Below are 56,823 nucleotides of genomic sequence, written 5' to 3' on the forward strand. Positions count from 1 at the left end.
TCTTTTAATAAATCGGTACTATTTATAACCTCTATATTATCTTTACCATTTGTTATCTTTGTTACTTTCTTCTTAATTGTTTCAAAAGGTACCTTAGAGTCTGTCATAATTTGAATCGATTCATATCCTTTTACATGAAACATATTTCGCGCCCATTGTTCATTTACGAAGACATAAGTACTTTGCATTCTCAAGTTTTTCTCGATAATAGAAACGACTTTAATAGACTGTTTTTGCTTCCCTTTCCCTTGCACTTCAAGCGTATCATGTAGCTTAATCCCTAAATTTTTTGCTGTTTCTTTTGTAATTACTCCTTCTCCATCTTTTAATGGAGTACTCAAGTTTTGACCAGAAATAACTTTCATCTTGGTCACCTTTTGAAACGCTGTAATATCAGTACCCACAACTTCAATCGCATCATAATTATATTTATTTTTCTTCATAAATTCGTACCATTCTTGATTTGCTTCTTTAAAGTCATAATTTACAAGTTTAGATGTGGAATCAGAGGCTGCTCCGACAATTTCTTTTACCCCTTCAACGTCTTGTATCTTTCCTAGCCAATTAAATGGGATATTTTCAATTCCTTGTGACTCCATTGGAACACGAATGACTAAATCTGCTGGTAAATTCTTTTGTAATCCTTGCTTCATTCCTTCGTACATCGCATTCACATACATCGTTCCAACTAGCGATAACATAAATCCAAATGCTAGAATTGCGACTGAAACAGCTGCCTTTTTACGATAACGAATGACATTTCGGCTACTAATTGTTGTCTCAATGCGAAATATCGTTTGAAATGGTTTAGCGATAACTGACGTAATCACACGAATCAACAATGGGATTGTAAACAATAAACCAATTGCAAATAAAATTGCTCCAATCGCACTTAGATTAAAGCCAATATATTTTTCAACAACTGTTCCACTTAAACCAATTACGATACCTGCCATTAAAACAATAAGACTGAAGATACTCCATTTCCGTTCTTTCTTTTGATTGCTCGGAAGTCCTGGTCTTAAAGCTTGAACTGGTGGTATTTTTCTTACCATAAATGCCGGTATGGCTGCACCTATTACAGACATGATAATCCCTAGTAAAAATGTAATGAATAAAATCTCAAATGAAATAGAAAATGATTCTTGCCCTGTACTTTCTACATTCACCCACTTGTTAATAAAAGAAGCTGCGAGCTGATGTGTGCTAGCACCAAGTACAACTCCTACTAACGAACCAATCGTTCCAATACATAATGCTTCTAATAAAACAATGAAAATGACTTGATTTGGATTACTACCAATCGCACGTAATAAAGCCCATTGTTTAAAGCGACTTCTTACAGATAAGAAGAAGCTTCCCATAATCAAAAGCGCTACAACAAATAAAGCAATTCCGCCTAAACTAAAGACTAATGGCTTCATCACATTTAATCTTTCTAATGCTTTATCTACATATGTACGCTGATCTATTTTAATATTTTCAAGTTTCTCATTCGCATCACTAGCGATCATTCTTTTTATATTCGCATCAGATGTTTTCACTTGAACAAGGTTAAATTGACCTTGTAAGTTTAATTCCTTTTGCATCCAAGCAATCGGAAAATATGCGCTATGTCCCATTGCTGCCATCAATGGTGGATTCAAAATCCCTACAACTCTCACATTTTTTTCACCATGCGGTGGAAAAGGCAGACGAATCATATCTCCTACTTTTATATTTTCTCGATCTGTATACCCTTTCGTAAGTGCTACTTCCGCCCCTTCTTTCGGATATCGCCCTTCTGTAATTTTATAAGAACGCATATCGGGAGAATCTTGTTCCACGCCCCAATACGATGGTTTGCCAGAAAGCTCTTTATAATTTGGTAACGGATAAGGGATAAGTACTTTTGATATTTTTTCCGCACTTTCAAGACCGTTCAGTTCTTTTAATTTTTTATCTTTTAAATACACATCATTTTTAATATAACCAAGTTGCAAATCATAATCACCATAACGACTCACAACCTGCTCTTTAACACTTTGTTCTACAGACTGATTTCCTAGTAGTAACATTGTTGCTAACATAACGCCTAAAGCAGCCCCAAGAGCGATTAACATGTTCCTTAGCCAATTCTGCTTAATAGACTTGGCCGCATATTTAATTATCCAAGACATCGCTCTTATCACCTACCTTAAAGTGCCGATTCATAATCTCTTGAATGTGCGTAACTTGCTGCGGAATATGCCGGAATTTCCATCCTTTACTTTCGGCATGTTCATGAATTACTTCACCATCTAGTAAGAAAACAACTTTATCTGCATGAGCGGCTACAAACGGGTCATGCGTGACAACAACTGCCGTTTGCCCCAATTCATCACAAGCATTACGAAGAGCCGCAATGATATTTTTGCTATTTTCAGAATCCAACGCTCCTGTCGGTTCATCTGCTAATATAATAGCTGGTTCATTGGCAAATGCTCTCGCAATGGCAATCCTTTGCTGCTGGCCACCTGATAATTGCGATGGTAAGTACTGTTCTTTCCCTTTTAAACCAACAAGCTCTAATAAACGCTTTGCCGCTGTTGTCGCCTTCTTCTGCGGGACATTATCTAACAGTAACGGTAATCCCACATTTTCTTCCGCATTAAATACTGGTATTAAATTAAACTGCTGAAAAATAAAACCTATTTTATGCCTCCGAAACAACGCGAGTTCTTTTTCTTTTAATGATGAAATTTCAGTACCATCTACTCGAATGCTTCCCGTCGTCGGAATATCTAATCCTCCAAGCAACTGTAAAAGAGTGGTTTTCCCCGACCCACTCGCTCCCATAATACAAACGAAATCACCTTTTTGGATTTGGAGATTAATCCTTTTTAATATCTTTACCTTACTATCACCAATATCAAATGATTTTTCTACCCCTTCAATTTCAATGATATTCATTTTTTATACCCCTTTTTTTTATTTAATTATCTTTATATTAAATATATATTCTGCTGCGAAACCAATCTTCCTATCACAATGTACTTGTATTGTAATATAAATATATTTTGAAACACACTTCGCAAAATAGCACATCTCACATTTTCTAATAAGAATTTGAATTTCTTGATTCCCCCCTCGATTCGTAACCATAATAGTTACAATAATATTTTCTTTTTAAGAAAAACTATCAACATATCCACAAATAGGAGGAATAAACATGAAACATCTAATCGTTTATGCACACCCAAATCCACAAAGCTTCAATCATGCGATTTTAGAAACAGTAAAAAGTGAACTTGAAGAAAAAGGTCATGAAGTACGTGTTCGCGATTTATATGAACTAAATTTCAATCCAGTATTAGCAGCTTCTGATTTTGTTTCCTTTTCTCAAGGAAATACACCAGCTGATATTAAAGAAGAACAAGAACATATCACTTGGGCTGATAACATCACATTTATTTATCCAGTGTGGTGGGCAGGTCTTCCAGCAATCTTAAAAGGATATGTTGATCGTGTATTTAGCCACGGCTTTGCGTACGCTTATGGTGAAAATGGAATTGAAAAGTTACTAAGCAGTAAAAAAGGATTGCTACTATCCACAATGGGAAATACAAAAGGAGCTTATACAGCAAGCGGTATGTTTGATGCAATGAAGAAAACAACTGATGCTGGAATCTTTGAATTTACAGGAATTGAAACGTTAGAGCACACATTCTATACGAGTGTCCCTTCTGTGGATGACGGCGCGAGAAAACAATATCTTGAAGAAGTAAAAGAAGTAGTGAATCGTTTATTAGGGTAAGATGAAACTTCCATCAGTGAGGTTAACGCAGAGTGACATGCTGATTTAATTTTCTCAATAACGGATATGACTGAACATGGTAAAATAGCAAATAGGATGAGAGTCCTAATACATATGTGGTTTTCAAGTCAAAAAAAGACACTCGAAAGGGTGTCTTTTTAACATCCGCATATAGCTAGTACAAACAAAACGAATAGAATAATTACTATGGATATTCCAAAATTGAATGTAATCGTATGATCCATATCCCTTCCCCTTCTCGCAAATCCATTTATAAAAAATATTATTAAAGTAAAAAGACACTCAAGTGAGTGTTTTTTAGCAGCTAAATCCACCTTCCCAACAGCTGTATAATCCCTACTTTAGTAAGTGCTCAAAACAGTAAGCTGTGGATATTTTGACGGATTTACATTACTGTATGTTGATTAACGATGAGTGAGCAGGTCTTTTTCTGTAATTTAAACAATGAATGTAATTTTAATATACACTTACGCCCATCCCTACTTAAATCGAATTACAGCCTTCATTCAGCAAAAAACAAGCAATCTAAAAGATTGCCTGTCCACTATTACATCTTCTCAATCCACTCTGTCAAGTTATGCACAACTTGTGTTGGCTGCACGTCATACTCTGTTAACTTCTCCACAGTTGTGACTCCAGTGTGGACAAGAAGTGTATGCATACCAGCATTTATCCCCGCTAAAATGTCAGTATCATAGTTATCCCCAACCATTAGCGCTTCTTCTTTCGCCATGCCAAGTACTTTTAGTGCTTGTTCCATAATAATGGATTCTGGTTTTCCGATAAAGATTGGCTCTACACCTGTTGACACTGTTACAACAGATGTTAAGGAACCGTTTCCAGGTAATAAACCACGCTCAGTTGGAATGGCAATATCTCCATTTGTTGAAATAAATATCGCACCATTACGTACTGCAAGACATGCTTTCGCTAGCTTTTCATATGTAATTTCGCGATCTAATCCAACAACGACAAAGTCAGGATTTTCATCCACAAGTTTGAATCCTTTTTCTACAAGTGCGTCATGCAATCCTTCTTCACCAATCATATACACAGACGCATCTTGTTTACGCTCATAAATAAAGTTTGCTGTTGCCATGCTTGTTGTAAATACTTGCTCTGGTTTAGCTGGAATATCGAAACGAACAAGCTTTTCTGCCACTTGCTCTGGTTTACGCGTTGAGTTATTCGTTACAAACAAATAGGGAATGCCGCGCTCCTGTAGTGCTTTTACAAAGTCGCTTGCTTCTTCAATTTGTTCTTCACCGCGATACATTGTCCCATCTAAGTCGATTAAATAGCCTTTATACATCCATCTGTCTCTCCTTTTTTTCTAGCGTTCATACCCTTCTTATATTAACCGCTTTTTCCAAAGAAAAAAACGCTTTGTCTAAAAGCGTCCCATAACGTTCATTTTTTCTCTTGTATGTGATACGAACAGTGACAGTCACCATTGCACATATTTGATAACACTTTCACATTTTCATCAGAAAACAACCGCTTATACATACTTTCTTCCTCCAAACAAAGCTGTGGATATTTTTCAGCAACAGCCTTTAATGGACAATTTTGTTTTTGTAATATGTACGAGTTTTCTCCCTCTTGCTTCACTTGTACCATATATCCCTTTTTCTCTTGGATAACAGCAACTTCCCGAAGCTTCTGCCATACATTATCTTGTCTGCTGATTCGCTTTTGTAATTGCTCCTCCATCCGATTCGTTCTCGCTTTTAAAATAGCATTAACAAGTGTTTCATCACCGATTGACTCTAAATCCTCTAACACTTCTAAAGCAAATTGCTTATAATCTTTCGGAAACGAATCTTCTCCTTTTTGACTTAGGTCGTATACATATGTTGGCCTTCCCACATGTTGACGCACCATTTTCGACTGAATGATTTTTTCTTTCTCAAGCTTACTTAAATGACGACGTACTGCCATCTCCGTAATCTCTAAAGATTCAGCTAACGATGCAACTGTTTGTTCACCATTTATTTTTAAAAGCTGTACAATTTCTTCCTTCGTTGTACGTGCTTCCTCCATTTCTCATCCTTCTCCCTTTTGAGCCGTTCCCATAGACAAAAAAGACCCCCAAAAAGGTTAATGGGGATCTTATCCATGCGCTTATTCTGCTACAAATGCAGATACAGGTCCTAATTCCTTTTCTAAGTAACGGCGAATATTCGCAGGGTATTTTTGTACCACGGCAATTTGTTTTTGAATCGTTGTATATAATTCTTCATGGTTCATTTGAATATAATCTTGCATAAGCATTTTCCGAAGAACAATCACTTCTTTTATCCCTTTTCCTTCTTCCTCACTTATGACTTTTTCGTCCATTAAAATATCAATAATATCTTCATAACTCCCTGGATCACGCATAATAAATCCATCAATCATTGCATTTCCAACATCTAGTATGCAATCAATGATGAGATGCGACATACGCTCTAATGCGTAATATTCAAAATTCGTTTCATATTCTTGCTTCTCTTGAAATGTATCTACTACTTGTTCTAAACATGCTAACATTTGCTCTATTTTTTTTCTGTCTACAAAGTACATGAATGTCACCTACCTGGAAATTAAAGCATTTACATTTTAATTGTAACCGTTTCTTCTGAAAAAATCGACAATTTTTCGAATTCACCTTTCACGCGTTATTTGTTATAGTTATAACTGTATGATTTTTGAAATTGGAGGAATGTCACCTTGGAACGTGAACTCGCATTAGAAATTGTCCGTGTAACAGAAGCAGCAGCCTTAGCATCCGCACAATGGATGGGCCGCGGAAAGAAAAACGAAGCAGATGATGCAGCAACTACCGCTATGCGTGATATGTTTGATTCAGTAAACATGGCAGGTACTGTTGTAATTGGTGAAGGAGAACTTGATGAAGCACCAATGTTATATATTGGTGAAGAACTAGGAACAGGTAACGGTCCAGAAGTAGATATCGCCGTTGATCCATTAGAAGGGACAAACATCGTTGCAAAAGGTCTTGCAAATGCAATGGCAGTTATTGCAGTCGCAGATAAAGGAAACCTTCTTCATGCTCCGGATATGTACATGGAAAAAATCGCGGTTGGTCCAAAAGCAGCTGGTAAAATTAGCTTAGATGATCCAATTGAAAAAACAATTGAAATTGTAGCAGAAGCAAACAATAAGAAAATTCGTGACCTAACGGTTATCATCCAAGAACGTGAACGTCATCAAGATATTATTGACCGTGTTCGCGCAAAAGGTGCACGTGTAAAACTATTCGGTGATGGAGATGTTGGTGCGTCAATCGCAACAGCTCTTCCAGGAACAGGTATTGACTTATTCGTTGGTATTGGCGGCGCTCCAGAAGGCGTTATCTCTGCAGCAGCACTAAAATGTCTTGAAGGCGAAATGCAAGCACGCTTAGTTCCAATGAACGAAGAAGAAGAAGCACGTTGCCGTAAAATGGGATTAGAAGACCCTCGTCAACTTCTTATGTTAAATGACTTAGTATCTGGTGACGACGCAATCTTCTCAGCAACAGGCGTATCTGCTGGCGAGTTATTAGATGGTGTGAAATTCCTTGGCGGAGACTTAGCAGAAACATATTCTATCGTTATGCGCTACAAAACAAGAACAGTACGCTTTATTAAAACACATCACCATTTAGATCATAAGCCTCACTTAAACTTAGATATTTAAAAAAGGAGCCTGTGTAGTATGGAAGAACGTTTCTTTCTTTACGACGATACAGTCGATACAAAAACGCGTTTCGTTAGCTTTATGGGAGAAAATGAGCGCCACGATTTAGCGCTTTTATATTCCGATCGCCATTACGGTAAAACAATTGTCCTTGATATGCAGCGTAATAAATTTGCAATCATCGGCACTGACGATTTAAACGAACCTGGCTACTTAGAGCACGCTTTTTCTGTCTCTGAAGAGATTGCAGAAGAACTTCGCTCATTCTTATTTGAACTTATATAATATTATGGCACCAGCTACCTTGATAGCTGGTGTTTTTTATACATAACAAAGTTTTGAATTTTCAATCTTTTATGTTATACTTATGAACAAATCTATTTGGAAGAAAGGACGTCTACTACGTATGCCAACATTTACTTTGTAATGGATCAGCAACTGAATAGCATTACTCTCAAAAAAGCTATGTGCTTTGTCAAGGGAGTAGTCTGTTCATTTCCCATTACAAAGGAACGTAGCACATCTGTAGTATGATGTTTTACGGAGGTTCCTCTTAAGGGAGAACCTCCTTTTATTTTTGCCTATTTCTTTCCCATTCATACTGCAAGACATCCAAATAGCTGTCTTACGTTCCTTTACCATCAAACGAGGTGAAGGAAAATGCAGAAAGTACAACTTTCTTGGAATTTATATGAAAATGAATTTGAAACGATAGTCGAAAAGCATTGTAAAAATTGCGGGCATACCACCCTTTTTACTGATACGAACATTCATAGGCATAACGCAAACGGAAAAAATATTTACCGCTTTTCCATTTATAAATGCCCGAAAGGACATACGTGGAACAAGAAACTTCACATTTATAAGTCTTTTTCTGATCATGTCGAAACGATCGATGTGTTTCAAAAAGAACAAGGTGAGATGATCACTACTATCTCGATTATGCAATATAAAGAAGCTGGCACTACAGAATTAGCCATTGTATTAGAAACAGTTTTTGGCTCTCATCGCATGGATAAAGCACTCGCTACGTATATTTCAGATTGGAGCCGCACCGCGATTGTAGACAAAATAAAAAACGGACACATTCAGTTGAATGGACAGAAGATGAAACCAAATACAACGCTTTCTGAAGGTGATCTTATTTCAATTTGCTTGTAAAGGGGACACATATGCTAAAAATAACAAAAGGTACACTTAACCTATTAGATAAGTTAGATGATATGTATGAGCAGTGTAAAACGGACCTACTCCAAAAACAAATTTACCAATGGGATGACTCTTATCCGACGCGAGAAACAATTTCCTACCACTTAGAAAATAATGAACTCTATTGTCTATGTAAAGATGATTCAATCGTTGGTGCCGTCATTTTGAATGAATGGCAGTCCCCAGAGTATACGCTTATTGACTGGTCAAAAACGGAAGGACGTTTTCTCATTGTCCACTCTTTTGTCATCCATCCAGTCGCACAAGGAAAAGGATATAGTAAAGAACTATTATCCTTTTGGGAAAATGAAGCATAGCAAAAGAACTATATCGGGATACGCTTAGATGCTTTCACAGGTAATCCTGTTTCCTTACGTTTATACGAAACAAATAATTATATATGCCGGAGCGCTGTTTATTTTTCAAGTAAACCAGATCCCTATAATTGGTATAACTGCTATGAAAAAATACTTGATTAAAAAAAATTCCTCTTACGCCTATCGTAAGAGGAATTCTTTTTACTTCTTCACTTTTCGTAATACAAAGTGTGCACAACCAAAATTACAGTACTCGTATAAGTACTCCGATAATGTACTAATTTTCGTATCATATGTCGCACGTTGGTTACTATCATCAAAAAAACCGCGCAATCTGAGTTGATCGTAGCCCCAGTCACCAACGATATAATCATATTTATTTAAAATTTCTGCATAGCGCTCTTTAAATGCTTCTTCACGAAAACCGTTACGATAGTCTTTAATTACTTCGTATTGAACATTATTAATGCTCATTGTAGCATGAATCTCCTGCTTTTGCTCCATCATTAACTTCCTTTCTAAGCATTCTTCTTTTTATCGTATCACAAAGCCTAACAACCAACAATTTCAAATACAAAAAATTGAAAAGTAGTAAATGCTATGAAGAAGGAGGTGATACATCTTGAAAAAACAAATGATACTCTCTCTTCTCACGCTCTCTTTATTTGTAGGTTGCTACTCGACAAATAAAGCTGAAATGGAACATGAAAAAGGCAGCCGCGTTCTTGTCTCCAATAAAAACGACATGTATCATACAGAAAATACAAATACAAAGCTTACAAGAGTCGGATACTCCTCTAAACAAAAACATGAAGTATCTAACAAACAAGTGGGTGCCATTAACCGCGAGAAGGTAGCTGAAATGATTACAAGTATGACAGTAAATCTTCCGGATGTCACAAATGCTGCTACACTTGTGACCGATGACGAAGTATTTGTTGTATACAAAGCAAAAACAAACGATCCTGCTCTTGTAACAGATCAAGTATATAAAACAGCTTTATCCATCGTTCCTCGCTATTATAAAGCATATGTATCAACAGACCAAAAATTGATCACGCAAATTCAAGGTCTGCAATCTGGTACATTAAACAATAAAGAATATGAACAAAGCCTTGATATGCTAAAACGTGAAATGGGGAAAAATCCGCATTTGAATAATACGCAGAATCAAACATTAAATGACATGCTTAAAAAATAAAAAAGATGGCGGCTGCCCACTTGAGACAGCCCCATCTTTTTTATTTTTTACGGTTATCTGCGTATACCGCCATTGCATCGCACATAAACTGTGCTAAACCTTCTCCAAATTGGTCAATATTTTTTGTAAAACGTTCATCATCTACATACATTTGACCTAATCCTTTGAATGTCTCTAATGAATATTGACCGAAGTTTTGCAAGTAATCGTACCATTCTTGGATTGCTTCTTGTGCTTCTTTAGAATCAGGCGCGCCATTTCGAAGTGTAGCCAGCTTTCTATAAATGCTATTAAACTCTTCTTGCTTTTCTTTAGGCATGCCAGCTGCTGTCTTATTCGCTTTATCCACAGCTTCGTCTCCCCATCTCTCACGTGCTTCTTGCTCATATGGGTTTTGGCTGAAATCAAATCCTTCAAATTTTTCTTTATTCGTCATTTGAATCTCTCCTTTTGTATGCTTAATTGTCTTATCAATTGTCGCAATCACCTTATCCAGTCTAGCTCGCTTCTCGAGCAGCATTTTCTTATGCAATTGAAGCGCTTCTTCTCGGTCAAATGAAGGACTCATGATAATTTCCTTAATCTTCTTTAAAGGGAAGCCAAGCTCTTTAAAAAATAAAATTTGCTGCAATGTCTCTAGATTTTCATTGGAATACAGACGATACCCTGACTCTGTCGTCTCGTCTGGGGTTAACAACCCAATTTCATCATAATGATGCAGTGTGCGCACACTAATACCAACTAAATCAGCTACTTCTTTTACCCTCATTGTCATTGTTTCGCCTCCCTTCATACATACAATAAAGTATTACGTAACGTGAGAGTCAATAAAAAATGATTATTAAATTATGTGTTTTTTATGACTAAAAACTCCTCCACTCCACATTCCCTTAAAATTCAGGCATAATATATATGTACATATATTAGAAAGCGGTGAAAAATATGGTTTCAAATGCTGTAATTACCAGTATGATTGTGCAACTAGCGATTTCGGTTCTAGTTCCAATTATTGTACTTATTTATTTTCGAAAAAAATATCATATAAACTGGAAAGTTGTTGGTGTTGGGGTTCTTATCTTTATTGGATTTTCACAAATTCTCGAAACACCTTTTCACGTATTTATGCTGGGCAATCCAACAACATCGGAAATATTGAAAAACCCATTTCTTTATGCCATCTATGGTGGACTTACTGCCGCTATCTTTGAAGAAGCAGGTCGATTCATAGCCTTCTTCTATTTACTTAAGAAATATCAAGAATATAAAGATGGTTTAGCATATGGAATTGGACACGGAGGGATTGAATCTATTTCAATTGGGGCTCTAGCTAGTCTTCAAACTCTATACTTTGCTATTTCAATCAATAATGGAAGTTTTTCAAAACTTATTGAAAAGGCCCCTCAGCTCAGTCAAGTACAAGATTTATTACTTAGCACTCCTTCCTATCTCTACCTACTTGGTAGCTTAGAAAGAATCTTAGCTTTGGTCTTACAAATCGCCTTCTCAATGCTTGTATTATACGGCGTAAAACATAAGAAATATATTTTTGTTATATATGCCGGCTTGTTCCATGCATTTATAGACTTCTTTGCAGCTCTTTATCAAAAGCAAGTTATCAACATATTTGTTGCAGAAGGAATCACGCTTATTTTTACGATTTGCGCTTTCATTCTTATTCGTAAAATGAAAGACAAATTAACAATTGAATCCGAAAAAAGCTAAGTCCATGCGGCTTAGCTTTTTTTGTATAGAGGATTTTTTTCCTATTTGTCGAAGTATGTATGGTCAACTTAAAAAATGAGGGATGGATTTTGAAAAAACTTATCGCAGTACGTCACTGCTCAGCAACTGGACAAGAACGAGATGCAGCACTAACAATTGCAGGAGAAAAGCAAGCACACTTTCTTGCTGATTTTCTCCTACAAAATAACCTGCAAATAGAGTCCATTATTTCAAGCCCTTTCACTCGAGCCATTCAATCCATTGCACCATTTGCATTACGAACCAATCTACCCGTAGGCGAAGATGAGCGCCTAGAGGAACGCATATTAAGCAATAATCCAATGAAAGATTGGCTACAAAAACTAGAATATACTTTTACAAATATAGATATTGCCTTTTTAGGCGGAGAGTCAACAAAACAAGCGATGGACCGCGTTGCATCGCTTATTCAAGATATTTTACAACAAGAACACCAAGTAACATTACTTGTTACACATGGAAATTTATTAACGCTCATTTTAAAGTACTTTGATAATCGGATTGGTTTTTTAGAATGGAAAAACTTAAGCAATCCTGATATTTACGAAATTACAATTGATGAACAAACGACAATCCACAGATTGTGGGGAAAGACCGTTGAAAATTGTTACACGAGATAATATTGAACAAGAACATATCTGCTGTGCAATGTCAGACAAAAAAGTGAAACGTGGTGTCGAGCTAAAAAAAGAGTGGCTAAAGGATCGATTTGAAGAAGGACTTATGTTTAAAAAGCTAGATGTAAAAGGAAAGGTGTTCATTGAACACATTCCGGCTGAGTATGCATGGGTGCCTATCTCTGCACCAGGATACACATTCATCAATTGCTTTTGGGTATCGGGGCGTTTTAAAGGGCAAGGCTATGGTGCACAGCTCTTAGAAGAATGTATGCAAGATTCTAAAGCGAAAGGAAAGCATGGAATTGTTGTTATTTCAAGCAAGAAAAAGCGCCCCTATTTATCAGATGGCGGCTACTTAAAGAAAAAAGGGTTTCAAGTATGTGATACAGCACCGCCTTATTTTGAATTACTTGTATACAAACTTGATCCAAATGCTCCTTCACCACATTTCACAGCAAGCGCCAAGGACATGAAGATTCCAAATCAAAACGGCTTGGTTGTCTATTATACAAATCAGTGTCCTTATACTGATTATTACATTCATCAAGAATTGGCCAATATCACTCAGCAATATCACATCCCTTTCAAATGCATTCAGTTGACATCGCGAGAAGATGCGCAGCATGCTCCTTGTGCCTTCACGACATATGGAGCTTTTTATAACGGAGAATTTTTAACACATGAAATTTTAAGTGCAAAAAAATTTGAAAAAGTCATGATGAACATGCAGCAAATATAGAAAGGAGCATTACAAAAATATGTACGAAGAAGTAATCTCTTTATTACATAAGACAAATGTTTCTTATGAAAAATTTGAACATGAACCAGTTCTCGATTATGAGACAGATCGTGTTGTTCGTGAACGCCTTGGCTTGCAGGGTGCTCCAAGTAAAAGCTTATTTTTAAAATCAAAATCTGGATCCTATTACGTTTTCTTCACATTGGAAGGAACTCGTCTCGAGAGAAACGAAATGAAGGAAATCACGGGGCAGCGCTTATCAATTTGTTCACCTGATGAACTAAGAGAACAAACAGGATGTATTCCCGGATGCGTCGCTCCTTTTGGCTATTCACAGAATGTAACAATTATTGTGGATAGTTCCGTCTATGCCTATGACAAAATTTTAATTACACCGGGTGTTCCGGAATTTACAATTGAATTATCCACAGAAGAATTGAAAAAGATTTTATCCACATGTCAAAATACCGTTTTAGAATATAAAAAAACAAATTGAAAAACTGTGGTAAAACTTCCTTTATTGTTTCCTATTTAGTTGTGTTTGAAGTAAAAAAATCCTTCTTAGTTTTCACGCTAAGAAGGATTTTTTACTATTATTTTGCTTGTGCTGTATTTTCTTTTGCAGAACGCACTTGCTCATCTGCATGGTAAGAAGAACGAACAAGCGGGCCAGCTTCACAGTGGCTAAATCCTTTGCTAAGAGCAATTTCTTTTAGCTCTGCAAATTCAGCTGGTGTGTAGTATTTAATAACTGGTAAATGTTTTTTAGATGGTTGTAGGTATTGTCCAAGTGTTAAAATATCCACATTGTTCGCACGTAAGTCGTCCATTGCTTCAATTAAATCTTCTCTTGTTTCACCCAGTCCCACCATAATACTAGATTTAGTTGGAATATCAGGTTGCATTTCTTTCGCACGACGTAAAAACTCTAATGAACGATCATATTTTGCTCTAGCGCGAACTCGGTCAGATAATCGACGTACTGTTTCAATGTTATGGTTTAAAATATCCGGTTTTGCATCCATTAACATTTTTAAATTTTCTTCTACCCCGCCCATATCAGATGGCAGTACTTCAATAGACGTGAATGGATTTTTGCGACGAACAGCGCGCACTGTTTCAGCAAAAACAGCAGCTCCGCCATCTTTCAAATCATCACGTGCAACCGCTGTTATAACAACGTGTTTTAAGCCCATGTGTACTACAGAATCTGCTACGCGTTCTGGCTCTTGTAAATCAAGCTCCGTTGGTAAGCCTGTTTTAACCGCACAAAAACGACAAGCACGTGTACAAACCGCACCTAAAATCATAAACGTTGCTGTTTTTCTTACAGCCCAGCATTCGTGAATATTCGGACATTTCGCCTCTTCACAAACGGTATGCAGCTGCTTAGAACGCATCATTTTCTTTAAGCCTGTATAGTTTTCATTTGTATTTAACTTAATTTTCAACCATTCGGGCTTGCGCTTATATTCTGTTTGTTTTGTCATGTTATCAACTCCGCACAATATGAAATAGTTTACCGTGTTCGCTTCTTTCAATGTAACATATCTATTCTAACGTATGAAAGCGATTTGCTCAAATGAAGATTCCAAGAATTTTTACCAATGATTTACTATAATGAAATATCTCGTATATCCCACACTAGAAAGAGTGATGTTGTGAAAGGAGTTTATTTTCATGCCTCGAAAGATTGCCTTATTGCTTTCTATTTGTTTTCTTCTTGGGCAAGGCATTGCCTATGGTGAAGTGAATCAAAATCAAATATACGAAAAGCGCATGACACTATATAAAGAAACTGAAAAAGATGCTAATATTCCATGGTATTACTTAGCCGCAATTGATCAATATGAACGCAATATACGGAGCGTAAGAAAAGATATTCCGAAAAAGCCCGATGCTATCATATCAATTTACTTTAAACCAGAAATGTGGGCTGGACCTGCCAATGGTTCTACTAACGATACTCTTCCCCACACGATTTCTCTGTTTGGGGGGATTGGTTTAGATGGCGATAAAGATGGAATTGCAAATGCAAATAACGACCGAGATCTTTTGCATACAATGGCAACTATTATAAAAAAGCAAGGGGCTTCAGAAGACCGTATTAAAATTATGCTCTGGGAATATTATAGACGTGCAAAAACGGTTGAATTAATTACCGAATATGCTCGAATCTATAAGCACTATGGTCGTATTAACTTAGAAGGGAATGCTTTCCCTCTTCCTGTCCATAGCGACAATAGCTACCGTAGTACATTTGGCGCTGGGCGGAGTTTTGGAGGAAGACGTATTCATGAAGGCACCGATATTTTCGCAAGGCACGGTGTACCAGTAAGATCTACCTGCTACGGCGTTATTGAAACAAAAGGTTGGAATCGCCTTGGTGGTTGGCGCATCGGCATTCGTGATTTATATAACAATTATCATTATTACGCACATTTAGGTGGCTTTTCTAAAGAAATACAGCTAGGACAAATTGTAGAGCCAGGAACCGTTCTTGGCTTCGTTGGTAACACAGGTTATGGACCTCCTGGTACAGCTGGAAAGTTCCCACCACACTTGCACTTTGGATTATATAAAGACAACGGGTATACAGAATGGGCTTTTGATCCGTATATGCATTTAAGTTTGTGGGAGCGGAAAGAACGTGCGAATTTAAAAAATAACCGTAGCTAATTGCTACGGTTGTTTCCTTTTAGGTCCTATAATGTCTTTTCAAACTTACTCATCCGTTATAATACATATTTTGTTAATCCTTTGCTTTATTCGATAAAATTTTCCATATTTTTTAGCATTAGCTTAAAAAAGCAATACAACATAAAAAAGCGAATGATTTAATCATCCGCTTTCTTCCCTTTACTATCTGGCATAACAACTCCGCCGCTTCCATAATAAGATGGTACCTCTCCTTGTACAATTCGCGTTGCAATTGGGATATTTTGTTTTACTGTAATTTCTTTTGTACGAAATGGAATAATTACCTGTAGCGTAACCTGTACCTCCATAACAACTTCAATCGCTGTATTGTTAATTCCATGCGGTTTTACATTTTGCTTAATATCCGTATTCACATGACCAATTGTTGTAAAATCAATCGGAATATTCGGCCCTAAATTACCAAGGAGTGCATTATCCGTTATGCGTCCAAGAGGAACAGACATTGACACTCCGCTCTCTTCTGGAAGACCGAGTGCCTTCATATCCCCCTTCTCCACTTGATGCAAATATTTCTCTATGTATGCAGTAGTCGATGTCAAAATCTCATTTACTTGCTTTGTATTTAAATCGATTGTGGATACTCTTCCATTCTTATCGTTTTGTACTTTCATTAATGAATCCACATCAAACCCTTCCTTAATTCGATCCTTTACCGCTTTCGTCATCACAACCGTTGCCATTTTATGTGTCTGCGTTTCTCCATATTTTATTAATGTAGGTTGAATACTTTTATTCACAATCCAGAATCCTTGTAAAGTTAACAATAAAAAAATGATAAACGAAATGAGTAGTACATGCCGAAAGGGGAGTGGTCCTTTTCGGAAACGCGAAGCTTTTGGACGAAATGTACGCATAAAAAAACCCTCCTTCTTATATCATTTCTATGCAAGAAAGAGGGACGATATATACTTATATCATTTTTAATAAAGCATCTTTTCCAATTGTTCCTGCTGGAATGCCTAGAGCCTCGGCTTCAGTCGTTACCGATTCAAGCGGCGCTTCAAGAAGCTGCTCAATCGTTCTCACACCAACTGCGCGGCCAGCAATAATACCTCGGTCCCCTAACTTCTCGTTTAATAGACCGACATCTAAAGCTCCACACATAATATATCCCTTATCGCTCATAACAGCCAGCAAATTTGTTTTCGGAAGCTTTACGCTAACCGCTATAAACGTATAGTTATCAATGATAATTGGTTCCACATTAACCATAGTTCACACACTCCTCTCTTTCTTATCTTTATGAAAAGAGAAAAATGAGTGTTACAGGTTAACTAGCCTATAGTTTGATGGAAGATGTATAAGTTATCAACATCTCTGTTAACACATCTCGCAATAACTCTGGCATATAATATTGTTTTTCAGAAAGTGTGGATAGTTCTGGGTATAAGTACCCGAATGTAAACATATCAATCGTTCCGATAGTGTATATACGTTCTAACTCTAATGATTCTCCATTAATCAATACATCTTCGAGTAAAATTTTATTTCCAGGAATCGTATCTAATGTAACTTCCAGACCATCATAAATCATTTTCCCCATAACTTTCCCACGAAAACCAAGGCCTTTTACCTCAAGTTGTTCCATATTTGGACGACGTGCTTTTAAAATAACATCTCGTAATGTTTTTCCTTTTACTTTTAGTGCACATGGATTAATAGGATGTGGACAAATGCGGTGGATATCTCCGCGCGTTACAATTCCTTCTTCTAATCCTTCTAATAACACACCCGCATTGACCATCCCAATTTCCGCATTACACCATTTTTTTAATGCACTTGCTAACATACGGGAAATTTGTGTCTCCTGAAACCAATCAATCGGCAATGGTTCTTTTAACTCAACAATCGGATCTGCCATAATGAGTTCGCTTTCTTTCTCTAACGCTTCAATCGTCGGCAATGACTCTCCGTAAGCTGACAGACGATTTGTACGAATCGCTCTCCCATCCTTTTCTGTCACTCTTTTTGTCTCTAGATCCACCGTTAGCTGAACATGTCCGACATAATGCCCCCACTTTTCTCCACAGCAAAGCAAAGTCCCATTCACAAGAACACCACGCTCAAACAAATGATGCGTATGTGCCCCTAAAATAACATCAATATCATAATGCTCTGCCATATACTCATCTGCATTCTTTCCAAGATGAGAAAGAACGACAGTAACATCAGCTTTTTCTTTCACTTCTTCTAAAATTACTTCCAAATGTGCAATCGGATCTTCAATATGCCAATCCAGCATTTCATAGAACTCTGGATAAGCTACCGTTAAGCCGATAAAAGCGATTGTAACTCCATCTGCAGTTGTATGCAACTTGTACGGTTTTACCCAATTAGGACACGTTCCATCTCTTTCAAATAAATTAGCTACAAGCACCTCAAAATTCGCTTCATCATATAAATGTCCAAGATGCTCCTTCGCTAATGTAATTCCTTCGTTATTTCCAATCGTTACATAATCATATAACGCTTCGTTTAATAATTTCGTATTGCCCTTTCCATTCGTTGCTTCCGTTATACGATGAAAACGATCCACATGATCGCCAATATCTAATGTAAAAACAGATTCTCCTGCTTTCTGTCTGCGCTTTTTCTCTTCTTGTACAAACCGAGAAATTTGCGGCCAGTTTTCAAAATGACTATGTATATCGTTTGTATGATAAAGGTGAATGATTGTTTCTTTATTTATATCCAGAGAAAAAACCTCCTCTCAATTCCTTACTGCCTTTTACGCTATCTACTTGCAATAATCCTGTAAATACTTTTCGCCTTTTCTTGCTATTTTACATTGTACTCTGATTGGGGAAAAAAGCAAAAAGATACCTTTTAATTAGAAAATTTCCACACTAAAATGGATGTATGGAAGTGATTCCTTTGTTTAACAAATATAGCTTTCTCTCTCTGTGGGTTACATTAGCTGGAGTTGTTTCATTTTCACTCAGTTATGCCCTTGCAGCAAATTTAAGTTTTTTACCAATCATTTTCTTTTTTATTAGCACCGCTTGCATCATCCTCGGCCTCATATTCAGCATGATAGCTATAAACAAGAACGAACCAAGCAAATGGAAGTTTGTCGGTATTTTTGTTCCACTTCTAGCTGTTATTTTCATATTACTCATCCCTGTTCTTATTGGAGCATTTGGATTTAGGGAACCGTAAAAGCGCCCATCGTACGACTTTAACACTTTGGAATTTTTACGGTACAGCTAACAAAACTCTTTATCTTTTTTGAATACTTAGACCGTTTAAACAGAAGCTATCCCATATACTGGGATAGCTTCTGTTTTAGAAAATAAAGAAAAGATAAGTTGTAATAAATGTTGCTGCAATATAAATGCTTTCTTTTACAATTTCCCATACTTTTTTCTCCATGCTCCTTTCGCAAATTGCTTCATATGTTCCACCTCCCGTTATTCCCATTTATCTATTTTTTAGAAATTCCTTAAAAATTTTTAAGGGGATTTCTAAATGTTTTAACTACACATAATAGACGTTTGCATTCACACTTATAACATTCTTGATACGCTATCTAAAATAAGGTGAAATTTTAATCAGTGGGGATTTTCTTCATCCCCCACTGATTATTAGTTCAACCAATCGAGCTTTTACGGGATAAATTTGAATATACTCACTCCCATGATTAAACCTACTATTCATTTACATGAGTACCCTTTACAAAAAAAATCTGGAAAATCATTGCATTTTTGATATAAAATTTATATATTGTATATAGAGTGTATATACAATATAAAGACTAAGAGGGATTTGCATGCAAATAATTATTTCAAACAGTTCTAAGGAGCCGATTTACGAACAAATTACCAATCAAATAAAATCACTAATTTTGAGTGGTGATTTAAAAGAGGGAACGACACTCCCATCAATGCGCCAGCTCGCCAAGGATTTGCAAGTCAGTATTATTACGACAAAGCGCGCGTATGAGGAGCTAGAAAGAACAGGATTTATTTATTCGATTGTAGGTAAGGGCTCTTTTGTTGCTGAACAAAATTTAGATGTAGTACGTGAGAAAAAATTAAAAGTTATTGAAGAACAGTTATTGTCTGTCATTACGAATAGTAAGGAAATTGGACTACCCTTAACGGAACTGCGAGAATTATTAACTATTTTATATGAGGAGTAAAATGTATGGAGAATATAGTAGAGCTACACAATGTTAGTAAAACATTTCAAGGTTTTTCGATAGAGCAATTAAATTTACAAATCAAAAAAGGATTTGTAACAGGCTTCATTGGCGCAAATGGTGCTGGGAAGTCGACAGCCATTAAAATGATGATGAACTTATTAAAGCCAGATGCAGGTGAGATTAAAATTTTCGGCTTAGACTACGCATCACATGAAAAGGAAATTAAGGAGCGCATCGGTTTTGTTTTTGATAATAACGTATTTTATGAGGGCTTAAATCTAAAGGATATTAAGCGAATGGTCGCACCCGCTTACAAAAATTGGGACGAGATGATATTTAAGCAGTATGTAGAGCAGTTTGAACTGCCGATGAATAAAGCGATTAAAACTTTTTCAAAAGGTATGCAGATGAAGGCTTCATTAGCACTTGCTCTATCACATCATGCTGAGTTGATTATTATGGATGAGCCAACAGCAGGTTTAGACCCAATATTTAGACGTGAGTTACTCAATTTACTGCATGAATTAATGCTTGATGGCAATCGCACAATTTTCTTCTCTACACATATTACGACGGATTTAGATCGCATCGCTGATTTTATTGCCTTTTTAAAAAAGGGACAATTAATGTTTAATCAGTCAATTCATGAGGTGGAAGAAAACTATGCATTAGTAAAAGGCAGTACGGATTTATTAGATCGCGATACAGAAAAAGCCTTTATGCATATTCATCGTGCACCGACTGGCTTTGAGGCATTAACAAATAATGTAGCTGAAGTTGAACAAATTTTTGGTAATGAGGTTATGATTGAACGCGCCTCATTAGAAGATATTATGTATTACTCGAAAGGAGTAGGGCACCATGCTTAATTTAATCAAGCGCGATTTAATTTTACAGAAGAAACAATTACTAGTTTATTTAGGCTTCATTATCTTTTTTATTGTGATGAACAAGCACCCTATTTTAATATTTACGATTGCAAGTATTTTGATTCCATTTAATACGCATGCCTATGATGCAAAGGCAGAAACAAATATTTTATTAAATTCTTTGCCATATACACGTAAGGAAATTGTCGCTTCACGTTATATTGGAGCAATTGTTTACATGTTGTTGGCAATTGCTGTAACAAGCGCAATGCTTATCATCTTCCAAAAGTCATTTACTGTAGAGCATATTGTAATGGGCAATGCATTATTTTTGCTATTTGCAGCCATTACATTTCCACTATTTTATCAATTTAAACAAGATCATATGCTTTTGATTATTATGGCTTTATTTTTAGTATTAACTGCTTTTGGTCCAGGTGCTGTACAATTTCTTGCAACAGAGTTTAGTACCGTTACTGATACTATTTTCAGCTTATCTATACCTACTTTGTATGCCATAGCTACGATGATTATCGTATGTGCTTATATCATTTCATGTGGGGTATCATTAATCATTTATCAACGTAAAGCATTTTAATTCGGAATTTTCGGTATTGTACAATAAAATAAAAATTGAATATGTTATCTTTTTGAAGGAGCAAAATCCGGTGAGATTTCATCGGATTTTATTTATGTACGAAAATTAATTTCAAAATATTTTTTGTATAACATATCTAATATCATCGTAAGTGATTTGTTAAATTTAAAATTAAACTAATTTTATTTTCAGTATAGATGGGATACAAATATTGATGTGACGGGATTTTTAAAATATTATCCTTTACATTGTACTCTCATTGAATGAAAAGATAACTAAGGCGTATACATCACCTTAGTTATCTGTCGTTACATTATAATCATATAGTACCTCTATTAACTAATGACTAATATTAGCACTTGGGTATAATGTCGTTCCTCCAATTGAAACTTTTATTTCATTTGTTAATGGAACATTTTGTTCATTAATAATTGTTCTCCACCATTCCCATGCAAGACCTGTACATTCTCTTGCTACAACTTTTACATTTTTTGAATTCGGCGGAAGTGGTATAACTGTATTGAAATGAGCAGTTCTGTCTCTGTTGTTTCCTTCCCAAGTTTTATGGGTTAGTACTTCTTTTCCATTTTGATCATATGAGAATTCATCCCAAGATACATCAAATTGAGCAACATATCCACCAGTATGATCAAGCGTCATTTTAGCACTAGAATATTCTGTAGTTGTAGTCTCAATATAATCTGTATTGTTATGAACAGCAGCAGTTGCGTTATCTTTTAAGAAAGTGCTTGTATATGAAATTGGGTATGCTGGATTTTTAGAACTTAATTCCGCATTATCTTTAATGATATTTCGGATTTCATTAAAATCTTTTGTAACAACCTTGTTATGCTCTTTTGCATCTCCGCCTAATACTACAGCGGTAAAGGTACTGTCTTCAAAAATATCTTTGTACTGTCCACTCGCTTCAACGCCTTGACCCTTAATTAAGGCTTTAAAAGCAGCTTGTACATCTTTGCTCTTAGATGATGTTTCTAATTTCACATAAACTGTTCTACCATAAGCTACATTTGAAACCATAACAGGCGGAGCCGCATTACTTACCCCTTTACGAGTTAACTCACCAAAAGTAACACTATTATCAAAAAGATCTGATGGATTGTTAGGTAGTTCTGCACTTACGGTATAAAAGATTTGCTTATATGCCGCAACCATCACTTTTTTCTCTCCATCTGCAATCGCTTTAAAATCAATGTTCAGTGCATTGTCAAGATATTTAGCATTAACATTAAGAGCACTTGCTATTTGAGATTTACTATACACCATAGATTCTGTATACTGCATTCTTGCAGGTAACGTATGTGTTTTTGAATACTTTTCATTCCAAGTAGATACTAATTCATCTACTGCTCCAGACACATTACCATATGTAGGATTTTGGACAGTAATTGTATTGTCTTTTCTCATGCCAGGTAAGTCTATACTAATATTCAAAGGTTTTCTCTTAGCTACTAACAAACTAGGTTGATTATCCGCAAAAGCTTTATTTGCAAGTTGTACTGCTCCTGGATAAGTACGATTAGCCACAGAATCAATAATCGAAATATCGACTGGTGAAGTTGTAAGTGATTTTTTCTCACGTTCAACTACTACAAATTTACCATTTGAATTTGTACTTTCTTTCGGAACAAAACTCTCTACTTTATCACCATTTACTGCTAAAACCTCTTGATTATTATACTTAAGATTTGCTATGCCAGTATCAATGTCAATAGCTTTTTTTGTTGCATCAGCTGAATTACCTGTTTTTGTTTCCGCGAAGGAAATAGAAGAATAATTAATAGTGCATAAGCCAATTGATAAACATGCTAGTAATTTTATTCCTTTAATACTTTTTTTAATTTTCAAAAAACTCAACTCCTTTTTTAGAATAATTTTGTTGCATCAGCTAAATTACTTGTTTATGTTTCAGCGAAGGAAATAAACGAATAATTAATAGTACATAAACCAACTAATAAACACACTAGTAATTTTATTCCTTCAACATGGTTTAGAACTCTTAAAATACTCACCTCCTTTTTTAAAAAATTATATCATAAAATCTTAATTTTTGTATATTGATAAAATTTTTTCACTTACTCAAACTAGATAGTTTTTCAGCGGCTTTTCACATGTCCAACATCGTCGCAAGGTCTTTATATCGTGTCAAAACACCGTTATTTCAAAAATAACACCGATATATCGGGAGAAACGATTGATATATTTTCATCCAATTAAAAAAGCGCCCTGTAAACAGGGCGCTTCTACTTTTAAATTAACCGATACTACCTTCCATCTCAAACTTGATTAGACGGTTCATTTCAACTGCGTATTCCATTGGAAGTTCGCGAGTGAATGGCTCAATGAAGCCCATTACGATCATTTCTGTAGCTTCTTGCTCAGAGATACCGCGGCTCATTAGGTAGAATAATTGTTCTTCTGATACTTTTGACACTTTCGCTTCGTGCTCAAGTGAAACGTGATCGTTTTTGATCTCGTTGTAAGGAATTGTATCAGATGTTGATTGGTTATCCATGATTAACGTATCACATTCGATGTTAGAGCGAGAGTTTGTCGCTTTTGGTCCGAAGTGTACGATACCACGGTACGTTACTTTACCACCATGTTTCGCAATCGATTTAGAAACGATTGTTGAAGATGTGTTTGGTGCTAAGTGAATCATTTTCGCACCAGCATCTTGGTGTTGGCCTTTACCAGCAATCGCGATAGATAATGTTAAACCACGAGCGCCTTCGCCTTTTAAGATAACTGCTGGGTATTTCATCGTTAATTTAGATCCGATGTTACCATCAATCCATTCCATCGTTGCGTTTGCTTCACAAACAGCACGTTTTGTAACTAGGTTGTATACGTTGTTTGCCCAGTTTTGGATTGTAGTGTAACGGCAATATGCATCTTTCTTAATGATGATTTCTACTACCGCACTGTGCAGTGAATTTGTTGTGTAAACAGGAGCTGTACAACCTTCTACGTAGTGTACATGTGCGCCTTCGTCTACAATAATAAGCGTACGCTCGAATTGTCCCATATTTTCAGAGTTAATACGGAAATACGCTTGAAGCGGTGTATCAACTTTGATACCTTTTGGAACGTAGATGAACGATCCACCAGACCAAACTGCAGAGTTTAATGCTGCGAATTTGTTGTCAGTTGGTGGGATTACTTTTCCGAAATGCTCACGGAAAATATCTTCGTTCTCTTTTAATGCGCTATCTGTATCTTTGAAGACGATTCCTAGAGCTTCTAGGTCCTCTTTCATGTTGTGGTATACAACTTCAGATTCGTACTGTGCAGATACACCAGCTAAATATTTTTGCTCAGCTTCTGGAATACCTAATTTATCAAATGTCGCTTTAATTTCATCAGGTACTTCATCCCAAGACTTCTCAGATTTCTCAGATGGTTTTACGTAGTACGTAATTTCATCGAAATCTAAGTCGTTTAAGTCGCCGCCCCATTGTGGCATTGGCATTTCGTAGAATTTATCCAGTGATTTTAAACGGAAGTCTAACATCCACTGTGGTTCTTCTTTCATACGTGAAATCTCTTCAACGATTTCTTTTGTTAAGCCGCGTCCTGCACGGAAAATCGAAACGTCTTTATCCTTGAAACCATATTTATAATCGCCGATATCTGGCAGTTTCTTCGCCATGTTGGTATGTCCCTCCTTAGATAACCTCGTGTTTAGGAACCTGTAACATTACTTATCTTCGTTTAAGCCTTTTTCTAACGCTTTCCAAGCTAATGTTGCACATTTAATACGTGCTGGAAACTTGCATACGCCTTGTAATGCTTCAATATCTCCTAAATCTACGCTGTCATCATACTCTTTTCCTAGCATCATATCAGAGAAAATTTTAGAAAGCTGAAGTGCTTCTTCAATTTTCTTTCCTTTTACTGCTTGCGTCATCATCGAAGCCGAAGACATAGAAATCGAACAACCTTCTCCTTCAAACTTCGCCTCTTTAACAATTCCCTCTTCTACTTTCATCGTAAGTTGAATACGATCGCCGCAAGTTGGATTGTTCAAATTAACTGTAACACTATCATCTAACACGCCATGGTTACGAGGATTTTTATAATGATCCATAATAACTTGACGATATAACGTATCTAAATTATTAAAAGACATTTGTGAAATACTCCTTTGTTTTCGTTAGCGCTTCAACAAATGTATCAATTTCTTCTTTTGTATTATATAAATAGAAGCTTGCACGTGCTGTAGAAGAAGCTTTTAGCCACTTCATAAGCGGTTGTGCACAGTGATGTCCTGCGCGAACCGCAATGCCTTCTACATCTAATACTGTTGCTACATCATGCGGATGTACTTCATCAATATTAAATGTAACAAGACCAGCGCGATGCTTTGGTCCATAAATTGTAACGCCATCTACTTCTGATAGTCTTTCTAAAGCGTACTGCGCTAATTCATGTTCATGCTTTTCAATATTATCAAGACCGATTTCTTCTAGGAAATCAATTGCCGCTCCAAGTCCGATCGCATTACCGATAATCGGTGTACCTGCTTCAAACTTCCACGGAAGCTCTTTCCACGTAGAATCTTGTAAGTCTACGAAATCAATCATTTCGCCGCCAAATTCAATTGGCTCCATATTGTCTAGCAATTCTTTCTTACCATATAATACGCCGACACCTGTAGGCCCGCACATTTTATGAGCGGATAATGCGTAGAAATCACAGTTTAAATCTTGTACATCCACTTTCATATGAGGTGTACTTTGTGCACCGTCAACGACCATGATTGCACCATTTTGATGAGCGATTTCTGCAATTTCTTTTACAGGGTTAATCGTTCCAAGTACGTTAGACACATACATAATAGAAACGATTTTTGTATTCGGTGTAATTGTTTGACGTGCATCTTCTAATGAGATTGTTCCGTCTGGCTGAAGCGGAAGATATTTTAAAGTTGCGCCTGTTTTCTTCGCAACTTGTTGCCACGGAATAATATTACTATGATGCTCCATGTAAGAGATGACGATTTCATCGCCCTCTTTTACATTTTCACGACCATAGCTTGCTGCTACTGTATTTAATGCAGTTGTTGTTCCGCGTGTGAAAATAACTTCTTCCATTGATTTCGCGTTAATAAACTTGCGAACCTTCTCACGTGCACCTTCATACGCATCGGTAGCTTTCGTACCGAGCGTATGAACACCGCGATGCACGTTAGAATTGTATTCTTTATAGTAACGTTCTAACGTTTCAATGACTTGAATTGGCTTTTGAGAAGTTGCTGCACTATCGAAATAAACAAGTTGTTTGCCGTTCACTTTTTGATCAAGAATTGGAAACTGTTTGCGTATTTCATGAATATCCATTAGCGAACTTTCCTTTCAATTACCTCAACAAGCTGTGCTTTTACTCCTTCAATTGGAAGCTCATTCACTACAGGTGCTAAGAATCCATGGATGACTAAACGTTCTGCTTCTTTCTTCGGAATACCACGACTCATTAAGTAGTATAGTTGTACTGGATCTACGCGGCCTACAGAAGCTGCGTGACCTGCCATTACATCGTCTTCATCAATTAGAAGAATTGGGTTTGCATCGCCGCGAGCTTTCTCATTTAACATAAGAACGCGAGAAGATTGTTGTGCATTTGATTTAGATGCACCGTGTTCAATTTTACCAATTCCGTTAAAGATAGATGTTGCGCTATCTGTTTGTACACCGTGTTTTAAAATGAATCCTTCAGAGTGTTTACCGAAGTGAACAACTTTAGTTGTAAAGTTTTGTGTTTGGTTACCACGGCCAATTGTTACTGTTTTTGTATCAGCAAATGATCCGTCGCCCATTAAGTTCGTTACATTCTCTGAAATTGTATTTCCGTCATTCATAAGACCTAATGCCCACTCAATACGGCCGTCACGTCCTACAACGCCGCGGCGGTTTACGTAAGTTGTTACATCTTTCGCTAATAGATCAACTGCACCAAATTTCACTTGTGCACCTTGTTCTACGATTACTTCTGCCACGATGTTTGCAATACCTGTAACAGTTTCATTTGCTACGTAGTTTTCTACATATGTTGCAGAACTGTTCGCGTCAGCTACAAATAATACATGGTTATATACATTTGCTTCTTCGCCGTCTACTAAGAATACAGCTTGAAGTGGTGTTTCAAGAACAACGTTTTTCGGAACATATACAAATGCACCGCCGTTGATTAATACTGCATGAAGTGCTGTTAAACGATGCTCATCCACTTTCACGCCGTCTTTCATTAAATACTTTTGTACTAATTCAGCATGCTCAGTTGCAGCTGTTACGATATCTGTGAAAATAACACCTTTTTCTTTTGCTTCATCAGCTAAAGAAACAAATGCTGTTGTACCTGTACGTTGTACTAGTACGCTGTTATTTTCATCGATTAAATTTTTCACTGCTTCTGGAAGTTCCGTTAAAGAACTTACAGGCTCTTGCTTAGCAGTGTGGCCTTTTCCGATAAAGTCCCATTTATCGATTTTTGTTTTATCAGGCGTTGGCATTGGAAGTTCAGTTGCTTGTGCAAGAGCTTGTAAGCGGAACTCAGTCAACCAAGCAGCTTCGTTTACTTCGCTTGCGCGCTGACGGATTGTTTCTTGATCGAAAGGTAATGTACCGATTGTCATATTTATGCTCCTCTCTTACGCTTCTTGCTCTGCTGTTTCGTCTTCAATACCTAATTCTTTTTTGATCCAGTCGTAGCCTTCAGCTTCTAGACGTTGTGCAAGCTCAGGGCCACCAGATTTAACGATGCGACCGTTCATCATAACGTGAACGAAGTCTGGAGTAATGTAGTTTAATAAACGTTGGTAATGCGTAATCATTAGGCAGCCGAACTCTTCGCCGCGCATTTCGTTAATACCTTTAGATACAACTTTTAATGCATCGATATCAAGACCAGAGTCGATTTCGTCTAAGATTGCGATTTTTGGCTCAATCATCATTAATTGAAGAATTTCGTTACGTTTTTTCTCACCGCCAGAGAAACCTTCGTTTAAGTAACGTTGTGCCATTTCTGGATCCATTTCTAGGAATTCCATGTTTTTATCTAATGTACGGATAAATTTCATAAGAGAAATTTCATCGCCTTCCTCGCGTCGTGCATTAATTGCAGAACGTAAGAAGTCAGCGTTTGTTACTCCGCTAATTTCACTTGGATATTGCATTGCTAGGAATAGACCCGCTTGTGCGCGCTCATCTACTTCCATTTCTAATACATCTTCACCGTCGATGATGATGCTTCCTTCTGTCACTTCATATTTTGGGTGACCCATAATTGCAGAAGATAAAGTTGATTTACCTGTTCCATTAGGTCCCATAATTGCGTGGATTTCTCCACCTTTTACTTCAAGGTTTACACCTTTTAAAATTTCTTTACCATCGATTGATACATGTAAGTCTTTAACCGTTAATGTAGAACCAGCCATCTCAATACCTCCATTAATCCTCTATATACATTTTAAAAATTCCTAAAACATTCACATTCTCATTTTATTCTCATTCTAATTTTATATCAAATAAAATGATATCGCAAACGCTGAGAAAATGTAACAATTTTTTCACAAATGTATATAATCATTTCCCTCACACCCTATTATGATACACTTTTCTTCTTATATATAAAGAAAAAAGGGCTAGAAATTTCCTAGCCCTTTCCTACGCCTATTCACTTACTGGAAGTACAGCGCCCTTATATTCTTTCTTAATAAAATCTTGAATTTCTTTTGAGTGTAACACTTCTACAAGTTCTTTAATTTCTTTTCTATTTTCGTCACCTTTACGAACCGCAATAATATTTGCATAAGGAGACTCTGATCCTTCAAGAGCAATTGCATCTTTTGTTGGGTTTAATTTTGCATCAATTGCATAATTTGAGTTAATGAATAATGCGTCACCTTCGTTGTTCTCATATAATTTTGGTGTAAGACCTGGCTCCACATCTGTTTTAAACTTCAAGTTTTTCGGATTTTCCACAATATCTTTTTCTGTCGCTTTAACGATATCTACGCCATCTTTCAGTTTAATAACGCCGCCTTTTTGCAGAAGTCCTAACATACGTCCACGCTCTGATACGTTATTACTCATAATCACTGTTCCGCCGTTTGGAAGATCTTTTAAGTTTTTATATTTCTTTGAGTAAATCCCCATCGGCTCTAAATGAATTTTCCCTGCATTTACAAATTTGTATCCTTTTTCTTGAATCTCTTTATCTAAATACGGAATATGTTGGAAATAGTTTGCATCAAGATCTTTATCAGCTAGTGCTTTATTTGGCAATACGTAATCTTGGAATGGCTTAATATCTAATTTAATCCCTTTTTTCTCTAAGATTGGTTTCGCTTTTTCTAGAATAACTGCATGCGGTACGTTAGAAGCACCAACTACAAGTTTCTTTTCGTCTTTTCCGCCGCTACAAGCAGCTAATGCAAACACAAATACAGCAAGAAGTGCTGAAAGTAATACCTTTTTCATGTTATGACACCCTTTCTTTTTTTAATATTCAAAATTAAAAATCTGTAGGAAGTCTTCGTCTTACACGAAGACTTCTCTTTATCTTTTATCAAGACGCTTCGTGAGCAAGTCACCAAGCATCTGAATGATAAATACAATCACAAGTACAAGAATTGTTGCCATAAGCGTTACATCACTATTATTGCGCTGAAACCCTTCTAAATAAGCAAGTGTACCAAGTCCACCTGCTCCGACCACTCCAGCCATTGCTGTGTAACCGACAAGCGCAATAGCTGTTACCGTAATCCCGGAAACAAGCGCTGGCAAAGATTCTGGGATAAGTACTTTTAAAATAATTGTACTTGTCTTTGCTCCCATCGCCTTTGATGCTTCAATGACACCTTTATCAATTTCACGAAGTGCGATTTCGACCATTCTCGCATAGAACGGTGCTGCCCCTACAATTAATGCTGGTAATGCGGCACTTGCACCGAGAATCGTGTTTAGAAGAAGCTTCGTAAATGGAATAAGTAAAATGATTAAAATAATAAACGGGATCGAACGAAAAATATTTACAAACGCACCAATTACAATATTAACTGGCTTGTTTTCCCAGAGATTATCTTTTCCTGTCAGAAACAGTAGCAATCCCAAAATAAGACCTAAGACAAACGTTGCAAGCGCGGCAACTGCCGTCATGTATAACGTTTCTCCCGTAGCCTCTAGCATTTTGTCCCAATCGACATTTTGAAACAAATTATCCATGTGCAATCACCTCCAGCTCGACTTGCTCTTGTTGAATCGTCGCAATTGCTTTTGCAACCACATCTTCAGCACCATTTAAGTGGACAATTAAACTTCCATACGCCCCGTTTGCCGTTTGTGCAATGTTCCCTTGCAGAATGCTTACTTCCACGCCATCTTGCTTCATAAGTTCCTGCAAGACAGGTCTTTCTACTACTTCACCAATAAATTGCAACTTTACAACCTTGCCTTCCGGATACTTCTCTGCTAAATGTTCAATTGCTTCATCCGCATCTTCAGAATCTGTTATTTGCTTAACAAAACGCTTTGTAATCTCCTGCTGTGGATTACGGAATACATCTAGTACAGGACCAGTCTCCACAATTTTTCCTTTTTCCATTACCGCAACACGATTACAAATCTTTTGAATCACATGCATTTCATGTGTAATCAGTACAATTGTTAATCCAAGACGTTTATTAATATCTAATAGTAAATCTAAAATTTGATCTGTGGTTTCTGGATCAAGTGCTGATGTCGCTTCATCACACAAGAGCACCTTTGGATTATTCGCTAATGCTCTTGCAATCCCAACGCGTTGCTTTTGCCCACCGCTCAACTGAGATGGATACGCATCACCTCTACCTTCTAATCCAACAAGATGAATCAACTCATCCACACGCTTTCTTCGCTGCACTTTATCTACACCTGCAATTTCAAGTGGAAAAGCGATATTTTCACGTACAGTTCGTGACCACAGTAAGTTAAAATGCTGAAAAATCATTCCAATTTCTTGTCTTGCCTTTCGAAGTTCACTCCCTGTAATTGTGGAAATAACTCGATTAGCTATCGTAATCTGTCCGGAAGTTGGCTTCTCTAATTGATTAAACAATCGAATTAAAGAACTTTTCCCAGCACCACTATATCCGATAACACCAAATATCTCACCTTTCTCTATTTTTAAATTGGCGTTATCCACAGCAGTGACATCACCGCTTTTTGACTTATATATCTTCTTTACATTCTCTAATAGAATCATGGTGTATCACCCCTTTTTGATTTAAAAAGCGCAAGCGGCTTGCTCAGAACAAGAGGGCGTTGGAACCCCTGACATAGAGGCGCTTTTCACCTCGCAGGAAGGGGTGAAACGACCGAATGTTCTAGCCGCTGGAGCTAGATTTCTTAAAACGCATAAGCGGCTCTTTTTATTATTCGAACGTCCTCCTCATTCAAACAACAAAAAAACCTTTCTGCCTCTAGAATGAGCAGAAAGGTTTATATGCGTATATCAACATTATCCCTTTCTCTCATCTCTCAAAGCATTTGCTTTGCAGGAATTGGCACCATTTCAACATAAAAGTTGACGGTTGCCGGGTTTCATAGGGCTCAGTCCCTCCACCTCTCTTGATAAGAGAAATCAGATTCAATTTTCGTCTGATTTGAAATTTATGAAATTGTCTATATTTTATGAATTGAATTGTATCAATATACACCCACTATGTCAACAGGAATTTTCACAAAAAACGAAACTTCGGAATATTAAGCACCTACCGGCATTGGTTTACATATATGAAACACTGATTCAAATAATAGCATCGTGCGATACGTTCCAGAATAGTGTACACGCCCATTATTAATTAAAGTTTGTAACCGAATATTCCCAGTAACTAATCGCTGTAGGTCTTCCTCCCCAAAACAAACAATTTGTTCTGTTCCCTCGGTTCCTTTCAAAATTTGTATATACTCTCTTGAGATTTGAAGTGAATAACACTCAGCTCCCAAACGGATATTAATTATTTTTTCTCCTTGCCGTAGAAGTGGCTCTAAATGATATTGGCTATTGGCATACGTTACAAATGATTGAAGCAACGAATATAATCCCATTCTAATCACATCCTTCATATCACTTTCTACTAAATACCATTCCATCTTCTTAAAGGGCAATCCTGTTACTTTCTCTCGACAAATAACGTATCACTTCTATCTTTCAGGCATATTCCCAAGAAATATGTCGAGGCGGCAAAAACATTGCCGCCTACTGTAATTCCGTATATAAATATTCAACTGAATGAAATGCATATATTTTCTTCATAAGTGTTCCCCGCTCAAATACGAGTAAACAAGGTACACTTTCTACCTCATATTCTCGCGCTAAATGCGGAGCGTAATTTAAATCTAGCATTCCTATTTCCAAATTAGATATAGTAGCTTCTACAACTGTTAACATCTTCTTTGCTAATTGGCATGTTCCACACATCGGTGTATATACATATAACACTGTTTTTTCTTGGTCTGCTATTAAAGCTGTAGCTTCAGCACCTGTCCAGTCAATCACTTCTATCATTCCTTACCGTAAATATTCTGTATAAACGTCAATGTCAGCTCCCCATAATACGTTCGCTAAATGATTAGAAGGAGCAGTTGCCACTTCACGATACGAACGATCAATGTAAATATGCTCAGCTTGCGGAAATTCTTTACGAAATTGTTTTCTGAGCTTTTCACCTGCAGCATCAGCATCCACTAGCACATATACTTCTTTATCAAAAAACTGATCAATGAGTTCATCCATTTTCGACAAACCAATTGTACCATTTGTACAAACAATTTCCACTGGTTCGCGAATAATAGATTCAATCTTTCTTCTATCTGATTTTCCTTCGACAATAATGACTTTCTCTACATAGACCATATGTCATCACCCGATCACCATATACTATAAAACAACCTTACTTTAGTATATAGTATATTCGTTCTTTTCATGTTGTTTCCTGTTTATTTTTGTGAAACTGTTTAGCCCTGTTGGCTAAGGCGCTTTCGCACAGAAGGCGTTTTTTGTCTTCTTGTGCGGAAGGTTCTTAGACATGAAGGACTAGGAGGCGTAGCTGGATAAAGAAAAGTGGAAGCGGCTCGCTCAGAACAGAAGGACGTTGGAGTTCCTGACGTAAAGGCGCTTTTTTGCCTCGTAGGAAGAAGAGAAGCCACCGAGCATCCTTGCCGCTGGAGCTGGATTAAAAGAAAAGCGCAGGCGGCTCGCTCAGAATGTGAGGGGGATGAAGTTTCTAGCACAGAAGGTGTCCTTTTACGCAATGAAAAATAAAAAGGACAGCACATAGGCTGTCCTTTTTATCTCGACTAAAATTAGTCTTGGTTTGTCATTTCTGCGTATTGTTCTGCAGATAATAACTTCTCTACTTCACTTGCATCAGAAAGTTCAATCTTAACCATCCATGCACCTTCGTACGGAGATTCGTTAACAAGTTCTGGTTGGTCGCTTAATTCTTCGTTTACTGCCACAACTTTACCACTTACAGGTGCGTATAATTCAGAAACTGTTTTAACAGATTCTACGCTTCCGAATGGCTCGTCAGCTTCAATTGTTGCACCTACTTCAGGAAGTTCAACGAATACGATATCGCCTAACTCACTTTGTGCAAAATGAGTAATACCGATAACAACTTCGTTGCCTTCAGTTTTTACCCATTCGTGTTCTTCAGAGTAACGTAAATGATTTGGAATGCTCATGACTGTACCTCCAGTGAATGTATTAATTATGTAAAAATACCTTATTGGTACTTTTTCCACACACTTTCAAACTGCTCTTCGTTAAAACCAAGTGTTACATTCGTGCCATCTGTTACGATTGGACGTTTAATCAACATGCCATCAGATGCTAATAGCTCAAACATTTCGTCCTCACTTGCATCTTTTAACTTATCTTTTAAGCCAAGTTCACGGTAACGCATTCCACTTGTATTAAAGAATTTTTTTAATGGCAATTCACTTTTCGCATGTAAATTACGCAAATCTTCTTTTGATGGTGGATTTTCAACAATATGAATCATTTCATATGCTACATCGTTTGCCTCAAACCATTTTTTTGCTTTTTGACATGTGCCACACTTTGGATATGAATAAAATGTTACTGCCATAAATTCACCTACTTTTTACTAACCTTTACCTTTATCATATAGAAAACGTTTTATTATTTCAAACGATTCTTCTCCAAACTTTAACTTATTTCGCGACAATTTTCTTTTATCCTGCAAATTTTCCTTATTTTCCGCCATTTAAAGAAAAATAATATATAAAAAAATAAATATAAAAATTTCCCCTCTTCATTCATTATGTATCATTTAGACCGAACATACATCTTAAACAAACGTTTATTTAAATAACTAAAAAATAAAAAGCCCCTAGTCCGGAGCTTCTCAATGCCTGCTCAAATAATCTGCAATCGTTTGAAATACGTATATATACATATTATGAATACTTTGCTCCGAAATCGTATCATTGTATAAACCAGTGCCCCAATACTGTCCTTCACTACTTCCTAGATTTACAAATCCTTGTGTATACATCATTGCTTTATCTGTTGGTGCATTGTTATAATCCAAATCTTTTTCTATAAAAATCAAATATGGCTTATCCTTTAAACCGATAAAAAACACTGGCTTTTTTAACCCTAAAAATAGCTCTGTATATTTTTCTTCTGATGCTTCTTGAAAATATTCTTTCATAACGAGAAATCCGTCGACTTTCTCTGATTTCTCTTTTATCTGATCTAAATTCACCTTCACAAACTTTATGTTTCTAAATGTATCCTTTGGCGCCTCACCGATAACTCCAATTACAAGCGCTCTCCCGCTATACTCTAAAGCAGATGGCACATCCTTATTCTTTGCACATCCAGCTCCCACGAGACATAACAATATAAGAACCAACAAAATAAGCAAACGTTTCATATCTCATCCTCCCATTAAAAGTCAAGTGACAAAAATGTAAGGTTAATGCAAAAAAATGTAAGTAAAATCAATAGCCCATTTTGATTTTCTATATTATAATCAACTGGATTTACTTACATTACTAAACACTAGGAGATAGTCATGAAAAAATATAAACTTTCATCTTTTCTTCCATTAAGTTATATACTTCTACTCGTACTCGTAAGTCCCCTTTACGATGTACTGAATAAATCTGGTGTTCATGCTGTTGATGTTACAACAGTAGTTGATGATTGGATTCCATTTGTGAAGGCATTTATTATTCCGTATTTAATTTGGTTCCCATACTTATACGGCGCACTCATTTATTATTGCTTTAAAGATCGAAAACAATATTATGTAACATTAAGCAGCGTTATCCTAGGAAAGCTTACGTGCTTTTCGATTTACTACTTTTGGCAAACAACCGTACCACGTCCAACAGTAGTAGGGACAGATGTATTTTCTGACTTAGTTCGCTATATTTATAGCATTGATCAACCTGTAAACTGTTTTCCTAGCATCCACGTTCTCACAACATTTGTAATTATGTTAGCTGCTTATAAGCGAAGAGAGCAGCATAGATGGGAATATTTGATCCTTACTTTCTTTGGTACACTCATTGTTTTATCGACGCTATTTACAAAGCAGCATGCTTTCTTAGATGCTATTTCCGGTATGGCAGTTGCGAGTACACTATACTTCGGTGTGCAGCTTTTACTAGTAAACCGAAAAGACACGATTACAATTCCTGCGAGACAAACCTATAAAATGTAAACAAAAAAGCAGACTGTGGCTTCTTCAGTCTGCTTTTATCTATATAAAGGAGATTTTCAATTGTAACTTAAGATTGCGGCACAGTCATATCGCCAGAATGAATACGGCCGGCTTTTTTTAACGCGCTGTAAAGTATATAAGAAACAGCTACTGGGATTACGATATAAGTGATGACCATTGCTGGTACAACACCGAATCCTTGGCTGGAAATTAAGTTAATTGGTGCAATAAGAGAGCTTAATCCAAGACCTGCAATTTCTTTACCTGCTTCCAAGTGGAAAATCAGTGCAGAAACAGGACCCACAATGGCGCTAGCAACGACAGTTGGGACGAGAATCATTGGATTTTTAGTAATGTTTGGCAACTGTACTTTCGGAGTACAAAGTGCTTGTGCTAAAATACCACCTAAATTGTTTTCTTTTGCGGAGATAACAGCGAATCCGATAAATTGAGCGACACATCCTGCAAGTGCTGCGCCGCCTGCAACACCGTCTAGGCTAAGTGCAATTGCTAGAGCTGCTGATGAAGCTGGAGAGATAAGTAATAGCCCCCAAACAACCGCAAGCACGATCGAAGCAATAAATGGACTACCAGCTGAGCTGTCTTTAATAAATGCGCCAACTGTATTTAATACAGGACTAATATTTTGAGATAACCAAATACCAACTATACCAGACCCTAATATTGCTGCAAATGGAACGAGCATCATATCTAAAGCAGTTTTTCCGCTTAATCTTTTACCGATATAAACCGCTAGAGTTGCTGTTAATAACGCACCAATTGGTTCACCAGTTTTAATAATTAAGCCGGCTTCAGTCATCGAAATCGACCCTGCTCCAATCGCTCCTGCAACCATCGCTGAGAAAATGACAAGTCCGTTTGCCCCAAGCATGAAAGCAATCCCTGCTCCAATTGCTGGTGCCATCAGTGATTTCGCAACAACTCCAATTGTAATTAACATCGGAATATCAACAATTCTTCCTATATTTTCGATAAGTAAACCAATTCCAAGGGATACGAAAATACCTTGTGCAATTCCGGCAGAACCTTTAAATACACGAGACATTATATATTCCTTCATCTATTTCACCTTCTCCTAGTTTAGTAACCAGTTGTTTTCATATAGTCACGTAAAACATCATTTGATTGTGCAAATCGGTCTTCTTCAACTTCTGTTAAGTTTAGTTCTACAACTTCTTTTACACCATCTCTTGTAATAATTGCTGGTACACCTGTACAAATATTATATTCGCCATATTCACCATCTAAAATTGCTGAAACAGCAATCACGCGGTGATCATCATTAAAGATAGAACTTGCAATATAAGCGAGTGAGTTACCAATTCCATAATAAGTAGTACCCTTACGTTTATAAATTTCCCAACCAGCTTTAGCAGTTTTCTCAACAATTTCATCTAAATCGATTTCACCGAAACGTTCTTTTTGCTCTTCTAAAATTTGCAAAATTGGTTTTCCACCAACTGTTACGTGAGACCAAGCAACCATTTGTGAATCACCATGCTCACCTAATGAGTAACCATGAATGCTACGAGGGTCTACTTCAAGCATTTCAGATAAAATTGTTCTTAAGCGTGAAGAGTCTAATGATGTACCTGTACCAAGCACACGATTTCTTGGTAAACCAGATAATTTCCAAACTTGATAAGTAATAATATCAACTGGATTCGATGCAATTAAGAAGATACCGTCAAATCCGCTTTCCATTACACCTGCTACAACACTTTCCATAACTTTCGCGCTTGCTCCTAAAGTATCCAAACGACTTTGTCCTGGTTTTGGAGCTGGACCCGCTGTAATAATAACAATGTCCATATCTTTGCAGTCCTCATAATCGCCTGCATACACTTTTGTTCTTGTATTTGTAAAGTTAATGCAGTGTGATAAATCCATCGCTTCTCCAACTGCACGTTCATGATTTATATCAATTAATACCAACTCTTCACAGATACCTTGATTCACAATTGAATACGCACAGCTTGATCCAACTAATCCAGTACCAATAATTGCGATTTTTCTTGTGTTTCTATTCATAAGAACCTCTCCTATGTAATCATGTAATGTTTTTGTTCTTTACACTCTTCATTATAGAGATTCTCACTATAGAAACCATGGATGCTTTGTGAAACATCGCACAAAGTATGTGTATATTTTGTGAAACACTCTACTCTGTTTTCGTCATATTTGTTACAACTGGAAAAATGTTTTGTACATCTTTATTGACATATATATAAATAAAAAAGCGAGTGAATTATCATCTGATATTCACTCGCTTTTTTTATCCATTACTGTGCGCTTAATTGACTTTTCAGCTGCTGAACAACCGTTGGATTTGCAGGAGCAGCTGGCTTATAATGTCCTTTTTGTAATGCATATTTATATACATTACGTTGTCTCATTTCATCCTGATTTCGAATGTGAATCAGCGTTTGATGTAACTGTTCGTTATTTGACTCTGCTATGTAATTCGCATAACTAGTCAAACTAGCATTTAATTCCGATAAATAATCGTTAACCATATCTTTTTCATTCATAATCGATACCCTCCTAGCCTAAAAAGGACATTAATTGTTGTTTTGTATTTCTTGCAGCTTGTGCATCTTGTTGTAGCATTTGTTTCAATTGAGGATCTGTACACTGCTGCGCATACTGATCTAGTTTATTTGCAACTGTCGCATGTCCTCCAATAAGATGACGTAAATTTTCAAGCTCAAGCTCTGTTAAGTTTGGCATAATAAAAACCTTCCTTTCTTTAGTCATTCAACATTTAGTATTTATTCCTTTTCGGATTGTATGCATGTAAAGTGAGGGTATAAGATGATGATTCACTAAAAAATAAAAGGTTCATTCTTAGTAAAGAATCCTCTAAATTATTGAGGGACCTTTTCAACCCCCCCCCACATCACTTCATCTCCCCATTTCTTTACACCTTTCTCGCTAAATTTCGCTCAGCTTCTTCAATCGCTCGTTGCATACGTAACATCGGATCCTCAATCATCTTTCCGTGCCCTGTCGCCAATACAGACGGTTTATATCGTAGCAGTTTCTGAGCGCTCTTTAATGCTGTTTTTGCATGCCACGTTCCAAACACAGGAAACGGAAAGAGCCACTTAATCTGGCCAGCCACCGCAATCCCTCCCCTTGTTTGAAATGCGTCTCCAACAATCAATGCATCATTTCTTGTATCCAAAAAGGCCATCGAACCCGGTGTATGTCCTGGTGCCATAATTGCTAAAAGAGAACCAACTTGATTTCCCTCCTGCAGAAGCACATCTGGGATCGTCTGTATTTTTTTAGATACTCCAACTTTTATTGGAACGTTCGCTTCCCCTTGCTGCAATGACATGTCTCCTTCAAGCAAGCGGGAATCTCTTTTTGAAATATGAACAGGAACATCAGGAAGTACCTGCTTCAACGTATCAATTGCACCTACATGATCATCATGTACATGTGTTATAACAATGTTCGTAATTGGTTTTCCGATTGTTCGAGCTGATTCTAAAATCTTCTTTGCACTAAACGACAATGCTGCATCAATTAAAGTTAATCCTTTTTCTTCTTCAACGAAATAGCAATTGATTGGAAATAGATTTGGAAAAAATGCTAATTGATAAATTGTACTTTTATGTACCATTCGCATCTCATTCATCCTTTCTAATCAAACATAACAAAAAGAGCCGTTTACAAATTAATATGTAAAACAGCTCTTTCTCATCTAATATCTTTTTCTCAAAACTAAAATAGATAATGAATAGGAGCATAATACTTCTGCCAATAAACATGCATTTGCTAATTTATACTGTTCATTCGTTAATGAATATAGGTTACCGATTAGAAAAATGACTAAATACAAAAATAAAAATACAAACAATGAAACTTTTGCAGCATTTCCTGTAATTTGATCCCCTCTCTCATCATTTCCCTCTTTCTTTTCAAAACGTGTTGAATATAACACCCCAATTAACCCTGCGATTGATGCGACCATTCCTATTGCTATTATCATTCCATTTCCCCCTCTATCGTATATTGAAAGACTTCATGAAACTCCTTACCAAGAACATGAGCAATTTCAAAAGCTAAAATAAGAGATGGATTGTATCGATTTGCTTCAATCGAGGCAATGGTTTGTCTACTAACCCCCCACACGGTTTGCTAATTCCGTTTGTGACCAACGTTTCTCTGCTCGAAGTACAATCAGGTTGTTTTGTAACATTCCCCTCTGATTCATAAGCCCTCCATTTTACATTATTTTCTATATATTGATTGTAATTTATTTTTAACATTTTCATAATGCAAAAATTCGTCAGTTAAAGTAATGGCAATTTAGTACAATAGAAATAAAGTAAAACCGAACTAAAATATCTGTAAAGTAGGTGCTATATGAGTTGGAATACAATCAAAACAAAAGAAAATATTGAAAACTTCCTTCATTTATTTGGAGGCTTTCACGATAGTTGTTTGAAAGAATTATATATGTGGACAGATAGCTTTGTAGGTGAGGATTTATCTATGAGGGTATTATCTGGTACAAACGTAAGAATACTTTTTCAAAGACAGTATGAGAACCCCTCCGCAATAGAGTTACTATTTGAAGGTGTTACACAATTTCATTTAACTCCGCCTCCTGAAAATCGTGATTCAACCATTTTCGGTGCATCTCTTCTATTACAAAACAATTTATTTTATTGGGCAGATGATATCGGCTGGCAACCTAACGAGGTCACACCATATGAAGTAAGCTGGATTTCTGCGAAAAGTGTAAAATGGAGAGATGTCAGTTCGTGGATGGGAGATAAAATGAGATACGGAGTAATTAGTGAAGATTAGTTTAACAAAACTAAAAAAACAGTAGCCACAAACGTGACTACTGTTTTTAATTACTCATTAAACTGTATAACGCTCATCCTCTAACACTTTCGCAGCAATTTCACGTTTCTTCGGAATTACGTTAAGCGGCGTGTGACGTGTGAATTTGCGAAGCGCTGATAACATCATGCGCAGCATATCACCATTTTCAACTGCGATAATTGTTTCTTTCGCATCTGCTTCGATTTGGTTGAACGCTTCTTGGCAGAATACTTCAGTGTACAATACTTTTTGTTTATTCTTTTCAAGACCAGTTGTTTTGATTGCTTTTTCTGTACGAAGAACAGCTGATTCCATTGCGTATAAGTTGCTTACGATATCTGCAATGTTAACAAGAACTTCTTGCTCTTTATCTAATGCTTTACCGTATTTTTGAACAGCTAATCCAGCTACCATTAAGCCGATTTTCTTCGCGTTATTTACTAAATATTTTTGAAGCGCTAATGGCTCATCGCCTACTTCTTCAGGCATCATCATCATTAACTCTTCTTGTAATTTTTGTGCTTTTTGAAGAAGTGGTAATTCACCTTTCATCGCTTTACGTAAGAACGTACCTGGTACGATTAAGCGGTTGATTTCGTTCGTGCCTTCGAAAATACGGTTAATACGAGAATCGCGGTACATTCTTTCAATCTCATACTCTGCCATAAATCCGTAACCACCATGAATTTGCACGCCTTCATCTACTACATAGTCTAATACTTCAGAACCGAATACTTTATTCAACGAGCACTCAATTGCATATTCAGCAATAGAAGCTGCTACAGCCTTACCATCTTTTACTTGTTCTTCTGTTAATGTGCTCATATGGCTTTCAAATAAACCAACTGTACGATATACAGAGCTTTCTGCTGCATAAATTTTCGCTGCCATATTTGCAAGTTTTTCTTGAATTAATGGGAAGCGAGCGATTGGTTGTTTGAACTGTTGACGCTGATTTGCATATTGTGCTGAAATTTCTAACGCACGTTTTGAAGAACCAACTGTACCAACACCTAATTTGTAGCGGCCAATATTTAAAATGTTGAAAGCGATAATATGACCTTTACCAATTTCACCAAGTACATTTTCTTTTGGTACTAATGCATCTTCTAAAATTAATGTACGAGTAGAAGAACATTTGATACCCATTTTCTTTTCTTCAGGGCTTGTAGATACGCCTGGATATTCTTTCTCTACGATAAACGCTGTGAAGTGCTCACCATCAACTTTTGCGTATACAACGAATACATCAGCGAAAGCAGAGTTTGTAATCCATTGTTTTTCACCATTTAACACGTAATGCGTTCCTTCTGCATTTAAGCGTGCTGTTGTTTTCGCACCTAATGCATCAGATCCGGATCCTGGCTCAGTTAATGCGTATGCAGCTAATTTTTCACCTGTTGCAAGTGGCGGTAAATATTGTTTCTTTTGCTCTTCATTACCGAATAAAACAATTGGTAAAGATCCGATACCAACGTGGGCACCGTGTGTAATTGCAAAGCCGCCAGCGCGAGAAAATTTTTCTGCAATTAATGCTGAGCTGATTTTATCAAGACCGATTCCGCCATATTCTTCTGGTACGTCAGCGCCTAATAATCCAAGCTCGCCAGCCTCTTTTAATAAACGAACAGAGCGATCAAACTCATGTTGCTCTAAATATTCAAGCTCTGGTAGAACTTCATTTACGATAAAGTCCTCTGTCGTTTTCGCTATCATTTTATGCTCATCGCTATAATCTTCCGGTGTAAATACTTGATCAATCGTAATCTCATCAACTAAAAAGCTACCGCCTTTAACTGCATTTCCCACTGTTTTTTCCATGAAAATTTCCTCCTTCATATTTTCATAAGCCACTTCTCTCACTTTGAGAGAAGCTGGCTCTTCCTTTATTTTTTATACCCTTTAGTCGTTTCCACTCTTCGTCAGGGCCTCCAACGTCCTCTTGTTCTGAGCAAGCCGCCTGCACTTTTTTATAGTAGTTCAAACACCCCAGCAGCTCCCATACCGCCACCAATACACATTGTTACAATACCGAATTGCTCATTGCGGCGTTTCATTTCATGAATAAGAGATAATGTTAATTTTGCTCCTGTACAGCCAAGCGGATGACCAAGTGCGATTGCACCGCCGTTGACATTGACTTTTTCTTCATCTAGACCAAGCTCACGAATAACTTGGATCGATTGAGAAGCAAATGCTTCATTTAGTTCAAATAAGCCGATATCAGATAGCTCTAATCCTGCTAATTTTAACGCTTTCGGAATCGCTGCGATTGGTCCAATTCCCATTACTTCTGGTGGTACACCAGCTACTGCAAAGGAACGGAATTTCGCAAGTGGCTTCATGCCATCGCTCACTGCTTTTTCACGATCCATAAGAAGTACTGACGCTGCTCCATCACTCATTTGTGAAGAATTACCAGCAGTGACAGAACCGCGAACGTTAAATGCTGGACGCAATTTTCCTAAGATATCTAATGTTGTGTCCGCTCTTACGCCTTCATCTTGTGAGAAGATAATTTTTTCTTCTTGAATTTTGTTATTCGCTGCAATAGTTCGTAGCATTACATCCACAGCTACTGTTTCGTCAGCAAACTTCCCATCAGCTAACGCTTTCGCTGCACGCTGATGACTTCTTACTGCGAATGCATCTTGCTCTTCACGGGAAATTCCATATTTTACAGCAACTTGCTCCGCTGTGTGTCCCATGCCCATATAATATTCTGGAGCCGCTTCTACAAGTCGGCTATTTGGACGAACAACATGCCCCATCATTGGAACTAAGCTCATAGACTCTGCTCCACCAGATAATACTGCTTCTGAATGTCCTAACATAATGCGCTCTGCACCGTAAGCAATACTTTGCAGTCCTGAAGAACAGTAACGGTTAATTGTAATAGCTGGAACATCATAAGAAAGCCCTGCTAATCCGCCGATATTACGAGCCATATTTAAGCCTTGCTCTGCTTCTGGCATCGCACAACCGAAAATTAAATCATCAATTGGTCCTTCATAATTATTCGCACGTTTTAACGTTTCTTTTACTACTAATGCCCCTAAATCATCAGGTCGAACTGTTTTTAATGAACCTCTCTTTGCCTTACCAATTGGTGTTCTTGCTCCCGCAACAATGACAGCTTCTCTCATGAACGATATCTCCCCTCGTTATTAGTTACGTAATGGCTTTCCTTTTACAAGCATGTGCTGCATTCTTGCTTGTGATTTCATCTCACTTACTAAACTGATAAATGCTTCACGTTCCACATCTAATAAATACTGCTCATCAACTTCTGTTCCGTATGGTACTTTTCCGCCGGCAATGACATATGCGAGCTTTTTCGCAATGTGTAAATCATACTCGGAAATATAACCAGATAAATGCATTGCTTCAGCTCCAAGTAAAAGCGTTGCATATCCTGTCTCACCAACAACCGGTATCTTTTTACGAATCGGTGCTTTGTAACCCGCTTCATATAAAGCCAGTGCTTTTTGTTTTGCATCATATAGTAAGTGATCACCATTCACACTAATACCATCTTTATCGCCTAAGAAGTTGCGAGAAACAGCCTCTTGCGCTGATGTAGATACTTTTGCCATCGCAACTGATTCGAACACTTTATTCGCAACCTTTTGCAGGTCAAACTCCACACCGTTTGCCATTTTGTTTAAATGTTTAATATATAGTTCTTTGTTACCGCCACCGCCAGGGATTAAACCAACGCCGACTTCTACTAATCCCATGTACGTTTCGCTAGAAGCTTGAATGCTAGCTGCTGGTAAGCAAACTTCTGTACCGCCACCAAGCGTCATACCATATGGCGCTGCAACGACTGGCTTAGAGCTGTATTTAATTTTCATCATTGCGTCTTGGAAGTTTTTCACGACCCACTCAATTTCAAAGTAGTTGTCATCTTGTGCTTCCATTAAGATCATCGCAAGGTTTGCACCAACGCAGAAGTTCTTCGATTGGTTTCCGATAACAAGTCCTTTATAATTCTTTTCTACTTCGTCAACAGCGTAATTAATCATTTGCGTAATATCCATACCAATCGCATTGCTCTTCGAATGGAATTCTAAGCAAAGGATGCCATCACCTAAATCAATTAAGCTCGCTCCGCTGTTTTTCTTTAACACGCCATTTTTCTCTTTTAATTGCTTAAGAGAAATTGCTTTTTTATTACGTCGGATAAGCTTATATTCACCGTTATCGTAGTAATAGCTTTCACCATTATCATGTTTATAGAAAGAACCAAATCCTTTCTCTAACATGTCTTTTACCCACACAGGAACAACTTGGCCGTTCTCTTCCATCTTTTGAATGGATTTTTCTACGCCAATTGCATCCCAAACTTCAAATGGACCTTGCTCCCAGCCAAATCCCCATTTCATCGCTTGATCAATTGCGACAATATCATCTGCGATTTCTTTATGAAGCTTCGCAGAATATAAAAGAGTTGGCGTGATAATATTCCATAATAGCTCTCCTGCACGATCCTTCGCATATACAAGCGCTTTCAATTTGTTCGCTAGTCCTTTTTCTTGTTTACTTAACTCTACGGATGCGGCTTTTAATTTCTTACGCGCTTCATATTCCATCGTCTCAGGATTTAACTCTAAAATTTCTTTTCCTTGTTTTAAGAAGAAACCTTGACCTGTTTTACTTCCAAGCCATTTTTTATCTAGCATGTCATGCATGAAAGCTGGTACTTTAAATACATCTCTTTCTTCTTCCTGCACGTTTTCATATACATTGTTCGCAACATGAACAAATGTATCTAACCCAACAACATCTAACGTACGGAACGTTGCACTCTTTGGACGACCGATTAATGGGCCTGTTACAGAATCAACTTCCCCAACGCTATAGCCACGCTTGATCATTTCTTGCAACGTTACAAGTAAACCGTACGTACCGATGCGGTTCCCAATAAAGTTTGGTGTATCTTTCGCAATAACAACGCCTTTTCCAAGAACGTCTTCGCCAAATAATTTCATGAAGTTTAACACTTGTGGATCTGTTTCTTTTGTCGGTATAATCTCTAGAAGTTTTAAATATCGTGGTGGGTTAAAGAAATGCGTTCCTAGGAAATGTTTTTGAAAGTCATCTGAACGCCCTTCTGCCATTTTCTCAACGGAAATACCTGATGTATTTGAGCTCACAATAGAGCCAGCTTTACGAACAGCATCTACTTTTTCAAATAGTTTCTTTTTAACATCTAAGTTTTCAACAACAACTTCGATAATCCAATCTACATCAGCAAGGCGCTCAATGTCATCCTCTAAGTTTCCTGCCTCAATCAATGCCAGATTACCTTTCACTGTAAGAGGAGCTGGCTTTTGCTTTACTAATTTTTGCAGTGCCCCGTTACTAAAACGATTTCTCACACTTTTATGTTCTAATGTAAGCCCCTTCGCTTCCTCTTCTTTCGTAAGCGCCTGTGGTACAATATCAAGCAATAATGTTGGTATACCGATATTGGCTAAATGTGCAGTAATCCCTGAGCCCATTACGCCAGAACCGAGAACAGCAGCCTTTTTAATTTGGAACATCCATTTCTCCCCCTATTCTTGAATGAATGCTCATTCAATTTTTCGACATGCGTCGCAATCAATGAGTGAGCCTCTACTAATAAATATATGATACTGTTTAAATTTTCGCAATATATTTATTGATAAAATTTTCTGAAATAAATACTTTTCTTTTGTTTGGGTACTCTATAATTGTGTATTTTCTTGATAAAATACGCTTTTCCCTTTTTAGAATTTGACAAAAATGGAGGAATATATATGGCTAGACTTAAGAAAGACCCTTCAAAAGCAGGTGTTAGTGCAGCGAGTGTAACAGGAAATGCAGGTCCAGTTGATCGCGGCATCGAAAAAGGACGCCAAGGTAATAACCAGCAATACAAAAAGCACAACATGGGCGAAAAATAACGCTATATGCGCTTGTTCAAAAAGGAGGATAAAGAGAGACGAGCAGTTCGGGGCGCGGAAGCCGGGAGGATACGGAGTGTAGGTGCAACTACATGAGTACCGGACTGGCGACGTAACGAAGAAATGCGACAGCTATCTTTACCGGACTTTTTGAACTTCCTCTATATTTTTGGGCAGAAAACGTGGCATAATGAGTATTGGGCTGCTTTTCTGCCCAATTTATTTGTACATAAGGAAAGACAAAAGAGGGACTGCATAATGAAACGAACAATAATCATGATTGTGATGATTGCTACACTATTTACAAGTATGATTTTCTTTTCTTACACAAAAAGGCAAAAAGACGTAAGAAGTAATCAGCCTGATATCACAGGAAAATATGGTGTTACAATCGATGCAAATACGGGGGAAGTTTTGTACGGAAAACGGGAAGAAGAACGTTCTTATCCAGCAAGTGTAGCCAAAATGATGACAACCATTCTGTTACTAGAGAATGTAAAAGAAGATGAGGAAATTACTATCACAGAAAATGCGATAAAAACGGAAAGTCAGAGTGCGAAAATTAAGCTTCGTGCTGGTGAAAAATTAAAAAGAGACGAGGCATTAAAACTGATGCTTATCATCAGTGCCGATCCAATTGCTGAGTCTATCGCAGAACATATTGCAGGATCAAAAGAGAAGTTTGTAAAAATGATGAATGCAAGAGCGAAAGAACTCGGAACAAAACATGCAACTTTCAAAAATGCGAGCGGGGCTGACGCACTCGGCAATAAGGTTTCCCCTTATGACATCGCAATCATTACAAAAGAAGCATTAAAATATCCGATTGTGCTAGAATATATGAACACAACGCGTACAACGTTGCATACTTCACAGCGCGCTCCCAAAATTGCAAACTATGGTCGTGAAGAACTTTACAATGATCCATATGCAATTGGAAGTAAAAGTGGTTTATCCGCTTTAGGACAATATACTATCGTAACAGTCGATGAAAAAGATGGAAAGCGTGTTATTAACGTTGTACTTTCTTCTACTCGCACTCAGTTATATCCAGACACAAAAAAAATGGCACATTACGCATTTAAACAATTAAAATAACCAAGGAGTATTTAGCTCCTTGGTTATTTTTTTACCATTCCTTTTAAAACGAACGCAACGTTTGCTGGACGTTCAGCTAAGCGGCGCATGAAATAACCATACCAGTCATTTCCATATGGTACATAAACACGCATTTTGTAGCCTTCTTTAACAAGTTCAAGTTGACGTTCCGTACGAATACCATATAACATTTGGAATTCAAATTGATCACGTGAAATATTATATTCTTCGGCAAGTTTCTTCGTATATTCAATAATTGCCTCATCGTGTGAAGCAATAGCAGTATAATTTCCATTTAATAAGTGCATTTTAATAATTTTTTTATAATTTTCATCTACATCTTTTTTGTCCGGGAACGCCACTTCTTCTGGTTCTTTATAGGCCCCTTTTACAAGACGTAAATTAGGACTATATGCATTTAAATCTTCGATGTCTTTTTCTGTACGATATAGGTAAGCTTGAATAACAGTACCGATATTATCGTATTCAGATTTTAATTGCTTAAAGATCTCAATTGTTTTTCCGCAGCGTGTATAGTCTTCCATATCAATCGTAACAAACACACCGTTTTCTTTTGCAGCCTCTAAAATGCGGCGCATATTATTCATTACGATTTCATCTGAGATGTCTAACCCCATAGAAGTCATTTTTAAAGAAAGCTGTGAATCAAGTTTTTCACGTCCAATTGCACGGATTGCTTCAATCGATTGGCTTGCCATTTCATTTGCTTCTGCTTCATTATCAACGAACTCACCTAAATAATCGATTGTCACACAAAGCCCTTGTTGATTTAATTGTTTAATAGCTGCAGCAGCTAAATCAATTGTCTCCCCTGCGACAAAGCGCCCTGCACCAAAGCGTAAACCGTACTTCTTAGCCAGTTTTGTTAGCGCTTTATTTTTTGACAAGAAAAGAAACGAATTTCGCATTAATTGTTCCATGTAATTCACCCCTATGACTGTACTTTGTCTGTTTTTTACCCCTCTTCAAAATTATATCACTCTTTAAAATTATTTGATACAAATAATTATTTAGATAATTTATAAAATACTATAAAAATATTCAAAAGCCCATATTCTCGCTTTTAAATATCCATAAAAATTTTTCGACATTTAAAATAAAACTAGAAAAACAGGTGAACAACTAGTCTAAAATAAAAATTCGACAATACTCGTCACACCTCTTACTTCTCTTTATAAGTTATACAAAGATATTAATACGACTAAAAATGAATACAAATATAAAATCCTGAGGTACTTAGTTCTCTCCCATAGAAAATCAAGTGCAAAAGGTAGGAGGGGATTTCTATTGAAATAAGTATAGAAAGTGTAAAAACATAGAATCCCGGTTTCATTGAAAGGTACTATCCCTGCATAGTATATAAAATTTTACCCAGATGGAAAACACGTATTGGAGTGTGAAAAATGCCAAAAAGAATGAATGTACAACAAATTCGAATTGAACCTTGGAACAATGCTAATCTTACTTTACTTCGTCTTATGAATGTACCTGAGATGCTAGAATACTTAGGAGGGCCTGAGACTGAAGAACAACTCCTTGCTCGTCACGAGCGGTACCTTAAGATTAGTGAGTTAGGAACTGGACGTATGTTTAGCATCGTCCTTCTTCCGCAACTCGAAATTATTGGTAGTATAGGATATTGGGACAGCTACTGGAAAGAAGAGAACGTATACGAAATTGGCTGGAGCGTCCTACCACCATTTCAAGGAAGAGGAATAGCAACAAAGGCCGTCGAAAAAGCTATCGCTCATGCTAAAACGGAACAAAGGTACAGATTCATTCATGCTTTTCCCGCCATCAATAATCCTGCTTCAAACGCTATTTGCCAAAAGCTCGACTTCTTATTTATTAGTGAGTGTGACTTCGAATATCCGCCAGGGAGTGTCATGCGATGCAATAATTGGTGTTTAGAGATAACTACGAAACCATCAAACAATTCCTCTATATGACTTAAAAGCTTGGGGCCTATTGATCCCCAAGCTTTTTTGTAAAAAATCACAAAATGGTTTCTCATTCTTATTTCTGATTACGATGTTCCTCATTTAACCTTTTAATATCAGAGATTAACTTTACCATCTCTTCTTTTGCCTCTGGATATGTCTCATTCCAATGCTTGACTAAAGCTGGCATTGTTTTAGCAATGTAAGAGTACAGTGCCCACTTTTGCACTTGTTCTTTTCTCTCTTCACTGCCTTCCCCTAGTAACAATTCTGTATACTTTTCAAGTAAGCCATCAAACTGCTCATTAAATTTGTCACTCATTTCCCTTTCCTCCTTCCCTAGGTACTACAATCAATAATAAAAAAGTGTACCATGGATACACATTTCTTACCTAATTTACCCATACAAAAAAGCAGCAAAAATCGCTGCTTTCTCCTATAATTTCGAACGAACAGAATTTAATTTTTTCTCCATTGTGCTTTCTTTATCTCGGCGATCATCAATACGAATTGTTGTCGCTACACGCTTTGCACCTTTTGTATATGGCACTTCATGCATTTGTTGAATTACTTCAAGTAATACAGGGAGATCTCCTTCAATTACTGTATTCATCGGTGTTAATTGGTACTTCACGCGATCCGCGTTTTTCTCTAACACTTTTTGTACTTCTGCTACATATTCACTTACGCTTGGATTACCTGTTCCAACTGGAATAATCGATACATCAACAATTGCCATGGTAGTTCCCTCCTATGTTTGTTTCATTTCTATTGTACAAAACTCTCCCCTACTTTACTAACCATAACTATACTTTTAATTTATTTTTCATAATATACTTATCCTCTGTAATCCTTTTCCACTGGTTGTGCATATATTGGTGTTATCCTTTTAAGAACCACCATAATCAACTTATCCTTTTGAAAGGAAGTGGACAATTGAAAAAGTTACTTCTCACTTTATTAGCCATTCCCCTCTTATTTGGAACAACAGCTTGTGACTTATGGCAGAAGGATCCAAAACCAGTAGAAAAGCCTGATCCAAAGCCGAAACCCGATCCAGCACCGACTCCAACTCCGACTCCACCACCTAATCCAACTCCAATTCCGCCTCCTAATCCAACTCCGCCTCCTAATCCAACTCCGCCTCCAGCTTCAGTAGATACGGCTCAAGTCATGCAAAAACTGGTAAATTCAATTAACTCAGTTGGAAATTCAAATGGCATTAACGTAAGCAGCATTAAACTCTTTACTGAAACAGCACAAATCGCAACATATAACGGAATCTTTAATACTAAATTTGGATTAGGCGTTTCCATTTATAAAGCAACTGGCGGTATCGCTGCTGTTGCTATCGCTGGATCCGGTACATCTAAAGAACAAATTGACGCCTTTTATTCCACAATAAAGACTGTCATTCGTTCTATTGACTCAGCTCTAAGTGAGCAAGACATGAACACTATTCTAGAACAACTCGGTTCGAAAGATTATTTTCAAACAAAGCAATTCTCAACTCGAGCAATTAACGGTACATTAACTGTTACTGAAAACAATGGCGCACTTATGTTCAAGGCGGTTCATAATTAAACATACAACAAAGAATAGAGTCTATGTATGATGACTCTATTTTTTCTTTTTCCTGATTAAAAAGTGAAGTACTTGTGTAAATGCTTATACTTCTTTATTCTTAGTATAGAATCTAACTTGTTCGGAGGGCATTATGTTACAAAAATTCGGTTTCTCACAATACGAAAGCCAGGCATATGAAGTCGTAGTTTCAAGCGATGAACCACTAGATGCAACAACGATTGTAAAACATTCGGGTGTTCCAAAAGCAAAAATATATGAAGTATTAGCGCGCCTCATCGATAAAGGAATGGTTATGGATTCCGTCTCAGAAAAGAAAAAGCTATATACCGCCCTGCCACTGGATCTTGCCATTCAAAAATTAACGACAGAATTTCAATCGAATATTAAAGAACTTCAAACAAATATTTCAAAACGATCCTTTACAGATGACCGCGTTTGGAGCTTAAAAATGCAGTCTTCTATTCAAGTACAAAGTAAGCAGTTAGTAGAAGAAGCGAAACAATCTATCCGTATTTCCGCTTGGAATGATACCTTTTTAGAATATCTTCCCTTACTTGAGAAACAAGCAAAGCAAGGCATTGATATTGAAGCACTTGTAGTTGGAGATGTGAAAACAGAACTGTCAAATGTTCATTTTCTCATTCCAACTGAAGAACCTAACGCATTAGAACGTTACTTACTTCTTATTGTTGATGATCGTGAAATTTTATTTGCTGGGGTAGAGCAAGAATCGTGGCAAGCGATGAAAACAATGTCTCCGCCATTCGTAAAATTCTTTACGGAGTTCTTCTATCATGATGTTGCACTTGCAAAAATTACACAGAAACATCACGATCTCTTTATGAATGATGAGGAAATACGCAGCATTTTAATAAAGTTACGATATTAAAAATAGCAAAGGAGCTCTCTTTGCTATTTTTCATTTTGCTTTTTTATTTCAGTTAATAACTCAATAATCTTCTCATTTTGCTGAACCTGTTTCTCAGAATTATGGTAGAGGAAGCGAATCCATCGTAGTACAAAAGCAATCAGAAAAACTGGTAACACCATCGCAAAAAAGCCAATCGCCGATTCCAAATCCATATACCATCACTCCTCTCCCTGTACCCTTCTATATCATAATGGTAAATCCTTCAATTCACTTCAAACAAAAAAGAATCTATCAAACGATAGATTCCTTCTTTGCCACATGAGTAGATTGCCCTCTCGTAATCGAGAAGACCGCGCAAAGCAGTGCTAAAATCACAAAGCCTCCGCCTACCCATGCATTATATATAACCGACGATTGTTCAATAACAGCTCCGCCTACCGTTGAACCAAGTGCAATTCCTAAATGAAGCGCTGAGTTGTTTAAGCTTTGCTGAATACCAGCTGATTCCGGTGCAATTTCAATTAAATAATTTTGCTGCGCTGGTGAAATTGCCCAGCTTAACATACTCCAAAGCCCCATCATGATAATAAATAGCGGAAATGAAAATGTCATCATCGGTAAGATAAAGATGGCACATGCAAAGATGATAATAATGGAGATAATACTTTTCTTCGAGCCCCACTTATCTGCAAGCCAACCACCAAATCCGCCGCCGATTACTGCTGCAATGCCGAAAATAAAGTAAAATACACTAATCCAGTTTGCTTCCACATGCATCACGTCTTTTAAAAAGGGTGTTAAATATGCGTACAGTGTTAAATGTCCTGTTAAAAATAAGAATGATGTTAACTGCGCACTCACAATCTTTTTATCTTTCAAAGTAGCAATTTGTTCTCTTATCGACAATACAGCTACTGGTGGAACTTTTGTTAAGAATAAAGAAATACTCGCAATTGCTATAACCGTTAATACCGAAATTAAAACAAATGGAGCCCGCCATCCGTATGCATTCCCAAGGACAAGACCGAGTGGTACACCAAGTACAAGCGACCCGCTAATCCCCATAAAAATAATTCCGATTGCACGCGCACGAAAATGCGGTGCCACCACACTAGAAGCTAACGTTACTGACAATGCGATAATCAACGACCCACTTGCTGCACAAATGACCCTTGAGAACATGAGCATCCCGTAATTCAAACTAAATGCTGAAATGATATTACCAATTAAAAAAATAGATAATGCCCTGATATATAATGTTTTACGCTCAATTTTCCCTGTCATCGCTAATAAAATTGGCCCTGAAAGAGCAAATACAACAGAGAATATTGTAATTAATTGCCCAGCTACACTAATAGATACGCCTAAATCATTTGCTACTAAATCCAGCGTACCCCCAATAATTAATTCAACCGTCCCGACTACGAATGCCGCAATAGCTAAAATATATACACGAAAATTCAAGTTTTTCCCCACACTTTCTCTCGTTCACTTTTGGTTACTACAATCATAGTAACCAAAATGACATTTGCAATCAAGTGTAAATTCTCCTGCATACACCCGGAAATTTTTTACAAACAAAAGAGCAGACATATCATATGCCCGCTCTTTTCACTATCCCTATTCTTTAAGACTGCGTTTCTTTTTTCTTATTTAAATACCAATAAACCGGAAGACCTGTAAATACCATTCCAATCGATAAGAAACAGCTTTTCCAATCATTAATAATCGCACTTCCAATTACGAATAGTGATCCTAAAATCGCCACGATTGGTACGATCGGGAATAGTGGTACACTGTATGCACGTTCTTTCCCTTCATTACGTTTTCGTAAAATAAAGACGCCGATAAATGTCATCACATAGAAAATATAAATAATAAATACGGAAATCTCAGATAGCTTATTTGGATCACTCATAATCATTAAAATAATCCCTAATATAATTTCAAAAGTAATCGCATTTGCTGGTGTTTTAAATTTTTCATGTGCCTTTGCAATAAACTTAGAAAATGGAAGTTGTCCACGTTCCGCCATTGACATTGGAATACGCGGGAATGTTAAAATCTTTCCGTTTAAGCATCCAAAAATAGAAATGATAATACCGATACTAATGATTTTCCCGCCATATTCTCCAAGCAACATACTTGCTGCTGTCGCTGTCGCATTTTCACCAAGATCCACGATTTTCGCAGCTGGTAATACTTTCAGTAGAGCTAAGTTAATTAATACGTAAGCAACTGTTACAATTAAAATCCCCACTGTCATTGCCTTTGGTAATAACTTTGTTGGATTCTTCATTTCACCGCCAATAGAAGCAAGTAAAATCCAGCCATCGTAAGCAAATAAAGTTGCTAAAATTGCCATTCCAATACTTTGGTTTTCTGATAATGGTACAACTACATTAAAGATATCGCTATTCCCTTTCCAAAAACCTAACACAACAATTAATACAATTGGAATCATCTTTCCGAATGTCGTAATTGTTTGGACAATCCCCCCATACTTCGTTCCCATACTATTAACAACACCAAGGAACACAACTGTTCCAATTGCAATTGGTAAATTCCATACTTTATCTAAATAGAAAAAGTTAATCATTAAAGAGCTAAAATATAAACCTAATGTTCCAATAATAGCTGGGCCGTATACAATTGTTTGCATCCAGCCGGATAAATACCCCCAAAAGCTCCCATAAATCTCCTCTAAATACGTGTACAATCCACCGTTTTTCGGAATTTGCGCTCCAATTTCAGCTACAGTTAAACCGCTAGCTAGCGTTAACAAGCCACCTACTACCCAAGCGAGAATTGCCATATTCGAACTCCCTGAGTAATCTAATACGCTTCCTGGCTTCATAAATACACCAGACCCAATAATAGTCCCCACAACGATAGATAGTGCTACAGTTAAACCAATTTTGTTTTTCTCATCATGATGCATGCTGCGTATCCTCCTTCCAATTCTAGTGTGATGCAAAAATAAAATAAAAAAACACTCCTCCCTAAAAAAGGGACGAGTGTTGTATTCGTGGTTCCACCCTTGTTTCATCAGTAAAATAACATACTTCACCAATTCCTCAAGTCTAGATAACGGTGTTTGCCGGCAAGCAATTACTAATTGTTCGTTCACTGCTGCAGTTCAGAGGTGGTAATCTATTTTTCCGTATTAGGAAGCTCACAGCCAAAGACTTCCCTCTCTGAGAATCGTAAAAAATCGATCGTGTCCTCATCATCACTTCTTGATGTCGAATTTTGTAGTTAATGTTCATTATATTGAATTTTTCAAAAAAATCAAGAGTGTTTATATATATATCATATGAACAATTTTTTTCTTAAAATTTTCTACAAGCTTCATAAACGCTCATTTCATAATTATTTTAAAACTTTTTTAATCCTAATATAATAATCCCCATCTATCTTCCTCGTATGGTGCCCTACTGCCCAATGCCGAATAAATTCTTTCTGGTATAGAAATCATTTGCATAATGAAAAAGGCCAAACTTCTCCAGTGGGAGAAGTTTGGCCTCAAATAAATCCTATACACAGTCTCTTTCATTTCACCATCCGAAAGACCGTTCTATTAAAAGTCTTCGTATCTTCTGTATTTTAATCAATTATTCGCTTGCTCCCATTAATCCTTGATTGGAAATTTAACGTTAAGCTCCGCTAATTGCTCTTTTGCCTTTTTCATGATAGCTTTCGCTTTTTCCTTTGTCGCATCATCAAGGTTTGCAAACATTTCTTCTCGTTTCCCTTTTTCAGGAAGCTTCACACCTAGTTCTGCCAATTTCTCTTTTGCTTGTTCATGAGTTAATGTTCCTGCTTTTTTCTGCTCTATAATCGCTTTCGCTTTTTCTTTCGTCGCCTCATCAAGGTTTGCAAACATTTCTCCTCGTTTCCCTTTTTCAGGAAGTTTCACACCTAGTTCTGCTAATTGCTCTTTTGCTTGTTCATGAGTTAATGTTCCTGCTTTTTCTTTCTTCATAATCGCTTTCGCTTTTTCTTTCGCCTGATCATCCAGGTTAGCAAACATCTCTTCTCGTTTCCCTTTTTCAGGAAGCTTCACACCTAGCTCAGCCAATTT

The 56,823-nt window shown here is 37.0% G+C and carries 63 protein-coding genes, 2 pseudogenes, 1 riboswitch and 1 other annotated feature (2 of these 67 running past the window's edge); of the genes and pseudogenes, 21 read left to right on the forward strand and 44 right to left on the reverse strand.

Annotated features, from left to right (window positions below):
* Together ORL93_RS21015 and ORL93_RS21020 are read right to left on the reverse strand one after the other, a co-directional pair.
* Positions 1-2,159, reverse strand: the 5' portion of a protein-coding gene (locus ORL93_RS21015; RefSeq protein WP_265959448.1) for an FtsX-like permease family protein. It extends 415 nt beyond the left edge of the window; 2,159 of the gene's 2,574 nt are visible here — the first part of the coding sequence; it begins with the start codon at positions 2,157-2,159; the stop codon falls past the left edge of the window.
* The gene (locus tag ORL93_RS21020) at positions 2,143-2,931 is read right to left on the reverse strand and encodes an ABC transporter ATP-binding protein (RefSeq protein ID WP_097794091.1); all 789 of its coding nucleotides are present in this window, start codon (positions 2,929-2,931) and stop codon (positions 2,143-2,145) included. The genes ORL93_RS21015 and ORL93_RS21020 overlap by 17 nt, the downstream gene beginning before the upstream one ends.
* A 259-nt stretch (positions 2,932-3,190) precedes the next feature.
* On the opposite strand from ORL93_RS21020, the gene ORL93_RS21025 reads away from it, so the two are divergent.
* Positions 3,191-3,775, forward strand: coding sequence for an NAD(P)H-dependent oxidoreductase (locus ORL93_RS21025; RefSeq protein WP_097794092.1), 585 nt, complete (start codon positions 3,191-3,193; stop codon positions 3,773-3,775).
* A gap of 568 nt (positions 3,776-4,343) precedes the next feature.
* Here the strand turns inward: ORL93_RS21025 and ORL93_RS21030 are convergent.
* From ORL93_RS21030 to ORL93_RS21040, 3 genes are all read right to left on the reverse strand, one after another.
* Positions 4,344-5,108 carry a TIGR01457 family HAD-type hydrolase gene (locus ORL93_RS21030; protein ID WP_097794093.1) on the reverse strand — a complete coding sequence of 255 codons (765 nt, stop codon included), beginning with the start codon at positions 5,106-5,108 and terminating at the stop codon, positions 4,344-4,346.
* A 98-nt stretch (positions 5,109-5,206) separates the two neighbouring features.
* Positions 5,207-5,839, reverse strand: a complete 633-nt coding sequence (locus ORL93_RS21035) for a helix-turn-helix transcriptional regulator (RefSeq protein WP_003201499.1) — start codon at positions 5,837-5,839, stop codon at positions 5,207-5,209.
* A gap of 81 nt (positions 5,840-5,920) precedes the next feature.
* Entirely contained in the window at positions 5,921-6,361 is a 441-nt protein-coding gene (locus ORL93_RS21040) for a DUF86 domain-containing protein (RefSeq protein WP_097794094.1), read from the reverse strand.
* Between the two features lie 147 nt (positions 6,362-6,508).
* Between ORL93_RS21040 and glpX the strand changes: the two genes are divergently transcribed.
* The 4 genes and pseudogenes from glpX (at position 6,509) to ORL93_RS21060 (ending at position 9,168) form a co-directional block, all read left to right on the forward strand.
* Positions 6,509-7,480, forward strand: a complete 972-nt coding sequence (gene glpX / locus ORL93_RS21045; RefSeq protein ID WP_003208882.1) for a class II fructose-bisphosphatase — start codon at positions 6,509-6,511, stop codon at positions 7,478-7,480.
* Positions 7,481-7,498: 18 nt separating this feature from the next.
* Positions 7,499-7,765, forward strand: a complete 267-nt coding sequence (locus ORL93_RS21050) for a DUF3055 domain-containing protein (protein WP_003208880.1) — start codon at positions 7,499-7,501, stop codon at positions 7,763-7,765.
* A gap of 375 nt (positions 7,766-8,140) precedes the next feature.
* Positions 8,141-8,641, forward strand: a complete 501-nt coding sequence (locus tag ORL93_RS21055) for a cytoplasmic protein (RefSeq protein WP_265959449.1) — start codon at positions 8,141-8,143, stop codon at positions 8,639-8,641.
* Positions 8,642-8,652: 11 nt separating this feature from the next.
* Positions 8,653-9,168 (forward strand): annotated as a pseudogene (locus tag ORL93_RS21060) (GNAT family N-acetyltransferase).
* A 39-nt stretch (positions 9,169-9,207) separates the two neighbouring features.
* On the opposite strand, the gene ORL93_RS21065 reads toward ORL93_RS21060, so the two are convergent.
* Positions 9,208-9,480: a YutD family protein gene (locus tag ORL93_RS21065; RefSeq protein WP_371388589.1), complete on the reverse strand. Its 273-nt coding sequence runs from the start codon at positions 9,478-9,480 to the stop codon at positions 9,208-9,210.
* 148 nt (positions 9,481-9,628) lie between these two features.
* On the opposite strand from ORL93_RS21065, the gene ORL93_RS21070 reads away from it, so the two are divergent.
* Positions 9,629-10,207: a YhcN/YlaJ family sporulation lipoprotein gene (locus ORL93_RS21070; protein ID WP_016112382.1), complete on the forward strand. Its 579-nt coding sequence runs from the start codon at positions 9,629-9,631 to the stop codon at positions 10,205-10,207.
* Positions 10,208-10,247: 40 nt separating this feature from the next.
* Here ORL93_RS21070 and ORL93_RS21075 read toward each other — a convergent pair whose 3' ends face one another.
* Positions 10,248-10,982 carry a MerR family transcriptional regulator gene (locus ORL93_RS21075; protein ID WP_097794096.1) on the reverse strand — a complete coding sequence of 245 codons (735 nt, stop codon included), beginning with the start codon at positions 10,980-10,982 and terminating at the stop codon, positions 10,248-10,250.
* A gap of 167 nt (positions 10,983-11,149) precedes the next feature.
* Here ORL93_RS21075 and ORL93_RS21080 point away from each other — a divergent pair, with 167 nt between their 5' ends.
* The 4 genes from ORL93_RS21080 to ORL93_RS21095 all read left to right on the forward strand — a co-directional run bounded on the left by ORL93_RS21080 (position 11,150) and on the right by ORL93_RS21095 (position 13,823).
* Entirely contained in the window at positions 11,150-11,929 is a 780-nt protein-coding gene (locus ORL93_RS21080) for a YhfC family intramembrane metalloprotease (protein WP_033799205.1), read from the forward strand.
* A gap of 89 nt (positions 11,930-12,018) precedes the next feature.
* A complete protein-coding gene (locus ORL93_RS21085; RefSeq protein WP_265959451.1) occupies positions 12,019-12,588 on the forward strand; it encodes a histidine phosphatase family protein in 570 nt (189 codons plus the stop codon).
* Positions 12,589-12,616: 28 nt separating this feature from the next.
* Positions 12,617-13,327, forward strand: coding sequence for a GNAT family N-acetyltransferase (locus ORL93_RS21090; RefSeq protein WP_080740350.1), 711 nt, complete (start codon positions 12,617-12,619; stop codon positions 13,325-13,327).
* A 19-nt stretch (positions 13,328-13,346) separates the two neighbouring features.
* Positions 13,347-13,823 carry a YbaK/EbsC family protein gene (locus ORL93_RS21095; RefSeq protein ID WP_097794097.1) on the forward strand — a complete coding sequence of 159 codons (477 nt, stop codon included), beginning with the start codon at positions 13,347-13,349 and terminating at the stop codon, positions 13,821-13,823.
* Positions 13,824-13,920: 97 nt separating this feature from the next.
* Here ORL93_RS21095 and lipA read toward each other — a convergent pair whose 3' ends face one another.
* On the reverse strand, positions 13,921-14,817 hold the full coding sequence (gene lipA, locus ORL93_RS21100; RefSeq protein ID WP_003201659.1) for a lipoyl synthase: 897 nt from the start codon (positions 14,815-14,817) through the stop codon (positions 13,921-13,923).
* 190 nt (positions 14,818-15,007) lie between these two features.
* On the opposite strand from lipA, the gene ORL93_RS21105 reads away from it, so the two are divergent.
* Positions 15,008-16,006, forward strand: a complete 999-nt coding sequence (locus tag ORL93_RS21105) for a M23 family metallopeptidase (RefSeq protein WP_097794098.1) — start codon at positions 15,008-15,010, stop codon at positions 16,004-16,006.
* Between the two features lie 158 nt (positions 16,007-16,164).
* Here ORL93_RS21105 and yunB read toward each other — a convergent pair whose 3' ends face one another.
* The 4 genes from yunB to ORL93_RS21125 all read right to left on the reverse strand — a co-directional run bounded on the left by yunB (position 16,165) and on the right by ORL93_RS21125 (position 19,233).
* Positions 16,165-16,902 (reverse strand): sporulation protein YunB, encoded by a 738-nt coding sequence (gene yunB / locus ORL93_RS21110; RefSeq protein WP_003201655.1) that lies wholly within the window; start codon positions 16,900-16,902, stop codon positions 16,165-16,167.
* A 55-nt stretch (positions 16,903-16,957) separates the two neighbouring features.
* Positions 16,958-17,260: a YunC family protein gene (locus ORL93_RS21115; protein WP_003201652.1), complete on the reverse strand. Its 303-nt coding sequence runs from the start codon at positions 17,258-17,260 to the stop codon at positions 16,958-16,960.
* 67 nt (positions 17,261-17,327) lie between these two features.
* Entirely contained in the window at positions 17,328-18,743 is a 1,416-nt protein-coding gene (locus ORL93_RS21120) for a bifunctional metallophosphatase/5'-nucleotidase (RefSeq protein WP_306474326.1), read from the reverse strand.
* Positions 18,744-18,990: 247 nt separating this feature from the next.
* Positions 18,991-19,233 (reverse strand): hypothetical protein, encoded by a 243-nt coding sequence (locus ORL93_RS21125; RefSeq protein WP_218923461.1) that lies wholly within the window; start codon positions 19,231-19,233, stop codon positions 18,991-18,993.
* Positions 19,234-19,817: 584 nt separating this feature from the next.
* On the opposite strand from ORL93_RS21125, the gene ORL93_RS21130 reads away from it, so the two are divergent.
* The 3 genes from ORL93_RS21130 to ORL93_RS21140 are packed head-to-tail and all read left to right on the forward strand — an operon-like array spanning position 19,818 to position 21,659.
* Positions 19,818-20,189, forward strand: a complete 372-nt coding sequence (locus tag ORL93_RS21130) for a GntR family transcriptional regulator (RefSeq protein WP_003208951.1) — start codon at positions 19,818-19,820, stop codon at positions 20,187-20,189.
* A gap of 5 nt (positions 20,190-20,194) precedes the next feature.
* Positions 20,195-21,061 (forward strand): ABC transporter ATP-binding protein, encoded by an 867-nt coding sequence (locus tag ORL93_RS21135; RefSeq protein ID WP_265959452.1) that lies wholly within the window; start codon positions 20,195-20,197, stop codon positions 21,059-21,061.
* Positions 21,054-21,659, forward strand: a complete 606-nt coding sequence (locus tag ORL93_RS21140; RefSeq protein WP_018782877.1) for an ABC-2 transporter permease — start codon at positions 21,054-21,056, stop codon at positions 21,657-21,659. The genes ORL93_RS21135 and ORL93_RS21140 overlap by 8 nt, the downstream gene beginning before the upstream one ends.
* A gap of 339 nt (positions 21,660-21,998) precedes the next feature.
* Here ORL93_RS21140 and ORL93_RS21145 read toward each other — a convergent pair whose 3' ends face one another.
* The 15 genes from ORL93_RS21145 to ORL93_RS21215 all read right to left on the reverse strand — a co-directional run bounded on the left by ORL93_RS21145 (position 21,999) and on the right by ORL93_RS21215 (position 35,628).
* Positions 21,999-23,537, reverse strand: a complete 1,539-nt coding sequence (locus tag ORL93_RS21145; protein WP_265959453.1) for a thiol-activated cytolysin family protein — start codon at positions 23,535-23,537, stop codon at positions 21,999-22,001.
* Positions 23,538-23,934: 397 nt separating this feature from the next.
* The gene (sufB, locus tag ORL93_RS21150) at positions 23,935-25,332 is read right to left on the reverse strand and encodes a Fe-S cluster assembly protein SufB (protein WP_003201740.1); all 1,398 of its coding nucleotides are present in this window, start codon (positions 25,330-25,332) and stop codon (positions 23,935-23,937) included.
* 48 nt (positions 25,333-25,380) lie between these two features.
* On the reverse strand, positions 25,381-25,812 hold the full coding sequence (gene sufU, locus ORL93_RS21155) for a Fe-S cluster assembly sulfur transfer protein SufU (protein ID WP_018782777.1): 432 nt from the start codon (positions 25,810-25,812) through the stop codon (positions 25,381-25,383).
* Positions 25,802-27,022 (reverse strand): cysteine desulfurase SufS, encoded by a 1,221-nt coding sequence (gene sufS / locus ORL93_RS21160; protein WP_006096509.1) that lies wholly within the window; start codon positions 27,020-27,022, stop codon positions 25,802-25,804. The genes sufU and sufS overlap by 11 nt, the downstream gene beginning before the upstream one ends.
* Entirely contained in the window at positions 27,022-28,314 is a 1,293-nt protein-coding gene (gene sufD / locus ORL93_RS21165; protein WP_097795034.1) for a Fe-S cluster assembly protein SufD, read from the reverse strand. Before sufD ends, sufS begins: the two co-directional genes overlap by 1 nt.
* Before the next feature lie 15 nt (positions 28,315-28,329).
* Positions 28,330-29,115 carry a Fe-S cluster assembly ATPase SufC gene (gene sufC / locus ORL93_RS21170; protein ID WP_000929159.1) on the reverse strand — a complete coding sequence of 262 codons (786 nt, stop codon included), beginning with the start codon at positions 29,113-29,115 and terminating at the stop codon, positions 28,330-28,332.
* A gap of 235 nt (positions 29,116-29,350) precedes the next feature.
* Positions 29,351-30,160, reverse strand: a complete 810-nt coding sequence (gene metQ / locus ORL93_RS21175) for a methionine ABC transporter substrate-binding lipoprotein MetQ (protein WP_018765000.1) — start codon at positions 30,158-30,160, stop codon at positions 29,351-29,353.
* Between the two features lie 78 nt (positions 30,161-30,238).
* Positions 30,239-30,904 (reverse strand): methionine ABC transporter permease, encoded by a 666-nt coding sequence (locus ORL93_RS21180; RefSeq protein ID WP_018765001.1) that lies wholly within the window; start codon positions 30,902-30,904, stop codon positions 30,239-30,241.
* Positions 30,897-31,922: a methionine ABC transporter ATP-binding protein gene (locus ORL93_RS21185; protein ID WP_003201726.1), complete on the reverse strand. Its 1,026-nt coding sequence runs from the start codon at positions 31,920-31,922 to the stop codon at positions 30,897-30,899. The genes ORL93_RS21180 and ORL93_RS21185 overlap by 8 nt, the downstream gene beginning before the upstream one ends.
* A 265-nt stretch (positions 31,923-32,187) precedes the next feature.
* Positions 32,188-32,297: riboswitch (SAM riboswitch) on the reverse strand.
* 125 nt (positions 32,298-32,422) lie between these two features.
* Complete coding sequence (locus tag ORL93_RS21190; protein WP_018782774.1) at positions 32,423-32,767, reverse strand: hypothetical protein; 345 nt, start codon at positions 32,765-32,767, stop codon at positions 32,423-32,425.
* Positions 32,768-32,918: 151 nt separating this feature from the next.
* Positions 32,919-33,227 (reverse strand): thioredoxin family protein, encoded by a 309-nt coding sequence (locus tag ORL93_RS21195; protein WP_003201723.1) that lies wholly within the window; start codon positions 33,225-33,227, stop codon positions 32,919-32,921.
* 3 nt (positions 33,228-33,230) lie between these two features.
* The gene (locus ORL93_RS21200; protein ID WP_000263236.1) at positions 33,231-33,575 is read right to left on the reverse strand and encodes a toprim domain-containing protein; all 345 of its coding nucleotides are present in this window, start codon (positions 33,573-33,575) and stop codon (positions 33,231-33,233) included.
* A 449-nt stretch (positions 33,576-34,024) separates the two neighbouring features.
* Positions 34,025-34,408, reverse strand: a complete 384-nt coding sequence (gene gcvH / locus ORL93_RS21205; RefSeq protein ID WP_006096504.1) for a glycine cleavage system protein GcvH — start codon at positions 34,406-34,408, stop codon at positions 34,025-34,027.
* A 41-nt stretch (positions 34,409-34,449) separates the two neighbouring features.
* A complete protein-coding gene (locus ORL93_RS21210) occupies positions 34,450-34,815 on the reverse strand; it encodes an arsenate reductase family protein (RefSeq protein WP_003201715.1) in 366 nt (121 codons plus the stop codon).
* Between the two features lie 279 nt (positions 34,816-35,094).
* Positions 35,095-35,628 (reverse strand): hypothetical protein, encoded by a 534-nt coding sequence (locus ORL93_RS21215; RefSeq protein WP_018782772.1) that lies wholly within the window; start codon positions 35,626-35,628, stop codon positions 35,095-35,097.
* A 141-nt stretch (positions 35,629-35,769) separates the two neighbouring features.
* Here ORL93_RS21215 and ORL93_RS21220 point away from each other — a divergent pair, with 141 nt between their 5' ends.
* On the forward strand, positions 35,770-36,423 hold the full coding sequence (locus tag ORL93_RS21220; RefSeq protein WP_018782771.1) for a phosphatase PAP2 family protein: 654 nt from the start codon (positions 35,770-35,772) through the stop codon (positions 36,421-36,423).
* Positions 36,424-36,490: 67 nt separating this feature from the next.
* On the opposite strand, the gene ORL93_RS21225 is transcribed toward ORL93_RS21220, so the two are convergent.
* From ORL93_RS21225 to ORL93_RS21255, 7 genes and pseudogenes are all read right to left on the reverse strand, one after another.
* Positions 36,491-37,504, reverse strand: coding sequence for a PTS sugar transporter subunit IIC (locus ORL93_RS21225; RefSeq protein WP_018765007.1), 1,014 nt, complete (start codon positions 37,502-37,504; stop codon positions 36,491-36,493).
* Positions 37,505-37,524: 20 nt separating this feature from the next.
* Entirely contained in the window at positions 37,525-38,475 is a 951-nt protein-coding gene (locus tag ORL93_RS21230) for an L-lactate dehydrogenase (protein WP_097795032.1), read from the reverse strand.
* 251 nt (positions 38,476-38,726) lie between these two features.
* Complete coding sequence (locus ORL93_RS21235; RefSeq protein ID WP_003201703.1) at positions 38,727-38,975, reverse strand: spore coat protein; 249 nt, start codon at positions 38,973-38,975, stop codon at positions 38,727-38,729.
* Positions 38,976-38,988: 13 nt separating this feature from the next.
* A complete protein-coding gene (locus tag ORL93_RS21240; protein WP_006096499.1) occupies positions 38,989-39,174 on the reverse strand; it encodes a hypothetical protein in 186 nt (61 codons plus the stop codon).
* 190 nt (positions 39,175-39,364) lie between these two features.
* On the reverse strand, positions 39,365-40,081 hold the full coding sequence (locus tag ORL93_RS21245) for an MBL fold metallo-hydrolase (protein ID WP_097795031.1): 717 nt from the start codon (positions 40,079-40,081) through the stop codon (positions 39,365-39,367).
* A gap of 75 nt (positions 40,082-40,156) precedes the next feature.
* Entirely contained in the window at positions 40,157-40,444 is a 288-nt protein-coding gene (locus tag ORL93_RS21250; protein ID WP_265959454.1) for a DUF2178 domain-containing protein, read from the reverse strand.
* Positions 40,441-40,669: pseudogene (locus ORL93_RS21255) on the reverse strand (helix-turn-helix transcriptional regulator). The gene ORL93_RS21250 and the pseudogene ORL93_RS21255 overlap by 4 nt, the downstream one beginning before the upstream one ends.
* Before the next feature lie 152 nt (positions 40,670-40,821).
* Here ORL93_RS21255 and ORL93_RS21260 point away from each other — a divergent pair.
* On the forward strand, positions 40,822-41,268 hold the full coding sequence (locus tag ORL93_RS21260; RefSeq protein WP_265959455.1) for a hypothetical protein: 447 nt from the start codon (positions 40,822-40,824) through the stop codon (positions 41,266-41,268).
* A gap of 57 nt (positions 41,269-41,325) precedes the next feature.
* Here ORL93_RS21260 and ORL93_RS21265 read toward each other — a convergent pair whose 3' ends face one another.
* The 3 genes from ORL93_RS21265 to ORL93_RS21275 all read right to left on the reverse strand — a co-directional run bounded on the left by ORL93_RS21265 (position 41,326) and on the right by ORL93_RS21275 (position 46,838).
* Positions 41,326-43,110, reverse strand: coding sequence for an acyl-CoA dehydrogenase family protein (locus ORL93_RS21265; protein WP_097795028.1), 1,785 nt, complete (start codon positions 43,108-43,110; stop codon positions 41,326-41,328).
* Between the two features lie 149 nt (positions 43,111-43,259).
* Positions 43,260-44,435 (reverse strand): acetyl-CoA C-acetyltransferase, encoded by a 1,176-nt coding sequence (locus tag ORL93_RS21270; RefSeq protein ID WP_003201686.1) that lies wholly within the window; start codon positions 44,433-44,435, stop codon positions 43,260-43,262.
* 21 nt (positions 44,436-44,456) lie between these two features.
* Positions 44,457-46,838 (reverse strand): 3-hydroxyacyl-CoA dehydrogenase/enoyl-CoA hydratase family protein, encoded by a 2,382-nt coding sequence (locus tag ORL93_RS21275; protein WP_265959456.1) that lies wholly within the window; start codon positions 46,836-46,838, stop codon positions 44,457-44,459.
* Positions 46,839-47,075: 237 nt separating this feature from the next.
* Between ORL93_RS21275 and ORL93_RS21280 the strand changes: the two genes are divergently transcribed.
* The gene (locus ORL93_RS21280; protein WP_003201682.1) at positions 47,076-47,222 is read left to right on the forward strand and encodes a YuzL family protein; all 147 of its coding nucleotides are present in this window, start codon (positions 47,076-47,078) and stop codon (positions 47,220-47,222) included.
* A 258-nt stretch (positions 47,223-47,480) separates the two neighbouring features.
* Positions 47,481-48,320 carry a D-alanyl-D-alanine carboxypeptidase family protein gene (locus ORL93_RS21285; protein ID WP_265959457.1) on the forward strand — a complete coding sequence of 280 codons (840 nt, stop codon included), beginning with the start codon at positions 47,481-47,483 and terminating at the stop codon, positions 48,318-48,320.
* A 23-nt stretch (positions 48,321-48,343) separates the two neighbouring features.
* Here ORL93_RS21285 and ORL93_RS21290 read toward each other — a convergent pair whose 3' ends face one another.
* On the reverse strand, positions 48,344-49,261 hold the full coding sequence (locus ORL93_RS21290) for a proline dehydrogenase family protein (RefSeq protein WP_003201679.1): 918 nt from the start codon (positions 49,259-49,261) through the stop codon (positions 48,344-48,346).
* Positions 49,262-49,744: 483 nt separating this feature from the next.
* On the opposite strand from ORL93_RS21290, the gene ORL93_RS21295 reads away from it, so the two are divergent.
* Positions 49,745-50,290 carry a GNAT family N-acetyltransferase gene (locus tag ORL93_RS21295; protein WP_097795027.1) on the forward strand — a complete coding sequence of 182 codons (546 nt, stop codon included), beginning with the start codon at positions 49,745-49,747 and terminating at the stop codon, positions 50,288-50,290.
* Between the two features lie 67 nt (positions 50,291-50,357).
* On the opposite strand, the gene ORL93_RS21300 is transcribed toward ORL93_RS21295, so the two are convergent.
* Complete coding sequence (locus ORL93_RS21300; protein WP_006096491.1) at positions 50,358-50,603, reverse strand: YusU family protein; 246 nt, start codon at positions 50,601-50,603, stop codon at positions 50,358-50,360.
* Between the two features lie 114 nt (positions 50,604-50,717).
* Positions 50,718-51,020, reverse strand: a complete 303-nt coding sequence (locus ORL93_RS21305) for an MTH1187 family thiamine-binding protein (RefSeq protein ID WP_001018864.1) — start codon at positions 51,018-51,020, stop codon at positions 50,718-50,720.
* 197 nt (positions 51,021-51,217) lie between these two features.
* On the opposite strand from ORL93_RS21305, the gene ORL93_RS21310 reads away from it, so the two are divergent.
* Together ORL93_RS21310 and ORL93_RS21315 are read left to right on the forward strand one after the other, a co-directional pair.
* On the forward strand, positions 51,218-51,865 hold the full coding sequence (locus tag ORL93_RS21310) for an adhesin (RefSeq protein ID WP_098160519.1): 648 nt from the start codon (positions 51,218-51,220) through the stop codon (positions 51,863-51,865).
* Positions 51,866-51,998: 133 nt separating this feature from the next.
* The gene (locus ORL93_RS21315; RefSeq protein WP_006096488.1) at positions 51,999-52,757 is read left to right on the forward strand and encodes a TrmB family transcriptional regulator; all 759 of its coding nucleotides are present in this window, start codon (positions 51,999-52,001) and stop codon (positions 52,755-52,757) included.
* A gap of 23 nt (positions 52,758-52,780) precedes the next feature.
* On the opposite strand, the gene ORL93_RS21320 is transcribed toward ORL93_RS21315, so the two are convergent.
* From ORL93_RS21320 to ORL93_RS21335, 4 genes are all read right to left on the reverse strand, one after another.
* Positions 52,781-52,951, reverse strand: coding sequence for a hypothetical protein (locus ORL93_RS21320; RefSeq protein ID WP_003209008.1), 171 nt, complete (start codon positions 52,949-52,951; stop codon positions 52,781-52,783).
* 79 nt (positions 52,952-53,030) lie between these two features.
* Positions 53,031-54,203, reverse strand: a complete 1,173-nt coding sequence (locus tag ORL93_RS21325) for an MFS transporter (RefSeq protein ID WP_029427618.1) — start codon at positions 54,201-54,203, stop codon at positions 53,031-53,033.
* 163 nt (positions 54,204-54,366) lie between these two features.
* Positions 54,367-55,680, reverse strand: a complete 1,314-nt coding sequence (locus ORL93_RS21330; RefSeq protein WP_003209004.1) for an APC family permease — start codon at positions 55,678-55,680, stop codon at positions 54,367-54,369.
* A gap of 65 nt (positions 55,681-55,745) precedes the next feature.
* Positions 55,746-55,981: a binding site (T-box leader), on the reverse strand.
* Between the two features lie 389 nt (positions 55,982-56,370).
* On the reverse strand, positions 56,371-56,823 hold the 3' portion of the coding sequence (locus ORL93_RS21335; protein WP_018782758.1) for a hypothetical protein. The gene runs 354 nt beyond the window's last position; the window shows 453 of its 807 coding nt (coding positions 355-807); the start codon falls outside the window, past its right edge; the stop codon is at positions 56,371-56,373.

The organism is Bacillus sp. DHT2, assembly GCF_026241455.1.
Taxonomy (GTDB): domain Bacteria; phylum Bacillota; class Bacilli; order Bacillales; family Bacillaceae_G; genus Bacillus_A; species Bacillus_A pseudomycoides.

Excerpts from the sequence above, each read along its gene's own strand:
- ORL93_RS21280 (WP_003201682.1), top strand. The coding sequence starts at position 47,076 with ATGGCTAGACTTAAGAAAGACCCTTCAAAAGCAGGTGTTAGTGCAGCG.
- ORL93_RS21290 (WP_003201679.1), bottom strand. The coding sequence starts at position 49,261 with ATGGAACAATTAATGCGAAATTCGTTTCTTTTCTTGTCAAAAAATAAA.
- ORL93_RS21250 (WP_265959454.1), bottom strand. The coding sequence starts at position 40,444 with ATGATAATAGCAATAGGAATGGTCGCATCAATCGCAGGGTTAATTGGG.
- ORL93_RS21105 (WP_097794098.1), top strand. The coding sequence starts at position 15,008 with ATGCCTCGAAAGATTGCCTTATTGCTTTCTATTTGTTTTCTTCTTGGG.
- lipA (WP_003201659.1), bottom strand. The coding sequence starts at position 14,817 with ATGACAAAACAAACAGAATATAAGCGCAAGCCCGAATGGTTGAAAATT.
- ORL93_RS21095 (WP_097794097.1), top strand. The coding sequence starts at position 13,347 with ATGTACGAAGAAGTAATCTCTTTATTACATAAGACAAATGTTTCTTAT.
- sufD (WP_097795034.1), bottom strand. The coding sequence starts at position 28,314 with ATGACAATCGGTACATTACCTTTCGATCAAGAAACAATCCGTCAGCGC.
- ORL93_RS21065 (WP_371388589.1), bottom strand. The coding sequence starts at position 9,480 with ATGAGCATTAATAATGTTCAATACGAAGTAATTAAAGACTATCGTAAC.
- ORL93_RS21235 (WP_003201703.1), bottom strand. The coding sequence starts at position 38,975 with ATGAATGAAAAAGATATGGTTAACGATTATTTATCGGAATTAAATGCT.
- ORL93_RS21265 (WP_097795028.1), bottom strand. The coding sequence starts at position 43,110 with ATGGAAAAAACAGTGGGAAATGCAGTTAAAGGCGGTAGCTTTTTAGTT.
- ORL93_RS21190 (WP_018782774.1), bottom strand. The coding sequence starts at position 32,767 with ATGGGATTATATTCGTTGCTTCAATCATTTGTAACGTATGCCAATAGC.
- ORL93_RS21215 (WP_018782772.1), bottom strand. The coding sequence starts at position 35,628 with ATGAAACGTTTGCTTATTTTGTTGGTTCTTATATTGTTATGTCTCGTG.
- ORL93_RS21055 (WP_265959449.1), top strand. The coding sequence starts at position 8,141 with ATGCAGAAAGTACAACTTTCTTGGAATTTATATGAAAATGAATTTGAA.
- ORL93_RS21075 (WP_097794096.1), bottom strand. The coding sequence starts at position 10,982 with ATGACAATGAGGGTAAAAGAAGTAGCTGATTTAGTTGGTATTAGTGTG.
- ORL93_RS21315 (WP_006096488.1), top strand. The coding sequence starts at position 51,999 with ATGTTACAAAAATTCGGTTTCTCACAATACGAAAGCCAGGCATATGAA.
- ORL93_RS21260 (WP_265959455.1), top strand. The coding sequence starts at position 40,822 with ATGAGTTGGAATACAATCAAAACAAAAGAAAATATTGAAAACTTCCTT.
- ORL93_RS21130 (WP_003208951.1), top strand. The coding sequence starts at position 19,818 with ATGCAAATAATTATTTCAAACAGTTCTAAGGAGCCGATTTACGAACAA.
- ORL93_RS21300 (WP_006096491.1), bottom strand. The coding sequence starts at position 50,603 with ATGAGTGACAAATTTAATGAGCAGTTTGATGGCTTACTTGAAAAGTAT.
- metQ (WP_018765000.1), bottom strand. The coding sequence starts at position 30,160 with ATGAAAAAGGTATTACTTTCAGCACTTCTTGCTGTATTTGTGTTTGCA.
- ORL93_RS21245 (WP_097795031.1), bottom strand. The coding sequence starts at position 40,081 with ATGCGAATGGTACATAAAAGTACAATTTATCAATTAGCATTTTTTCCA.
- ORL93_RS21025 (WP_097794092.1), top strand. The coding sequence starts at position 3,191 with ATGAAACATCTAATCGTTTATGCACACCCAAATCCACAAAGCTTCAAT.
- ORL93_RS21305 (WP_001018864.1), bottom strand. The coding sequence starts at position 51,020 with ATGGCAATTGTTGATGTATCGATTATTCCAGTTGGAACAGGTAATCCA.
- ORL93_RS21140 (WP_018782877.1), top strand. The coding sequence starts at position 21,054 with ATGCTTAATTTAATCAAGCGCGATTTAATTTTACAGAAGAAACAATTA.
- ORL93_RS21080 (WP_033799205.1), top strand. The coding sequence starts at position 11,150 with ATGGTTTCAAATGCTGTAATTACCAGTATGATTGTGCAACTAGCGATT.
- sufS (WP_006096509.1), bottom strand. The coding sequence starts at position 27,022 with ATGGATATTCATGAAATACGCAAACAGTTTCCAATTCTTGATCAAAAA.
- ORL93_RS21330 (WP_003209004.1), bottom strand. The coding sequence starts at position 55,680 with ATGCATCATGATGAGAAAAACAAAATTGGTTTAACTGTAGCACTATCT.
- ORL93_RS21115 (WP_003201652.1), bottom strand. The coding sequence starts at position 17,260 with ATGGTTAATGTGGAACCAATTATCATTGATAACTATACGTTTATAGCG.
- sufB (WP_003201740.1), bottom strand. The coding sequence starts at position 25,332 with ATGGCGAAGAAACTGCCAGATATCGGCGATTATAAATATGGTTTCAAG.
- ORL93_RS21035 (WP_003201499.1), bottom strand. The coding sequence starts at position 5,839 with ATGGAGGAAGCACGTACAACGAAGGAAGAAATTGTACAGCTTTTAAAA.
- ORL93_RS21180 (WP_018765001.1), bottom strand. The coding sequence starts at position 30,904 with ATGGATAATTTGTTTCAAAATGTCGATTGGGACAAAATGCTAGAGGCT.
- gcvH (WP_006096504.1), bottom strand. The coding sequence starts at position 34,408 with ATGAGCATTCCAAATCATTTACGTTACTCTGAAGAACACGAATGGGTA.
- ORL93_RS21030 (WP_097794093.1), bottom strand. The coding sequence starts at position 5,108 with ATGTATAAAGGCTATTTAATCGACTTAGATGGGACAATGTATCGCGGT.
- ORL93_RS21185 (WP_003201726.1), bottom strand. The coding sequence starts at position 31,922 with ATGATTCTATTAGAGAATGTAAAGAAGATATATAAGTCAAAAAGCGGT.
- sufC (WP_000929159.1), bottom strand. The coding sequence starts at position 29,115 with ATGGCTGGTTCTACATTAACGGTTAAAGACTTACATGTATCAATCGAT.
- ORL93_RS21220 (WP_018782771.1), top strand. The coding sequence starts at position 35,770 with ATGAAAAAATATAAACTTTCATCTTTTCTTCCATTAAGTTATATACTT.
- sufU (WP_018782777.1), bottom strand. The coding sequence starts at position 25,812 with ATGTCTTTTAATAATTTAGATACGTTATATCGTCAAGTTATTATGGAT.
- ORL93_RS21040 (WP_097794094.1), bottom strand. The coding sequence starts at position 6,361 with ATGTACTTTGTAGACAGAAAAAAAATAGAGCAAATGTTAGCATGTTTA.
- ORL93_RS21090 (WP_080740350.1), top strand. The coding sequence starts at position 12,617 with ATGTCAGACAAAAAAGTGAAACGTGGTGTCGAGCTAAAAAAAGAGTGG.
- ORL93_RS21270 (WP_003201686.1), bottom strand. The coding sequence starts at position 44,435 with ATGAGAGAAGCTGTCATTGTTGCGGGAGCAAGAACACCAATTGGTAAG.
- ORL93_RS21275 (WP_265959456.1), bottom strand. The coding sequence starts at position 46,838 with ATGTTCCAAATTAAAAAGGCTGCTGTTCTCGGTTCTGGCGTAATGGGC.
- ORL93_RS21225 (WP_018765007.1), bottom strand. The coding sequence starts at position 37,504 with ATGAAGGAATATATAATGTCTCGTGTATTTAAAGGTTCTGCCGGAATT.
- ORL93_RS21200 (WP_000263236.1), bottom strand. The coding sequence starts at position 33,575 with ATGGTCTATGTAGAGAAAGTCATTATTGTCGAAGGAAAATCAGATAGA.
- ORL93_RS21210 (WP_003201715.1), bottom strand. The coding sequence starts at position 34,815 with ATGGCAGTAACATTTTATTCATATCCAAAGTGTGGCACATGTCAAAAA.
- ORL93_RS21295 (WP_097795027.1), top strand. The coding sequence starts at position 49,745 with ATGCCAAAAAGAATGAATGTACAACAAATTCGAATTGAACCTTGGAAC.
- ORL93_RS21195 (WP_003201723.1), bottom strand. The coding sequence starts at position 33,227 with ATGATAGAAGTGATTGACTGGACAGGTGCTGAAGCTACAGCTTTAATA.
- ORL93_RS21050 (WP_003208880.1), top strand. The coding sequence starts at position 7,499 with ATGGAAGAACGTTTCTTTCTTTACGACGATACAGTCGATACAAAAACG.
- ORL93_RS21320 (WP_003209008.1), bottom strand. The coding sequence starts at position 52,951 with ATGGATTTGGAATCGGCGATTGGCTTTTTTGCGATGGTGTTACCAGTT.
- yunB (WP_003201655.1), bottom strand. The coding sequence starts at position 16,902 with ATGCGTACATTTCGTCCAAAAGCTTCGCGTTTCCGAAAAGGACCACTC.
- ORL93_RS21240 (WP_006096499.1), bottom strand. The coding sequence starts at position 39,174 with ATGCCAAACTTAACAGAGCTTGAGCTTGAAAATTTACGTCATCTTATT.
- ORL93_RS21230 (WP_097795032.1), bottom strand. The coding sequence starts at position 38,475 with ATGAATAGAAACACAAGAAAAATCGCAATTATTGGTACTGGATTAGTT.
- ORL93_RS21135 (WP_265959452.1), top strand. The coding sequence starts at position 20,195 with ATGGAGAATATAGTAGAGCTACACAATGTTAGTAAAACATTTCAAGGT.
- ORL93_RS21285 (WP_265959457.1), top strand. The coding sequence starts at position 47,481 with ATGAAACGAACAATAATCATGATTGTGATGATTGCTACACTATTTACA.
- ORL93_RS21020 (WP_097794091.1), bottom strand. The coding sequence starts at position 2,931 with ATGAATATCATTGAAATTGAAGGGGTAGAAAAATCATTTGATATTGGT.